Consider the following 52,327-nt stretch of genomic DNA (forward strand, 5'->3'; position numbering starts at 1 on the left):
GCCGCACGGATGGGTCGAGCGACAGATGCACGAGGCGCAATGAGGCGAGCGACAGGTCCGGCAGGGCGTCGACATCGGCCCCCGCCAGCTCGATGCCGAGGCGCTGCGCCTGGGCGGCGGGCCCTTGGCCGGGCGGGAGCTGCGAGAGCCAGAGCCGATGCGCGGCGACGGCTGCGGTCAGCCGCGACGCTGCCGGGCCTGTGCGAGACAGGCCGAACCAGGCCATGCCAAGCCCGCAGGCGATGAGCAGCGCCGCCGCCACCGGCAGCCATGGCCGGGGTTTTGGCCGGGTTTGCGGCGGCAAAGCGAAGGCCGGCGCCTCCTCCTGCGGGGGCAGCGCGCGCATGCTGGCACGCAGATGCGTCAGCGTCGCGACTTTCGCGGCGGTCTCGCGATCGGCCGCAATCGCGGCTGCGACCTCAGCCGCCTGGTCCGGCTCCAGCTCGCCATCGACATAGGCGTTAAGCAGATCCCAGGACATGGTTTCGCGCGTCGTCACGTCACCCACCCGCCTGGCGGCGCCGTGCCGGGAGGACGCGGAGATTGCCGCCCTCGATCGCCTCGAGCAGCGCAATCCGCGCCCGGCTGATCCGGCTCATCACGGTCCCCTGGGGAATGCCGAGGATCTCGGCCGCCTCGCCATAGCGAAAGCCCGCCAGATCGATCAGTTCGAGGATGTCCCGGTGCGACGGATCGAGACGCTCAAACGCCTGGCGCACGGTGATCTCGGCGATCAGGCGGTCGTGATGGCGCCAATGGCCGCCCTCAGGGGCTTCCACTTCCGCGGCGGCGAGCACGGAGGCCTGCCCGCGGCGATGCTCGTCGATCCAGAGATTGCGCAGGATGGTGAACAGCCAGGGCCGGACGCGCTCGTCCTCCTCGGGCGGCGAAGCGGCCAGCGCCTTCATGGCGCAGGATTGCAGCAGATCGGCCGCCGCATCCCGGCTGCCGCTCAGCCGCAGCGCATAGAAGAACAGGCGGTCCCAGTTCCGGCGCAGGGCACGCTCGACGACGATACGCAGGATGAGCTCCTCCGCGATGGCTTTCAGCGCCATCCTATCGCAGAGGCGCCAGGGCTTCTCAAGGCTTGGGCGGGAATGTCGGTTCGGCGGTCCGACTGGGCGCTGCTTCGGCGAACGCCTGGGGCTTCGGCCATCCGATGACGGGATAGGCGCTGCGTCGTCTCAAGGAATCTTAATTCCTTTCTCGCAGATTGAAGGAATGACGCTGCCATGAAGGAACCTCCCGACCTCGCCTGAAGCTCCAGAGGCCAGGTCCCAAAGACGCGATGGACATGGACCTTCCGACCCTCTGGTATCTGACCGTTGGAACACTGGTGGTCGCCACCGCGATGACCCTGTGGGAGCGGAAGGCGCATGGCCAGCGCTCACGCCCACTCGGAATTTGGGCCGCGAGCTATGTCGTCTTCGCCATCGGCTGCCTCATCGCCATGAGGCGCGAGGCGTTCCCTGGTGTGACGGGCCCGGCACTCGCCAATATCATCATGGTCCTGGGCTACCTGATGGTTCTCCACGGCGTCCGATGCCTCGATGGGCGAGTAGGCATCGTCTGGTCCGCCGCGCTGCTCATCGCTCTCACCGCAGCCTGGGCCATCGGCGGCGAAGCGTTTCCGGTTTTCTTCTGGACCCATGTCGCCTCGTTACCCATCGCTCTGATCTGCGGCCTGACAGCCCTCGCCTTGTTGCGCAGTCGTGCGGTCAGGGAGCTTCGCTCCCGGCCGGTCGCCGTCGCGGTCTTCGTCTGCCACGGCGTGTTCTATCTCCTGCGCGCGACCGTCGCGCCATGGCTCGTCGCATTCTACGGCGAGGGTCTGCTGCTGGTTCTCGCCAAGGTCACGATGTACGAGGCCGTTCTCTTCACGGTCGCGATGCCGATGGCCTTCATGGCACTGATCCGCGAGGAGTATCAGGCTCAGCTCCTGGCCGATTCCCGCACGGACTTCCTCACCGGGCTGCGCAACCGCCAAGGGTTTTTCGAGTACGGAGCCAGGGCGCTAAAGGATTTGGCGGCGCAGCGGCCGGTTTCGCTCCTCGCGTTCGACCTCGATCATTTCAAGGCGATCAATGACCGCTATGGCCACGACGCCGGCGATGCGGTGCTCAAACTCTTCGCCACGGTGTCGCGCGACATAGCTGGCGCGGACGGCGTCATCGGCCGATTGGGCGGGGAAGAGTTTGCCATCCTGCTACCGGGTCAGGACAGCCTGGCGGCAAGCCAGATCGGTGAGGCTGTCGCCAGGGGATTTTCTGAACGCGCCGCGCGCAGCGATGGATTGAAGATGACGGCCACCGTCAGCATCGGGCTGGCTGAAGCGCAATCGCACGCTATCGAACTCGCCGCGCTTCTCTCGGCCGCCGATCTCGCCCTCTACAAGGCAAAAGCGCTCGGAAGGAATCGCATTCAGGTGGCGACGACGGGGATGGTTTCCGAAGCCGCCTGACGCCGAGCGGAGGGACGAATGGCAACGGACTGCCTGCGCACCGCTCGTCCGTCAAACCTCATTTGGTGCGCCCGCCCTTGGCGGTGCCGGCAGTGCTGTCCAGGATCCAATCCGGAAAGAGCACCTCTCTAGCCTTTCCGATTGCACTCCGACGCCCCCATTCCAACTCGCCGCTATCTCGTAACCTGTTACGTGCTCGCTGAAATGCCAGTTGCATCGAACTCCGGCCGAGCAGTGTTGGCTGCCAACGCTCGATGGCCTTGTGCACAAGCGCCAAGGCTTGATGCCCGCCATTCTGATCGAAGCTGTTCGCGATTGAGATGACATATTGATGTCCCGAGCCTGCCACCTCACCCGCTTCCAGCGAGATCAGCAGCCGGACGAGCGCGAGAATGCAATCGACACCAGGGTTCGAGCTGAAGCCTGGAATTCCTGCTCTCTTCGCAACCTCGTTGAGCATATCGTAGGGATCGGGAGCGCCCTTCGTGAAAAAATGCCGGCCGCGATAGGCTTCGAGCCATCGACGCTTGAAGTCGTCGGCCCAACGCCAAGGACGACCTAGCACTGCCGCTTCCGCGATAGGAACGATGCTGGCTTCCCAGCGAGCATCTTCCCCATCACCTTGGTATGTCCAAGCGCGCAGCCGAAACCTGCCATCGCATTGGCTCATTTCGATCAGGTCGTTGTCGATCGAGAACAACCGACCGCTTTGATCGGCAATGATGTCCTTGACCGACGCTTTCATTGCGCCAGTCGGATCGAAGTTGCGCATGACCCACAAAAGCGTTGCGCCCATCCGATCGTAAAATGCACGGCGGCCGTTGATCCCGTGCAGCGTAATCGTAGCGAGTTGCGCTTCGAGAACGACCTTGATGTCGCAGCATGAAAACTGGACATCGGGAAACCGACCGTGTGGGAACTCGGCCCGCATCTCGTCTGTGGGCCGTTCATAGGTGCCGGTTGCAATCGAGATCACTGACGGGTCAGCCTCAGCGAGACGAACAAGCAGAGCCACGAGGTTCTTATGTGCTTCGCCTTCCTGACGCCCGTGGAAGATTCTCGCGTTTATCTGATCGGGAGTGAGCCTTTTTTTGCTCTCCAGGGGGCAATCGAAGGCCCCACGGGGAAGGTGAGACCAGAAATATCGCTTTCCTCTGACCGAAGGCGCATGCGGATAGACTTGTTGCCGGCACATCGGGCAAACGAATTGGAGCGGCCTGCGGGATTTCGTCCAGACGTTCGCGGTCGCCTGCAATCGAACGGTCGATCGCGGGTCCTCCATGAGGGAAGCAATATTTTCCGCGGATATCATAGTATTATTTTCCATATCAATTGCGTAAGGAATGCGAAGCTCGCGCATTCAATGCCCTCTCGTAGAGATCGCGATCCCAGTCATAATTGTGGTGGCAGAACCTGAAATGGCATTGACTTATTTAGAATCCGCGATTGTTACATCTCCAAGTTCTTCCTCTTCGGGAAGAGCGGTCCGGCCCGTTTCCAGAACCGCGCCAATCCGAGTACGCTTTCTATCCGCGAATCGCCGGATGGGAGATTTTGCATGACGCAGCGTACCTTGAAACAGAGATTTCGGTTCGACGTGCTGCTAGAGCCGGAAGACCGACTTGCCCACACTGTTCTTCTCTCGATGGCCTACGATGGTCACGGCGATTGGGGTGGCTGCGGGGTTGCAGAGTTCAATCTTAACGATTTTGCCGACGCTATTGGCTGGGCGCCGGGAGCCACACTGCGCAGGCTGAAAGACCTCGCGCCCACTGCTAACGCGGTCTGCGTCGAGCATGACAATATCGTCCTGTTCGCGCTGGCGGGTGCGCAACAAGACGGGTTTTCCCATCTCTACAAAAGCCGAGGTTTTGAGGGGCTCCAACCGAGTTTGCCACACTTGTAGGCCGGCGGTGTCGCATCGCCCCCAACCCTCTTTTCGCGTTGCCTCTCGTGCCACTCCTTTTGAACAACGTCCCGGATCCATCCCAACTTCAGTTGCGTGGATGGCAGCTTTTTTCGGCTGAGACGACAGACCCCGATACCATTCTGCGTGTGATGAGTGGTATCGGTGATCGACTGGGCACGCGAGCTGTGGGCCGAGCTCGCGCACTTCAAGAATTGATACAACCAGTGCCCCCCGAAAATGCGCAAGCCCGATCGCTCAGTGCGCAGTTCGGTCTGTCAGCGCTGCCATTCCACGTCGAGCTCAGTCACCGGCCCAAGCCCTGCCGATATGTGTTGCTGGGATGTATCGACCCGGGCGAGGCACCGACAGCGACGCGGTTGATCAACTGGCGCGTGCTCGGCTTCACTCCGGATGAGCTCGCCGTGCTTGAAGGGGCGCCGATCCTGGTCCGGACTGGCCGTCGATCGTTCTATTCCACACTCCTTTCACGGGGTGAGGGCTTCCTGCGCTACGATCCAGGATGCATCGAGACCATTGATAGGCGCGGTGAAGTGGCCGTCCAGATCGTTGCCGAACACCTCGAGCGCGCAACACCATACGAGCATTCATGGGCCCGAGGGGAGATCCTCTTGATCGACAACTGGGCAACTCTCCACGGGCGCGGGCCGGCTATCGCCGGTGCCGGCCGCAAGCTAGCCAGGATACTGATCGATGGCTGACGAGGTCTTCATCGCGATAAGCAGCAAGATGCTGCACGGCAAGTCCAAGGCCTACGTCAGCCGAGCGCTCGCCCGGAAGGCTGAGGGCAACCTCGACGAGTACCAACTGTGGGCATCGCTCGCCCTTGAGCTGCTGGGTAAAGCGGCCCTGGCGAAGCACCATCCCAGCCTCATCGTCGACCCGAACCACTGGCAATCGCTGTTCGTGGCGGCCGGCATCAATGTGACGACCGACGTGAAGACAATCACCGCCAAGACGGTGTTCGAGCGCCTCACCCATCTCGCGCCGCGCTTCGACAAGGATACCCAGAAGTTCTGCCTCGCGATCAGTGAGCGTCGAAACGCCGAGCTGCACTCGGCTGACGTGCCGTTCCGGGCAATGAAGCTGGACGCCTGGGAACGACAGTATTGGTACGCCTGCGACTGCATTCTTAAGTCGATGGAATCCTCCCTTGAAGATTGGCTTGGCGCGGCTGACGCCCAATCCCCGAGAGAGCTGCTGGAAGAAGCTAAGCAAGCCTTGCAGGCGGCAATTGAACTGCGGATCAAGGCCGCCCGCGCGCGCTTCGATGACCTTAAGAAGGCCGAACGCGATAGGTTGAAAGAGGAAGCAACAGCTCGCCATGCCATCCACCAGCGCGGCGCGCTTTCAGCCGATTACGACGGCGTCTGGGAACAGACGTGCCCAGCCTGCAACTGCAAGGCGTTTATGGCCGGCACCCAGGACTACGAAGAGATCTCCGAGGATGCCGATCGGGGCGTCGTTTGGGAGACTGTCGAGAGATCGTTCATCCCCGAGGAGTTCGTCTGCCGATCTTGTGACCTGACGCTCGTCGGTGGTGCCGAGGTGGAAGCTGCTGGCCTGTCCGATCCGCACACCGAAACGGAAGAACGCGAGCTCGAGTACGAACCTGACTATGGGAATGACTGACCGCCCCTTCGGCCCTCAGTCCTCCAAACGTTTACTTCCTGGCAGCCAGCTAATGTCGTCTTGGGGCGCGGCACAGTCCGTCGCCTCAGTACGATAGATTTCAGTCGGAATGATTGCTTGGCAGGGCGACGAGACAATCAGGCGTCAATCTACGCGTACGATTTGCGCGAGCTTCAGGCGAAAGTCGTCGCTCCCGTCTTAAGCCAGCTACAACCAATTCCCCGTGAGTTGGTAGGTGGCCCAAAGGCCTTCCGGGTTCAAATCGCCCGGGACAACAGCCACAACACACTCTGCTATGAAGTAAGGCTAAGCTTCGCTCTAACGGTTGGAGCGGCCTTCGAGAGGAACTTGCGGCTGTGGTTGTCGGTGGAGCAGGCAGATCTTAGATCGTTGATCGAGCGCGCTGATCGTATGAGGCTGGTCAAGCATGTCGCCGAAGTGAAGGGCTTGGCCGCTGCGTCAATGGTCCAGGCGGCAGATCTTATCGAGCTTTGGGAACTGGTCAGCACCGCGCGGCATGGAGATGGACCGGCGGCGAAGCGCTTGAAAGCCCTCAATCCTGGCCTGTGGTCCCATCAGGATGTGAAGACGCAAATCCTCTATGAGACTGCCGGTTTGAGAGCCTACGCCATGCGCGTGAAGGATACTGACCTTGAACGTTACTTCGGCGCGACGATAGGTTTCTGGGAGAGGGTGAGCGGCCGTTGAGAGCACGTCTTGGGTTAGACATTCAGCGACCGTAGAGCCTGAGCTGACTGCCGAGACCCGGCGAACCGAGCCTGACGTAAGCTGACGGTCGCAAGCATTACCCCGCGAACACCGACCTCTCCGCAAATCCCGTATGCCGCCGCATCATCCGGCCCACGACCCGGTCGCGTGAGGTCCGGATGTGGCGCGCAACGGCTTCGCGGGCGGCTCCTGCGTCCCGGCGCGCCAGCGCTTCGATGATTTCGTCATGGTCGTGGCGGACCTCCTCGCCATCCTCTGCCGCGCCGAGATCGGCGAAGAGCAGGCGCTGCATTTCGTCCATGGTCTGGGCGATGCCACGCAGCAGCCGGGCGTTGTCGGCAATCGTGGCGATGGCCTCGTGGAAATCCTGGTTGGCGCGCATGAAGGCGCGGTAGCTCGCCTGGTCGCCGATGCGCAGCTCGACGGAAGATAGCCGGCGCATCATCGCGACATGGCTGTCGGTGATGCGCGGGGCGGCGAGTTCGGCTGCGGCGCATTCGAGGATCAGGCGCATCTGGATCAGCTCGTGGAAATCGCGGAGCGAAAGCTCGGTGACGCTGTAGCCGCGGCGGGGGATGACGCGCACCAGCCCGTCCTGCCGGAGCCGCGACAAGGCCTCGCGCAAGGGCGAGGTGCTGACCTTGAAGCGCGCGACGAGGTCCGATTCGTTGAAGACCGCCCCTTGCGCGATCTCCCCGAAAATGATCGCGGCGCGGAGCTCCTGATAGACGCGCTCGGCCAGCGAGAGTTTGGCATCGTTTCCTGCTTCGGCCTTGGCCGGCATCGTTCAAGCCCTTCATGAAAAGGGTCGCGGCACCTGACGCGCCGCGACCGCTCCCTACCCTATTGGTCTGCGCCTTCGGCAGCCGCAGTCAAGCCCGCCGCCTGGCGAAGAAGCGCTGGACGACCATAAGAATGATGAGCGCAGCCAGCGCCTCAACGACCGCAACAGCAACCAGACCGGGCGCGATCTGGCCCGTGGCGTCCTTCAGCAGGCCGAGACCATAGGGCGCGAGAAAGCCGCCGAGATTGCCGAAGGAGTTGATGATCGCGATGCCGGCGGCGGCGGCCGTGCCGGCGAAAAGCCGGTTGGGCAGCTGCCAGAACACGGGAATCGCGCCATAGGCCCCGGCGAGCGCCAGCGCAAACAGCACGACGACCATTTGCGGCGAGCCGTGCAGGGCGAAAGCGACGCCGGCCAGACCAAGCGCGCCGACAATCAGCGAGCCGACGCATTGCAGGAGTGGACGGCCCGTCCGGTCGGCCATCAGGCCGTTGCCGATCATCACGGCGGAGCCGACGAGCGAGGCGCCCGAAACCAGCCAGCCAATGGTCGCGACATGGCCGAAGCCGGCCTCGCGCATGATGGTCGGGCCCCAGAAGGCGACGGTGGCGTTGGCGACGATGATGCAGAAATAGACCAGCGTGAAGATCCACAGCCGCGGATCGCGCAGCACCGTCGAGAACCCGTGCTCACGCGGGCCAAGAGAGCGGGCATCGCGCTCGAGATCCTCGCGCACGGCGCTGCGCTCCTCATCCGAGAGCCAATGCGCCTGTTCCAGCCGGTCAGTTAGCCAGGCCAGTGCAAAGAGCCCGATCAGGATCGTCGGAATGCCCTCGACGATGAACAGCCATTGCCAGCCGGACAGGCCGCCGATGCCCTGCATCCCGGTCATGATCTGGCCGGCGAGCGGACCGCCGATGACGCCCGACAGGGCCACCGACGACATGAAGATGCCAAAGACCTTGGCCCGGCGCTCGCTCGGGAACCATTGCGTCAGGAACAGGATGACGCCGGGAAAGAACCCCGCCTCGAAGGCACCGAGCAGGAAGCGCAGGATGTAGAAGGTCGTGGGCGTCGTCGCATAGGACATCAGCGCGCAGATCGTGCCCCAGCCGATGGCGATGCGCGCGATGGTCTTGCGTGCGCCGATCCGCTGCAGCAGCAGGTTGCTCGGCACTTCGAACAGGAGATAGCCGATATAGAAGATGCCGGCGCCGAGCCCATAGACGGCCTCGGAGAAGCGCAGCTCGTCGGCCATCTGCAGCTTGGCGAAGCTGATATTGACGCGGTCGACCCAGGCCAGCACCCAGAGAACCATCAGGATCGGGATCAGGCGCCAGAAGATCCGGCGATAGGCGGTGTCGAGCAGCGTGTCGGTCGCGCGGGCGGCCGCCCCCGGTAGCGATGTGTCGGTCATGTCAGAATCCCCTCGGCGGCCTTCGGCAGCATGCGCGTTGTCGTGGCCGCATTTGTGATGCATCAATAAAACATCATAGATAATTCACGGTTGTCAACAGGGCGCCTACGGTCGTGACAAAGCCGATCGACTGCACCTCCCCTCTTCGCGCCTGGCCCTTGAAAGCCCTTGACCGTCGGCACAAACTGCGTCCAGTAATTGAAACATCAAACAAATATCTAAGGAATGACCATGTCCATTCTGACGCTCGGCGCTGCCGGAGATATCGTGGTTCGCGAGCGGCTCTATGCCGGCGATGCGCTGATCGATGAGGGCTATGGCGAGACGCTGACCTATCTCCGGCAGAGCGATCTGGTCTGGGGCTCCTGCGAGGTGCAGTTCGCCCATCACGGCTACCGGAGCGATGCGCCGATCGCCTATCTCGTCGACCCGGCTGTCGCAGGCGATCTCGGCCGGGCCGGATTCGGCCTGATGACGGTTGCGACCAATCACACCTGCGATTTCGGGCCCGACGCCTTTCTGGAGACACTCGACCACCTGCATGCGGCCGGCGTCGGGACGGTCGGCGGCGGCGAGGACCTCACTGCTGCGCTCGTGCCGGATCAGCGCGGGATCAATGGCTGCAGGTTAGGGACGATCGCGGTTTCCTGCCTGCTGCCGCCGGATTATGCGGCGACGGAGACGCGGCCGGGCATCGCGCCGCTCGCGATCGAGCAATGGCCGGAAATCCACCCGGTCCTGCTCGCGACCGAGCCCGGCGCGCCGATGCGGATGCGCAGCCGGGTGCGCGAGAGCGATCTCGCGCGGCTGCGCGGGCAGATCGCCAGCTTGCGCCCGCTGGTCGATGTTCTGATCGTCAGCGTGCACTGGGGCTATGGCCGCGGCGACCCGCTGGCGGAGTACCAGCGTCCGCTGGGACAGGCCTTGATCGATGCCGGCGCCGACATGGTGCTCGGCAACCACGCCCACAGCCCTGCCGGCATCGAGACCTATCGGGGTAAGCCGATCCTCTACAGCCTCGGCAACCACATCGCCCAGCAGGACTGGGACAACGCCACCCCCGACCAGAAGGCGATCTTTTCGCAGATCGACCCCTGGTCGCTCGTCTGCCGCATCGGCATCGGCAGGGGCGGCATCGAGACGATCGAGTTCCGCGCCACGGAGTGCAACAGAAACGGGATGCCGGTGCTGATCCAGGAACCGGCCCGCGCCCTGCCCGTGCTCGACCGCTTCGACCGGTTGTCACGCGGCATGGGTACGGAGGCTGAGATCGAGGGCCTGCGTCTCACGGCCCGTTTTGCGAGGTGACGCGTCCCCGAACGCGCCGCTTCGCCGACATGGCCGCCAGAGCCGGCCTATGCGCATATCGCGGCGGCGAGCACCGGCCGCCTTGGATCATCGGACCGTAAATCGTATCCGGTCCGATGATTTAACCTTTTGTGTTCGCATCGGCTTTGCCCCGAAAACCGCAATCCACTTTTCGGGCCGATGCTTTAGGGCGGCCTTCGACGACATCGCCTTCAACACAGAGCTGTGACCCAGCCTACTCACTCACCAGCTTGCGCGATTTCAGCAGCGCCAGCAGGCCCTCGTCGCGGCGCGCTTCCAGCTCCGCGATCGAGCGGCCGGCGCTCTCCTGCGCCACCCCCTCGACGATCCGGCGCTGCACCTCTTCGCCCAGGCCGGGTTGGCCGAGCGATTCCCAGCGCTTGAGCTGGCTCGGCCCGAGATGGGCGAGATAGCCCTTGATGCCGCCATCGCCGCCGCCGAGATGATAGGTCATATGCGGACCCATCAGGGCCCAGCGCAGACCCGGCCCATTGCACAAGGCGGCATCGATATCGGCGACGCTGGCCACGCCCTGTTCGACCAGATGGACCGCCTCGCGATAGAGCGCAGACGCCAGCCGGTTGGCGATATGGCCCGGCATTTCCCGGTTCAGCACCACGGGTCTGCGACCGAGCGCGCGATAGAAGGCGCTGGCGCGCGCAACGACAGCATCATCCGCCCCGACGATCTCGACCAAGGGCACGAGATGCGGTGGATTGAACGGATGGGCGACGATGATGCGCTCGGGCCTGATGCAATCGGCGACGATGGCGCTGCGCACCAAGGCCGAGGTGCTGCTGGCGATGATGGCATCCGTCGCCGTCTGAGCGTCGATCTGGCTCAGCAATTGCCGTTTCACGGCCTCGTTCTCGGGGCCGTTTTCCTGGATGAACTGTGCGCCTTCAAGGACCGCGCCGAGCCTGGTCGAGAAGCTGAGCGCACCAGCCCCAGTAAGCCCCAGTTCGGCAAGCTGCGAACGCGCCCGCTCGACATAAGCGAGGAATTTCTCCTCGGCTGCGGGCGATGGATCGTATGCGGCGACAGCGACGCCATGAGCGGACGCGAGCGCCGCCCAGCTCGCGCCGATCATGCCGGCGCCGACAATGGCGATGCGCTCGATGGGATTCGTCATGATGCCTTTGCTCTCACTTGCTTGCGTTCATGAGCGCAGCAGTCACTGGCGCCAGGATTCCGGGCGTAGCGCAGTCGAGACTCACATTCCATCGCGGAGTGCCGAGCCCTGCGATGGTTTCCGGCTCGGCGCCGCGGGACCGTCATCGGGGCGGCCCAAGGCCGATCCCGATAGCGGCCTCTCCGGACTGACGAAGGACAGGGCAAAAACCCTTATTCAGGCCTGAGCCCAGTCGCCTTGATCACCTCGCTCCACTTCTTCATCTCGCTATCGATCAGGGCCGCAGCCTCGACCGGGGTGCCGGGCTTTGGCGTCACGCCCTGCAGCTTCATCGCCTCCAGCGCCTTGGGCGTCTTCAGCGCCTTGACGATCTCGGCGTTGAGCTTGTCGATGATCGGCTGAGGCGTGCCGGCCGGGGCGAGCACTCCGAACCAGGAGCCGATCTCGAAATCGGGCAGCCCCTGCGAGATCGCGGTGGGGTAATCCAGCATGAAGGGCGAAGGCTCGCGGCCGGTGGTCGCGATCGCCTTCAGCGAGCCCGCATTCACATGCTGGAGCACGGATGGAATGGTGTCGAACATCACCTTGACCTGGCCGCCGATCATGTCGGTCATGGCCGGGCCGCTGCCGCGATAGGGCACATGTCCGAGCTTCGTCCCGGCGCGCGCATTGAACATCTCGCCGGCCAGATGTTGCGGCGAGCCATTGCCGGAAGAGGCGTAGTTGAAGTCATCCGGCTTGGCTTTGGCGAGCGCGATCAGTTCGGGAACCGTCTTCGCCTGCACCGAGGGGTGGACGACCAGCGCGAGCCCGACCGTGCCGGCAATGGTGACCGGAGCGAAATCCTTCTTCAGGTCGAAGCCAGGCTTGGCCTGCAGTCCCATATTGATCGAGTGGCTGGTGAGCGCCCCCATCAACAGCAGATAGCCGTCGGGCTGGGCCCGGGCGACGGCTGCGGCGCCGACGCTGCCGGCCGCGCCGGCGCGGTTCTCGACGACGACGCGCTGGCCGATACTCTGCGAGACTTCCTCGGCGATGACGCGGCCGATGATGTCGGTCGCCCCGCCCGGCGCATAGGGCACGAGCAGCGTGATCGGCCTTTGCGGATAGGCCTGTGCGCCTGCGGGACCGGCAAGGGCGAGCGAGAAACCGGCGAGCGAGAAACCGGCGAGCGAGAGAGCGGCGAGCGTGCCGCCTAGAAAGGCGCGTTTCAGCATCGGGCATTGTCCTCCGGGTTGGGGCAAGCGGGCCGGTTCGTCCGGCCCTGCATCACGATCTTGAGCCGCGCTGCGGCCGGTCAGCAGAAGTCGAAATCGCAGCCTTCATCGGCCTGGAGGACGCTACCCAGATAGAGCCCGCGATAGCCGCGCGAGGGCTCGCTGAGATGGGCGGGCGCCTGCCATTGCGCCTTGCGGCGCTCCAGTTCAGCCGCGTCGACCAGCAATTCGATCTGGCGGGCGGGGACGTCGAGCCTGATCAGGTCGCCGTCGCGGACCAGTCCGAGCGGGCCGCCCACCGCCGATTCAGGCGTGATGTGCAGCACGATCGTGCCGAAGGCGGTGCCGCTCATGCGGGCGTCGGAAATCCGGACCATGTCCTTGACGCCCGCCTGGGCCAGCTTTTTCGGGATCGGCAGATAGCCGGCCTCCGGCATGCCGGGCGCGCCCTTGGGGCCGGCATTGCGCAGCACGAGCACGTCATCGGCGTTCACATCGAGCGCAGGGTCGTCCATGCGCGTGACCATGTCCTCGACCGAGTCGAAGACCACGGCCCGGCCCGTGTGCTGGAGCAAGCCAGGAGACGCGGCCGAATGCTTGATGACCGCGCCGCCCGGGGCCAGGTTGCCGCGCAGCACGGCCATGCCGCCGGTCTGCTTGAGCGGGCTCGCGGCGCTGCGGATGATCGTCTGGTTCGGCACCTCTTCGGCGGCGTCCGCGATCTCGCCGATGGTCTGGCCGCTGATGGTGAGCGCGTCGAGCGCCAGATGCGCGCGCAGCTCCTTCATCAGCTTCGGCACGCCGCCGGCCCAGTGGAAATGCTCCATGTAATGATCGCCGGAGGGTTTGAGATCGATCAGCACCGGCACCGCGCGGCCAATCGCGTCGAATTCCTCCAGATCGATGCTCAAGCCGGCGCGGCGGGCGATGGCCGCGAGATGGACGAGCCCGTTGGTCGAGCCACCGATCGCCTGCAGCACCACCATGGCATTGCGGAAGGCCGTCTCGGTCAGCAATTCGCTCGGCCGTAATCCGCCTGGCCTCTCGCCACCTGGCCTCACGGTACCTTTGGCCAAGGCGACAGCCTGCTTCCCGCTGGCTTCGGCGGCGCGGATGCGGTCGGCATGGGTCGCGGGGATCGTGCCCGTGCCCGGCAGCGCGATGCCCAGCGCCTCGACGAGGCAGCCCATGGTGCTGGCCGTGCCCATGACCATGCAGGTGCCTTGCGTCGGCGCGAGCCTGCCGCTTAGCACCTCGATCTCGGCCTCGTCGATGGTGCCGGCACGGTGCTGGCCCCAGAGCCTGCGGCAATCGGTGCAGGCGCCGAGGATCTCGCCCTTGTGATGACCGACCAGCATCGGGCCGGTGATGAGCTGGATCGCGGGGACATCGGCCGATACCGCGCCCATCAACTGCGCCGGTACGGTCTTGTCGCAACCGCCGATCAGCACGACCGAATCCATCGGCTGGGCGCGGATCATCTCCTCGGTGTCGATCGCCATCAGGTTGCGCAGGAACATCGAGGTCGGGTTCGAGAACGACTCATGGATCGAGACGGTCGGGAACTCCATCGGCAGGCCGCCTGCGAGCATGACGCCACGCTTCACCGCCTCGATCAGGCGCGGCACATTGCCGTGGCAGGGGTTGAAGTCGCTGAACGTGTTGGTGATGCCGATGATCGGCCGGTCGAGCGCATCGTCCGAAAAGCCGGCCGCCTTGATGAAGGCCTTGCGCAGGAACAGCGAAAAACCGGGATCGCCATAGCTGGCGAGATTGCGGCGCATGCCGCGCGGGGCCAGTTTGGCGGGGGCATTCTTGTCGTTGGGGCTCGTCATGACGCGATGAAGAGTTGCCGTTGACAAGATTGTCAACAATTATGTTGGAATTGGAGTTAGTCGCATGTCCGTCTTCGCGCTCAAGCCCGCCACCGACCGCCCCCGCATGGTGGCGGACGCTCTCGAGGAGGAGATCGTGCTCGGCTGGCTCTTGCCGCGCCAGCGCCTGATCGAGGAGGACATCGCCGCACGGCTCGAGGTGAAGCGCCATGTCGTGCGCGAGGCTCTTGCCGAGCTGGAGCGGGTCGGGCTGGTCGAGCGCGTGCCGAACAAGGGCGCAGCGGTCAGGCTGCTGGAGCCGCGGGAGGTGCGCCAGATCTATTCGGTGCGTGAGGCGCTGGAGACCTTGGCAGCCGAACAGATTCCGCTGCCGGCCGATTCCGAGATCGTCTCACGGCTGCAAGCGATCCAGGGACGCCATGCGGCCGCGGTCGCTGCGGCCGACGCGCGCGCGGCCTTCCGCGCCAATATGGCGTTTCACGAGACGCTCTTTGCCGCTTGCGGCAATGCCCATCTGGTCGAGCTGATTCAGATGATGGCACAGAAGGTTCACGGCGCCCGTTCGATCACGGCCGCGAGCCCCTCGCATCTGGCGCGGGCCTGCGCCGAGCATTGGGCGATGATCGCAGCGCTCGAGGCCGGCGACCGGGCCAGGCTGGTTCAGCTGTGCCGCGACCATCTCGGCCCCTCGCGCGACGCCTATATCGCCGCGGTGGAGCAGCGGCATGGCCGCGATCAGTCGCGATAGCGCGTTTTGACATCGGCGTTGATGGCGGCGATGTCCGGCAAGGAAGCGATGCCGCGCAGGCGCTGGGCATTGTCCGCAATCTCTGCGTTGCCCTCGCGAATCTCCTGGTTGGCGCGCATGAACGCGCGATGCGCGGGATTTCAATCCTCTCGAAACACCAGCCGATTCTTTGGCGCAACCTGAACCAGAGCTGTCGCAGGAAACCATAGAGCATCATGCCTCCGGTCACCCCGGCGCGGCGAGGTGCGCACTCGCGCTTTCCTCGTTCAGATGCTCTGACGCGAGATGTCGCGTCCCGGGCGGTCGATGTCGCAAACCGGCCAGCCATCGCGAGCCGGCGCACCAAGAATGAACGCCGTCCTTCGAGAGCGCGACCATGAACATCCCAGCCTCAGATCCGAAATCCGTCACCGGCAAGCCGCTGGCCATCGACGAGACGGTCGACGTCCTCGTGATCGGCGGGGGGGCTGCCGGGCTCGAAGCCGCGATCGGCGCGGCGGCGCAAGGCTTGAGTGTCCTGCTCGTCGACGAGAACCCCGTCTCGTTCAGGACGATGGGCGACGACGTGCCTTTGCATTTCGGCCAAGGCATGGCGGCGAACGCCCGCAATCGCACCGCCATGATGGAGGCCTTCGTCGCCTCCGAGCCGCGCATCGAGGAGGCCTTCGAGGCCGGCGTCGATGTCCGCCTCGGCGCCGCCTGCTGGGGCCTCTATGCGAACGGTCCCGCGCTCGGCTGGATGCCCGGGCTGGTCGCCGGTCTCGCCGACGAAGACCGCAGCCTCCTGGTGCAGGCGCAGCACGTCATTCTCGCCTGCGGCCGCCGTGACATGGGCCTCGGCTTCCCCGGCTGGGAGAAGCCCGGTGTGATGGGGGCCACCGCCGCGCTCACCCTCGCGACGCGCTATGGTGCGTTCGGCCCCCGCCAGGTCGTCGTCCTCGGCTCGAGCACCGAAGCGCTGACCACGGCGCTCGCCCTGCGCGCGGCAGGTGTCACCATCGCGGCCATCGTCGAGCAGGCGTCCGAGACCGTTGGCGATGTGGCGCTGCTGGCGGGCCTGCGCGAGGGCGGTACGGAGATCCTCACCCGCCATGTCGTGCGCGAGGCCGCCGGTCGCGACGGCGTCGAGGCGGCGCTGCTGGCGAAGCTCGACGAGAATGGAAAGCCCGCTGGGGAGGAACGCGCCCTCGCCTGCGACGGTATCGTGCTGGCCGTCGGCACCACCCCGGTCGTCGACCTGATCGACGCAGCCGGCTGTAAGGTTGCATTCCAGCCCGAGCGCGGCGGTTACGCACCGGTGCTGGACGCGAGCCAGCGCACCAGCGTTGCGAATGTCTACGCGGTCGGCGACTGCGCCGGCATCTGGGCGGCCAAGACGCGGGACCGGACAATCGCCGAGGCGGAGGCCGCGCGCGCCGTGGCCGCGCTTGGCACCGCTGCGACAGGCGACCAGGCCGCTTCCCTGCCGGTGCCGGAATGCGACATTTCCGATTATCGCCTCGCCTGGGTGCGCGCGAGCGTCGTCGAGGCGCGCGCCGAATTCCATGTCTGCCAATGCGAGGAGGTGACGGCCCGCGAGATCCTCGAAGTTCGGCCGCCGCGCTATCTCGACTGGCAGAACGAGCGCCGCAACGACCGCTCGCTCGCGGCGCTGCTCGGCGAAGGTCCGCCGAATCCGGACCAGGTCAAGCGCCTGACGCGCGCCGGCATGGGTTCCTGCCAGGGTCGCCGCTGCCGCGAACAGGTCGCGGCGCTGCTGGCGCTCGGCGCAGCGCGGCCGCTCTCGGCGATCCCGCTCGCCGGCTACCGCGCCCCGACGCGACCACTGTCGCTGTCGATGATGGCACATGTGCCGGAAGCCCCCGAGCAGGCCGCGCACTGGGACACCTGGTTCGGCATGCATGCGCAGTGGGTGCCGTTCTGGGAGGTTCCGGAGCGCTACACCGTGGCGACCAATGACGCGACCGGCCCCGTCGCGAGCGAGTGAGACACATCATGAGCGAGATCAAGGGAGCGTCCGTCATCATCGTCGGCGGCGGCGTCACGGGGCTTTCCGCCGGCTGGTGGCTGGCGCGCGACGGAACCGACGTGCTCGTGCTTGAAAAGGGCATGATCGGCTGGGAGGCGTCGGGCCGCAACGGCGGCGGCTGCTCGCACCACCACTCGCCGCTCTTCGCCGAGGAGCAGCGGCTCTGGCCGATCATGGACGAGTTGCTCGGCTATCCGACCGAGTTTCAGGGGGAGCGCGTTCGCCTCGCCTCCAGCGAGCATCAGATGGCGCTCTATGGCCGTGCCCTGCGCAACGCCGAGCGGCAGGGCTTCCAGTCCGAGGTGCTCGACGTCAAGCAGGCGAAAGAGCTCGTCCCGCTGGCGGGCGACACCATCGTCGGCGGCTATCACTACAGGTTCGGCGGGCACGCCAACCCGCACCGCACGCTGCAGGGCTACGCCTGGGCGATGCAGGATCATGGCGGGCGCATCCTGCAGCACATGACGGTGACCGGCTTCCGGACCGAAGGCGGACGCGTGACGGCGGTCGAGACCGATCGCGGACCGATCGGCTGCGACAGTCTCGTCCTCGCTGCCGGCCCGCAGACGGGGCGGCTCTCCGCCATGCTGGGACAGGAAGTGCCGGTGCAGTCGGCGCGCTGCGAGATGATCGTGACCGAGCCGCTGCCGCTGATGCCGCTGGGCGGCGTCGACGGTTGCGGGCTCTACGGGCGGCAGACCTTGCGCGGCAACCTCGCCTATGGCGGCGGCCCGCATGAATGGTTGGCCATGGCCGAGGAAGGCACGCCGGCGAAGCCCACCACGCCGCTGATGCTGCATATGGGCAAGCGCCTCGCCGAGCTCCTGCCGAAGGCGGCACATGCCCGTATCATCCGCTCCTGGGCTGGCGTGATCGAGAACACGCCGGATGGCCGCCCGGTCATCGACCGGCTCGCTTCGCAGGCGAATGTCGTGGTCGCCACGCTGTCCAGCGTCGGCTTCGGCCTCTCGCCGGCGAGCGGCCATGCGATCCGCGATCTCGTGGTCGACGGCTCCTGCAGCTTCGCCGACATCTCGAGCTTTGCACTCTCGCGCTTCGCGGAGCTCGAGCCGAACTGGCGGGAACTGCAGGGCTGGCAGGTGACGGCGGCAACCGAGACACTGTCGGCGTGAGGTCGTCATGCTCGGGCTTCGCCCGAGACTGACCCCGTCCTTCAAAGTGCGATCGTCACATCAGAACGCGGGCGCGATGAGCAGGCCAGGATATAGCCCTGCGCTTCCTCTTCCGGCGAGATCCCGCCATCGTGCTGCATCTCGACGGCGCCGGAGACGAGCGAGACCCGGCAGGTGCCGCACATTCCGGAGGCGCAGCCGCAGGGAATGACGATGGTCTGGCGTGTCGCGGCCTGGAGCAGTGTCTCGCCCGGCTGGGCGGTGAAGGACTTGTCGCCGAGCGTGACCGCATAGCCTTCCGCCGGCGCATCAACGGGAACCGGCGGCGGCGCGACGGGCGTGACCGCACCGAAATGCTCGATATGGAAAAGGTCGCGCGCCCCGCCTTCGGCCGCGTGGATCAGCCGCGCCTCGTCCATGAAGCCGGTCGGGCCGCAGCAGAAGACCTCGCGCCGGCCGTAATCCGGCAGCGCCACCGAGACCATCCGCCGGCCGAGCCGGCCGCTGAAGCCGAACCAGCCCGGCTCTGGTCGGCTGACGACCATCGCGACCTTGAGATGTGGCATACGCGCCTGCAACGCGGCGAGCTCGCGCGCGAAGAGGATGTCGCGCGGCGTGCGGGCGGCATGGAGCCAGTATATGTCGGTATCCGGCGCGGTCGCCGCGAGGTGGCGCAGCATCGCCATCAGCGGGCTTGCGCCCGAGCCGGCCGAGACCAGCGCGAGTTTCTCCGTGGTGCGGCCCTCGATGGTGAAACGCCCTTTTGGAGAGCGAGCTTCAAGCCGCGCACCGACCGCGAGTTCGTCGTGCAGCCAGCGCGTCGCCTGGCCCGTCGCATGGGCCTTGATCGTCATCGCGATCGTGCCCGATGCGTCCGGTGCCGAGGCCAGCGAGAAGGTGCGGAACAGCGTCTCGCCCCCGATCGCGAGCTTCAGCGTCATCGACTGGCCGGCCCTATAGGGCGGCACTCCGCCTTCCGGGTGGAAGACGAAGGTCTTCACGTCATGCGTCTCGGGACGAATCTCGGCGACGATGAGCGTCAGCAGATCGGCCGATGGCGCGATCGCCGCCGGGGCTTCCAGGAGATCCGTGCTCATTCCGCCGCGATCCTGAACGGCGAAGGACTGCCGGCATATGCCGCCATCTTGCCCGCATACCAGTTGGTGAAGTGCGTCAGCATGAATTCCGACGGCGCATAGGGGCCGGGTTCGTAGGCCCGTGAGCGGATGCCGGCATGGTTCACCGCGGCGAGTTCGGCATCCTGCGCGTTGGTGGCGATCCAGACCTCGGTCAGGCGCTTGATGTCGTAATCGACGCCCTCCACCGCATCTTCGTGAACGAGCCAGGTCGTGCGCACCGCCGTCTTGTCATGGGCGAGCGGCAACACGCGGAAATGGAGGATGTGGTCGGCGAGGAAGTGGTTCCAGTTATTGGGCACCCGGAACATGCGCACGGAGCCGAGATCGGGCTCGGTGAAGTCGGCGAGCAGCTTCCTGCAGGCTGGGCCGCCATCCATGGTGAAGGACACAGCCCCCTCATGGAACGGCAGGCGGATGCAACGAAATTCCTCGCCGCCATCGGCCGGCGCATGCGGCAGGCCGAGTGCATCCCATTTCGCCGTCTTGCGATCCATCAGCGCCTTGAACTGGGCCGGCCCGCGCGGGTCGTCCGGCAGCGCGAATTCGACCAGCGTGACCAGCAGCTCGGGATGGTTGCCGGCGCAGTGATAACACTCGCGATTGTTCTCGATGACGAGCTTCCAGTTCGCGTCCTCGATCAGCGTCATCTCGAACGCGACCTTGGTGCGCTCCGGCATATGCGGGGCGATATAGGGCGTCACTGCCTCGCGATAGCGCGACAGGTCCGGCGGATCGTCGGCGAGGCAGATATAGACCATGCCGCAGATCACCTCGACATGAACGGGCTTCAGCCCATGGCTCGCGCGATCGAACCCTGCCGGCATCTGGCGGGCGTTGAGCAGCGAGCCGTCGAGCTCATAGACCCATTGATGATAGGGGCAGACCAAACGGGTCGCCCGGCCCTTCTCATGTCCGCAGATGCGCGAACCGCGATGGCGGCAGCTGTTGTGGAAGGCCCGGACCTGCCCCTCGCGATCGCGCAGCACCACGACCGGGTTCTCGCCCACGGCGAGGGTGAGATAGTCGCCCGGCTTCCTGATCTCGCAGGCGTTGCAGGCGAAGAGCCAGTCGGTTTCGAACACGGCCTTGATATCGGTCTCGTGCATCGCCGGATCGACATAGAAGGCCTGCGGCAGGCTGAAGCCCTCGCGGCGCTCCTGAAGCAGGCTGCGGATGCGGTCACGATCGATCATCGGCTGAAGACCCGGATAAGGATATCCGCGATCTTGCTCCGGCCGACGTCCCGATGGCCGGAATATTCCGACTTCGCCGGCAAGCTTTGCGACGAGTGCATGTCGCTTTCATTGCAAGAATGTCGGAAATCCGATTTCCTTGGGGCAGCTCCAGACTGGATGATGGACGGGAGGAGATCCAAGGCCATGAGCGAGGCGCCGGCCGGCACCCAGATCGTCACCCTGCTGCTCGTCGAGGGCTTCTCGATGATGAGCATCGCCTCGGCGATCGAGCCGCTGCGCTCGCTCAACCGGCTGATCGACCGCGAGGCCTGGCGCTGGCGCATGGCGAGCCTCGACGGTGGCGTGCTCGCCGCCTCGAACGGCATCCCGATCCCGACCGAGGCGGCCGAGACCGCCCTGCCCGGCTCGCATTACTTCCTGGTCTGCGGCGGCCTGCGAATCCAGTCGGTCGACGAGCGGCGCTATCTCGCGATCCTGCGCAAAGCCGTGCGGGGTGGGGTGCGCGTCGGCTCGCTCTCCACCGGCACCTATCTGCTGGCCCGAGCCGGTCTGCTTGACGGCTATCGCTCGACGATTCACTGGGAGAACCGCCCCGCCTTCCAGGAGGAGTTCCCCGAGCTCGTCTGCACCGACAAGCTCTACGAGATCGACCGCGACCGCCTGACCTGCTCCGGCGGCACGGCCGCGATGGATCTGATGCTGCACCTGATCACGGAGCGGCACGGCGCAGATCTCGCCCGCCGCGTCGCCAACCAGTTTCACCACGACCGCATCCGCGACGAGCGCGACAACCAGAGCGGCGGCCGCCTGGAGCGGATGACGAGCCTGCCGCCGGCCGTGCGCAGCGCGGTCCGGCTGATGCAGCGCCATGTCGAGGATACGATCTCGATCGCCGAGATTGCCGAGAAGGTCGGCATGAGCCCGCGCCAGCTCGAGCGGCTGTTCCTGCGCTATCTCCAGACCTCGCCGGCCCGCTATTATCTCTCGCTGCGGATCGACCGAGCCCGCGAGCTGCTGCTCTATTCCGACCGCCCGATCCTCGAGGTGGCGATCGCGGCCGGATTCACCTCGACGTCGCATTTCGCCCATTGGTTCAAGAAGCTGCACGGCGTCAGGCCGAGCCAATTGCGGGGCCGCCCCGCCGCCGACGAAGCGCCCCCACATCCGCCCGCCTGAGCACGCGTTGCGACAACCGATCGCGGCAGGTCGTAACCGCGACGTTCGATGTCGCTTCCCCGGCCCGAACCTGGAACGGTTCTGATCGACACTTTCCTGACAAGACGGATAACCGTCGCTAGGGAACGGCAGTGGACACGATCGCCTTCATCATGGCGAATCTTCCCGTGATCGGGCAGCGGATGCTGGAGCACGTCTCGCTCGTCTCGGTCTCGGTCGGTGTCGCGATCCTGACCGGCGTGCCGACCGGCATCGCGATCACGCAGAACCGGCGTGCCGCCGATGCGGTCCTCTACATCGCCTCGATCATCATCACGATCCCCTCGATCGCGCTGTTCGGCATCCTGATCCCGCTGCTCTCGACCATCGGCCACGGCATCGGCTACCTGCCGGCGGTGATTGCGCTCATCCTCTACGCGCAGTTGCCGATCATCCGGAACACCTACACGGCGATCATGAACGTCGATCCGGCCCTGCGCGAGGCGGCGCGCGGCATGGGCATGACGACGCTCGAACGGCTGCGCCGGGTCGAGCTGCCGCTGGCGCTGCCGGTCATCCTCAACGGCGTGCGCAGCGCGGTGGTGCTCAACATCGCGATCGCCGCCATCGCGACCTATATCGGTGCCGGGGGCCTCGGCACCTTCATCTCGCGCGGCATTTCGCAGACCGATATCCGCCAGCTCCTGACCGGCGCGATCGCCGTCAGCCTGCTCGCGATCATCGCCGATTACGGCCTGCTCTTCGCGCAGCGCCAGCTCACCTCGCCGGGATTGAAGCTCAAATGATCCGTCTCGAACAGGTCTCCAAGCACTTCGGGACGATGATCGCCGTCGACCGCATCGATATGGAGGTGCCCGCCGGCGCCGTCTGCGTCCTGCTTGGCCCCTCGGGCTGCGGCAAGACCACGACGATGAAGATGATCAACCGGCTGATCCCGCCCACCTCCGGCAAGATCTATGTCGACGGCAAGGACGCGGCGAGTGTCGACGAGGTCACCCTGCGTCGCTCGATTGGCTACGTCATCCAGCAGATCGGCCTGTTCCCCAACATGACGATCGAGGAGAACATCTGCGTCGTGCCGGATCTTCTCGGCTGGCCCAAGGCCAAGTCGCGCAAGCGCGCCGCCGAGCTGCTCGACATGGTCAATCTCGACCCGTCCGTCTTCCTGAAGCGCTACCCCAAGCAGCTTTCCGGCGGCCAGCAGCAGCGCGTCGGCGTGGTGCGCGCGCTCGCGGCCGATCCACCGGTCCTGCTGATGGACGAGCCCTTCGGCGCGATCGACCCGATCAATCGCGAGGTGATCCAGGACGAGTTCATGAAGCTTCAGGCGGAACTGAAGAAGACCATCGTCTTCGTCAGCCACGACATCGACGAGGCGGTGAAGATGGCGACGCGGATCGCGATCTTCCGGGACGGCAAGCTGATCCAGTACGACACGCCCGACAACATCCTCGCCCACCCGATCGATGCCTTCGTCTCCGAGTTCGTCGGTTCCGACCGGACCTTGAAGCGCCTGCGCCTGATCCGCGTTGCCGATGCTATGATGGCGGAGCCGCCGCGCGTACGCGCCGAGGACACTCTCGATACCGCCGTAAAGCTGATGGAAGAGCACGGCCACGTTTCGGTGGTGATGGTCGGCCCGCGCGGCCGTGCGCGCGGCGTGGTGCGGCTCGAGGACGTGCGCGAGCGCAGGGGCATCGTCGGCGAATACCAGGAGCCGCTGCCCGGCGTCGTCAACATCCGCGACGACCTGCGCACCGCCGTCTCGCAGATGTTCACCCATGGCGTGACCTGGCTCGCCTGCGTCGACGACGACGGCTTCTACAAGGGCTACATCACCCAGAAGAGCATCACCCAGGTGCTCGGCGCGACCTATCGGGAAAGCTGATATGGCGCTCGCGGGCCTCGCAGGAACCCTTCGCTGGCTCGTCGTCTTCGGCGCCTTTGCTCTCGGCGCCTGGCTGCAGGCGCGCGGCACCATTCCCTCGATCCTGGGCTATTCGACGGACGTCACCTATCTCATCCGCCAACATCTCGCGCTTGCGGCGATGTCGGGCGCAATCGCACTCGTCGTTGGCGTACCGCTCGGCATCATCCTGTCGCGGCCGCGTTTCGAGCTGTTCGCCGATGCGGTGACGCAAATCGTCAATCTCGGCACCACGATCCCGACGCTGGCACTGCTCGCAATCTCGATGTCCTTCCTCGGCATCGGCTCGCCGCCCGCGGTCTTCGCGCTGTTCGTGCTGACGCTTCTGCCGATCGTACTCAACACCATCGCCGGCCTGCGCTCGGTGCCCCAGTACCTGATCGAGGCAGCGCGCGGCATGGGCATGACACCGCGCCAGATCCTCCGGCGGGTCGAGCTGCCGAACGCCGTCTTCGTGATCCTCGCCGGCGTGCGCACCGCCTTCGCCATCAATATCGGCACGGTGCCGCTGGCCTTCCTGATCGGTGGCGGTGGCTTGGGCGAGCTCATTTTCACCGGCATCGACCTGATGGAGCCGAGCATGCTGCTGGCGGGCGCGATCCCGACCGCGCTGCTCGCCGTGCTCGTCGATTTCCTGATCGGCCAGATCCAGTTCTGGCTGATTCCGAAAGGCGTCAATCCGCTGCGCTGAACAGCGGCCATTCAACCCAAAAAGGGGAACACGACCATGCTCAAGCGCACTTTCCTAGGTTTCGCCTCCGCCGCACTGGCCTCCGCCGCCCTGGCTTTTGCCGTCCTGCCGCTCGCCGCGCAGGCGCAATCCGTCGTCGTCGGCGGCAAGAACTTCACCGAGCAGCAGCTCATGGCGGAGATGACGACACAGCTGCTCAAGGCCAAGGGCTTCACCGTCGACAAGCGCGCAGGGCTGGGCACCGCGCCCCTGCGCCAGGCCCAGGAAGCCGGGCAGATCGACGTCTATTGGGAGTACACCGGCACCTCCCTGATCACCTTCAACAAGGTGGCCGACAAGATGGATGCGACGGCGACCTATGCGAAGGTCAAGGAGCTCGATGCCGCAAAGGGCCTGGTCTGGCTGAACCCGTCCAAGGCCAACAACACCTATGCGCTGGCGATGCGCAAGAAGGACGCCGAGGCCAAGGGCATCAAGTCGCTCTCCGACCTCGCCGGCAAGGTAAAGGGCGGCCAGGCGCTGAAATTCGGTTGCAACGCCGAGTTCTATGCGCGTCCGGACGGCCTCACGCCGCTGCAGACGACCTATGCCTTCGAATTCGGTCGCGAGAACGTGGTGCGGATGGATACCGGCCTGGTCTATCAGGCGCTGCGCGACAGTCAGGTCGATGTCGGCCTCGTCTTCGCCACCGACGGGCGCGTCCCGGCCTTCGACTTCGTCATCCTGACCGACGACAAGGGCTATTTCCCGACCTATGCGATGACGCCTGTCATCCGCAAGGAGACACTCGACAAGAACCCGAAGCTCGCCGAGATCCTGAACGGCCTTTCGGCCAAGCTCGACGACGCCACCATGGCCAGGCTCAACGCCTCGGTCGATGTCGACAAGAAGAGCATCGAGGAGGTCGCGGCCGGCTTCCTCAAGGCGCAGTCGCTGGTTTGATCCTTCCCCGACCATGCCGGAGGCGCCCTGCGCCTCCGGCCTTCTCGCGAGCCGTTCCATGTCGTCGCTGAAAGTCGCGGTCGCCCAAATTCGCTGCGAGCCGGCGGGGCTCGAGGCGAACCTGGCCGCGCATCTCGATGCCATCGGTGAGGCTCGCGGCAAGGGCGCAGAGCTTCTGCTCTTCCCCGAGCTGTCGCTGACCGACTATCTCGCCGATCCCGATTGCAGCGCCCTGGCGTTAGCGCCCGGTGCCGAGCCGCTCGCCCGCATCGCCGGGGCCGCGGACGGCATTGCGGTCTCGGCCGGCTTTATCGAGCGCGACGGGCAAGGCCGCTTCTTCAACAGCCAGGGGCTGTTCCGCGACCGCAAACTCGTCGCCGTCCATCGCAAGCTCAACCTGCCGGGCTACGGTGCCCTGCGCGAGGACCGCGTCTATGCGCGCGGATGCCGTCTCGACCTGGCAGAGCCTGCTCCTGGCTGGCGCGCAGCCACGCTGATTTGCGCGGATGCCTGGAACCCAGCGCTGCCCTGGCTCGCGGCGCTCTCCGGCGCCAGCCTGCTCCTGTTGCCCGCAGCCTCGGCGCTCGGCGCGGTCGGGAACGGTTTCGACAATCCCCGCGGCTGGGAGATCAATCTCGCCCATAGCGCCATGACCTATGGTTTGCCGATATTGTTCGCCAATCATTGCGGCGCGCGCGGCGGAGCGGAGTTCTGGGGCGGATCGCGCATCCTCGACACCTCCGGCGCCGAGCTCGTCCGAGCAGGCGCGGCGCCTGAAGTGATCATCGCAGAGCTGTCGCTCGCCGACGGCGAGACAGCCCGCCGAATTCTGCCGACCGCCCGCGACAGCGATCCGGTCCTGGTCGGAAAGCTTCTGCACGACCGTATCGGCAAGGACAGGCCCTGACGATCATGACCAATCCGATCGACTTCATCCATCGCCTGCAATTCTCCCAGCTACCGACGGAGGTCGCGCATCAGGCACGCCGCTGTCTCCTCGATCTCGTCGGGGTCGCGGCGAGCGGCCGGAACACGCAACTCTCGCGCATCGCGCATGATTTCGCGGTCGATCACCTCGGCGCTGGTCGAAAAGGCGCAAGGCTGCTCTTCGACGGGCGCAAGGTCAGCGCCACGGGCGCGGCCTTCGCCGGCGCCACGACGATCGATTCCTTCGACGCCCATGACGGCCACGCACTCACGAAAGGCCATGCCGGCGTCGCGATCCTGCCGGCGCTCCTCGCGGTCGCCGACGCCGAAGCGCTGCTCGACGGGGGCGGCCTCGACGGCAAGGCCCTGCTGACGAGCCTCGTCCTCGGCTACGAAATCGCGACCCGGGCCGGCATCGCCCTGCACGCCAGCGCCTGCGATTATCACACGTCCGGGGCCTGGAACGCGCTCGGCTGCGCCGCTGTCGCCGCCCGCCTGCTCCGGCTCGATCCCGAGCGCACCCGCCACGCCCTCGGCATCGCCGAATATCACGGCCCGCGCAGTCAGATGATGCGCTGCATCGACCATCCAACGATGGTGAAGGATGGGTCGGGCTGGGGCGCCCTGGCCGGCGTCAGCGCCGCCTATCTCGCCAAGGACGGTTTCACCGGCGCGCCGGCGATCACGATGGAGGCGCCGGATCAGGCTGCGATCTGGACCGACCTCGGCGAGCGCTGGCTGATCCTCGACCAGTATTTCAAGCCATGGCCTGTCTGCCGCTGGGCCCAGCCGGCGATCGAGGCCGCGAGCAGCCTGCTTTCCCGGCATGCTCTCACGGCCCCCGACATCGTGCGCGTCGAGGTCGAGACGTTCCACGAAGCCGTGCGCCTGGGTGCGCAATTGCCGACATCGACGGAGATGGCGCAATACGCGATCGGCTTCCCGCTGGCCGCCTTCATCGTTCGCGGGCGCATCGGCGCCGGCGAAATCGGCGCCGATGGTCTGGGCGATCCCGCGATCCGTGACATGCTGCAGCGTATCCGGCTCATCGAGAAGGCCGAATTCTCCCGGCGTTTTCCGGCAGAGAGACTTGCGCGCCTGCGTCTTGTCCTGAAGTCAGGTCAGTTCGTCGAATCCGAGCCCGTGGCGGCTCGTGGCGACCAGGTCCGTCCCCTGTCGGACGCGGACATGCGTTCGAAGTTCAACTCCGCCACCGCCGCGCTCGACAAAGAGCGCAGCATCAGGCTCGGCGACGACTGCCTGACGCTCGCCGGAGGCGGCACGATGGAATCCCTCTGCAACGGCTTGTTTGCGTCGATCTGACCTGAAGCCGGCAGATAGCCGTGCGCCGAGGAGGCCATTTTGCGCGGCGACCGGCGACCGAAGCCTGGCGATTTGCCGGTCGCCGGAAAGGCCCGCTCTCGGATAAATCAGTTGGAAGGACTGAATTCGAGGGATTTCAATGCTCTCGCAGCGCCTGCCCATCCCTGGCGCAAGCTAAGCGCCCAGAATGGTGAGGACGAGACCACCGAGGAGGAAGACACCTCCTCCGACCGCCATCATTGCATTATCGCTGACCCCGAGCTGTCGCAGGATACTGTAGAGCATCATGCCCCCGGTCACCCCGATGCAGATGCCACCGATCACTGCCCGCTCAAGCTCAGTCATTGGTGATCCCTCGACCGGCCGTCTGGTTATCCCCGCTGCGAAGTTTATCGGGAAAGTCATTGAGCTGCCAGCGCGATGACGCAAGGATACCGTGGCTTGCGCAACCGACGCGTTTCATGGGAACTCGCCCCCAATCCGTAGTCTCCTGTGCCGGCATAGGCGACAGGCGGACCTCCTCGCCATTCTCTGCCACACCGGGATCGGCGACGAGCAGGCGCTTGCATCTCGTCCATGGTCTGCGCGATGCCGCGCAGACGCCGGACATTGTCCGCACTCGTGGCCCTCGTGCCGACCTCCACCCAGCTGCTTGCTGGCGATCCGGTTCCTGTCCGTGCGGCCGGACTTGGGCGCCGCCCGGTCAGGCCTCGATGGCGCAGCCCAGGCGGACAAGCGCGGCATCGACCCAGCTCCGGTCGTCCCTGCCCTCGCCGATGGCCAGCATCTTCTTTTCCTCCGCCTCGTGCTTCTTGCGCGCGGCCTCGTAGATAGCTTCGGCGTGATCGAAGGGGACGCAGAGGATGCCGTCGTCATCGCCAATGACGAGATCGCCCGGCTCGATCACCATGCCCTCGATCGAGATCGGAACGTTGATCTCGCCGGGACCATCCTTGTAGGGGCCGCGATGGCTGATGCCGGCCGCATAGATCGGCAGGTCGTTGTCGCGGATCCAGGCGGAATCACGCACTGCGCCATGGAGCACGATGCCGGCAATGCCACGCTTCTGGGCGTGCGCGATCATGAGTTCGCCGATCAGCGAGTTCGTGAGATCGCCGCCGGCATCGACGACGATGACGTCGCCGGGGCTGGCGATGTCGAGCGCCTTGTGGATCATCAGATTGTCGCCCGGGCGCGTCTTCACGGTGATCGCCGGCCCGGCCATCACGCCGCCGCGGTGCAGCGGTCGCAGCGCAGCTCCACCGGCCGCCATCCGCGACATCGAATCGCTGATATTGGCGACCGGGAGCGTGCGGAAGCGCTCGACGAGGCTGGGCTCGACCTGGCGGCGGCGCTTGAGAATGCGAAAACCGATCATGGGATGTCCTTTGGTGGCTGCGCCTGCCAGCCGGCTCGAAATGCGTCTGGGCTGGCGCCGAGGGATTTGCCCCCGTGGGGGCCGTGATCAGCCGGCACGGTCAGACCGCGCCGGCCTCTTCGCGATCGACGCGCGCCTTGCCCCGGCGGATCGCCGGCAGCACCATGCTGATCAGCAGGGCGGCCGATATCGTCAGGAAGGTCAGGCTGATCGGGCTGCGCACGAAGATCGAGAGATCGCCCTCCGAGAGCAGCAGCGCGCGGCGGATGTTCTCCTCCATCATCGGCCCGAGCACATAGCCCAGCACCAGCGGCGCAGGCGGGCATTTGAGCTTCGCCAGCACATAGCCGAGGACCCCGAGCGCCGCGCAGAGATAGACGTCGATCGCACTGTTGTTCAGGCTGTAATTGCCCAGCGCGCAGAACATCGCGATCGCCGGGAACAGCCAGCGATACGGGATGCTGAGCAGCCTTACCCAGAGACCGACGAGCGGCAGGTTCAGCGCCACCAGCATGGCGTTGCCGATCAGCATGCTCGCCACCACGCCCCAGAACAGCTCCGGATTGCGCGACATCACCGAAGGGCCCGGCTGGACGCCGTTCATCACCAGTGCGCCCAGGATCAGCGCCATCGTGGCGGTACCGGGGATGCCGAGCGTCAGCATCGGAATGAAGGCGGTCTGCGCCGCCGCGTTGTTGGCCGCTTCCGGCGCCGCCACGCCCTCGATCGCGCCCTTGCCGAAGCGGGATGGATCCCTCGCGAACTTCTTCTCCAGCATGTAGGAGGAGAAGGACGAGATCGACGGGCCGGTGCCCGGCAGGATGCCGAAGAAGGCGCCGACGAAGGTGCCGCGCAGCGTTGGCAGGAACGCGGTCTTCAGATCGGCCCAGCTCGGCATCAGGCCGCCAATGTTCTTGGTGAAGACCTCGCGGGTCTCCTTCTGCTCGAGGTTGAGGACGATCTCGGAGATCGCGAAGATGCCGACGGCGAGCACCGTGAAGCCGATGCCGTCGGCGAGATCGGGCAAGCCGAAGGTGAAGCGTTCGACGCCGGAGTTCACGTCGGTGCCGACGAGGCCGACGAGCAGGCCGAGCACGACCATGGCGAGCGCCTTGACCATGTCGCCATGCGTCAGGACCGAGGCCGCGACGAGGCCGAGCACCATCAGGGCGAAATAGTCCTCGGCGCCGAAGCGCAGGGCCCAGCTGGCGAGCGGCACGCCGAGCGCGACGATCAGCAAGGTGCCGATGCAGCCGGCGACGAAGGAGGAGATCGCCGCAATAGCGAGCGCGGCGCCGGCCCGGCCCTGGCGCGCCATCTGGTAGCCGTCCAGGCAGGTGACGGCGGACGAGGTCTCGCCGGGCAGATTGACCAGGATCGCCGTGGTCGAACCGCCATATTGCGCACCGTAATAGATGCCGGACAGCATGATGACGGCGGAGACCGGGGGCAGACCGAAGGTCACCGGCAGCAACATCGAGATCGTCACCAGCGGCCCGACGCCGGGCAGCACGCCGATGAGGGTGCCCAGCAGCACGCCGAGGAAGCAGTAGGCGAGGTTCTGCAGCGACAGCGCGACGCCGAAGCCGAGGGCGAAATGGTCGAGGATTTCCATGGCTCAGAAATTCCACGCGAAGAGGCTGTAGGGCAGCTTCAGCCCCCAGACGAAGACCACGGCGGCGAAGAGCGACATCACCGCTGTCAGGACGACGACCTCCCGCGCCCTGAACTCGTGCCCGGCATAGGCCGCGATGAAGAACAGGGCGACGAGCGCCGGCACCAGGCCGAGCCGTTCGATCAGGAAACCGAAGAGCACGATCGAAAGCGTCAGCAGCGCGAGTGGCAGCCAGGCCCAGACGCCGTCGATCTCTGTGCCGCTGCGCACGCCCCTGACGAAGGTGACGATCCCGAAGCCGATCAGGATGAGGCTCAGGATGCGTGGAAAATAGCCCGGGCCCATCTCGATCGAGGTGCCGAACTTGTAGCCAAGCGCGATCGCGAACCCGATTGCGCCGAGGCCGATGAAGAGCAGGCCTGCCAGCGCGTCCTGGTTTCTGGTCAGATTTGATTTCATGGTCGATGTCCCCCGATGAAAGCGGGCTGGCGGCACGGATCAGAAGCCGGTGAGCTTCGCGGGACCGCCAGCACAGCCGCGCCCGATGCGAGGACATCGCGACGCTTCATGACAGGGCTCCCCAGATGATCGCCGGCGGTTCTGTATGGGCCGGTCGTCGTGGAAAAGGGCGCCGGCGTGCCGGCGCCCGTCGCGCGTTCAGTCGGCGACCTTCACGTCCGCGGTCTTGATCACCTGCGTCCATTTCGGCACGTCGGACTTGATCAGGGCGCCGAACTCCTCGGCCGTGCCGCCGAGGGCTTCGGCGCCGGCTGCGCGCAGCTTTCCTTGCGTGTCCGGCTGCTTGAGCACGCGGTTCAGCTCGGTGTTGAGGCGCGCGACGATCGCGGCCGGCGTGCCGGCCGGGGCGGCGAGCCCCCACCAGGTCACGGCGTCGGAGTTCTTGATTCCGGCTTCATCGAAGGTCGGGACGTCGGGCAGATCGGCGTCGCGCTTGGTCGCGAACAGGGCGATCGGGCGCAGCGCTCCTTCCTTGACCTGCGTCATCACGGAAGGCACCGACGAGATGTAGATATCGACGCGCCCGCCCATCAGGTCCGGCAGCGCCTGGGACGCGCCCTTGTAGGGCACATGCCGGAACTTCACGCTGGCGAGCTGCTGGAGCAATTCGCCGGCCAGATGCGAACTCGTGCCGACGCCGGGCGAGGCGAAGGTCATCTTGCCGCCCTTGGCCTTGGCTGCGGCGAGCAGGTCCTCGACCGTCTTCAGCGGCGAATCCTTGGCGACGACGAGCACCTGCGGCGCCGAGGCCGTGAGTCCGATCGGCGCGAAATCCTTGATCGGGTCGTAATTGGCCTTGCCGAGGATCGGGTTGATCACGAGGTTGGCGTTCTGCGCCAGGACGATGGTGTAGCCGTCGGCGGGCGCCTTGCCGGCGAGGCTCAGGCCGACGCTGCCGCCGCTGCCGGGTTTGTTGTCGGCCACGATCGTCCAGCCCGTCGCCTCGCCGAGCTTCTGGGCGATGACGCGGGCGACGACATCCGTACCCCCACCCGGTGGGAAGGGCACGATCATCCGGATAGCCTTGTCCGGATAGTTCTGCGCCTGCGCGCCCGAGGCCAGCGCGGATAACGCCAGCCCTGCGAGTACCTTGTAGACAATCCTCATGATCGTTTCCTCCCGGTTGTTTCTGTTTGCCCGGCTTCGTGCGCCAGGTTCATTCGGCAGCGAGTTCCGTCAACCTTGCCAGGCTGCGTGAATCCGGTGCGTTGCCGTCCAGCACCGAAATGACGTGCTGGGCGGCGATCTCCGCCATGGCCCCGGCCGAGCCCTGCGTCACCCCGGCGATATGCGGGGTCGTGATCAGGTTGGGCAGCGTCCAGAGCGGGCTGTCCTTGGCCGGCGGTTCCAGCGCGAAACTGTCGAGGCCGGCGCCGGCAATCCTGCCTTCCAGCAGGGCCGCGCAGAGCGCCGGCTCGCTGATCAGGCCGCCGCGCGCCGTGTTGACGACGAAGGAGGTCGGCTTCATCAGGCGCAAGCGCCGCTCATCCAGCAGGTTTCGTGTCGCACTGGTCAGCGGGCAATGCAGGCTGACGATGTCGGCTTCCCCAAGCAGGCTATCGAGGTCGCGATCGCCGCTCTTGTCGAATTGCGCAATCTCGCGCTGGGCATGGGGGTCGTGCATGATGACGGTCATGCCGAGGCCCGTGGCGATCCCTGCGACCTGCTGGCCGATCGAGCCGAAGCCGACCAGGCCCATCACCGTGCCGATGATGTCGCGCCCGAGGAAGGTGGGCTTCGGCCACTCGCCGCTCTTCACCGCCTGATCGAGACGCGGAATGTCCTTCAGCAAGGTCAACGCCAGCGCGATCGTGTGCTCGGCTACGGCGCGCGAGTTCGAGCCCATGGCGCGGATGACGGGGATATTGCGCGCGGCGGCTGCGTGCAGGTCGATATTGTCGACGCCGACGCCGTGCTTGGCGATGACCTGCAGCCGGGACGATGCGGCGATGACCGCCTCGTCGACCCGTCCCTGCCGGACGATCAGCGCATCGACCTGCAGTTCGGCGACACGCTGCGCGACGAACTCCGTGGGGGCGTAGGCGGGCGAGAAGAAGACGTCCACGTCATGGGCGTTGAGAAGATGGATGGCGCCATCGGCCAGCCGGTCATGCGTGACAAGCACACGTCTGCCACGCGTGGCGACATGGGAATCGGTCATCGATGCGTTTCCTCATGGCGCCGTGTGGTCTCGGTCCCGGCGCTTCACCAGCACTATTGACCGACAGGCGATCGCTCGTATGCTGAAATAATGACATATATCGATGATCTTCTGTCATGAAACATCCGATCGACGGGGTCGAGGCGTTCATCCAGATCGCGGAGCTCGGCAGCTTCAACAAGGCGGCCGAGAAGCTGCATGTGACCCAGACCGGGCTGACGCGCCGCATCCAGCGGCTCGAGAGCCATGTCGGCCTCAAACTGCTCGACCGGACGACCCGCACCGTGGCGCTGACGAGCATCGGCCGGGAGTTCCTGCCGGAGGCCAAGCGCATGGTCGATGAGGTCGACCGGTCCTTCGATCGGCTGAAGACGATTTCGCGCTTTTCGACAGGGGACATCGCGATCGCCTCGGTGCCGTCGCTGATGTATGGGCGCCTGCCCCGCATCCTGCGGACCTACGCGGCACAGCATCCGCATAACCGCGTCGAGATTCTCGACCGGACCAGCATTCTCGTCATCGAGGCGGTGCGCCGACGCCAGGCGGAGTTCGGCCTGCACGTGCAGCCGCCGAACCAGCCGGACCTCCATAACGAGATTCTGGTCCGTGACCCCTTCGTCGCCTATTGCCGGAACGACCACCCGCTGGCGGCGCGGCCTGCCATAGCCTGGGCGGAACTTGCCGATTTCGACCTGATCACGCTCGGCGGCAGCAGCGGCAACAGATTGCTGATGGAGGCCCAGCTCGCCCGCTCGGGCATCGATGTCAGGACCAAGTTCGTCGTCGAGTATTTTTCAAGCGCGATCGGGCTGGCGTCCGAGGGCCTGGGCGTGGCGATCCTCGTGGCCTCCATCGTCGAGAACCTGCGCCCGGACCTGGCACAGATCCCGTTGGTGGACCCGGTCATCGACCGGCCGGTCTCGGTGATCCGGCGGCGCGGGGAAACGCTGACCCCGGCGGCACAGGCTCTCTACAACCTGATCGCGCGCGACCTTGGCCCTCTCGGGCCCGGGCCGTGACGGGGATGCGGTTCGTGCGGTACGCGTCCGTACGATCCCACCGCTCGTAAAACTCTGATTGGCGCGCATGACGGCGCGGTAGCTCGCCTGATCGCGCCAGTAGCCGCGCTTGGGGCTTCCGCTTCCGCAGCGGCGAGCTGCTACACGAGAAGCGGGTCCGCCATCTCGGAATGTTCAATCATGCGATCGAGAGCAAACTGCGCGGACGTGATCTTGGCCCGCGAACCGGTGCTGGAGAGGAAGCGAGCAAATCCGTCGCGGAATGACGCTCGCCGCGGGAGCGCATTGCTCAATATTTCGCCGCGCGTTGCCCAAATAGTTTCCCGTTCGCCTCCCCGCATTCTGAAAAATTGTCGAATTTGAAATCGTCGCGCTCGCCCCGGGGCTTGGCACGGATCTTGTTTAGGGTGCGGCGTTCCGCTGCAACGAGGCAGCGCCATTCCTGAGGCTCGACTGCGCAGCGCCGCGCGATCCAGCCAGGATCTCTCTTGCATTTTGGATTTCCATGGCCAAGCAATCGCTTGTTGTGGTGGGCAACGGCATGGCGCCCGGTCGGGCGCTGGAGAAACTGTTCGAGGCCGCCCCAGACGCCTACAAGGTAACGGTCTTCAACGCCGAGCCGCGCGTCAACTACGACCGCATCATGCTCTCGCCGGTGCTAGCCGGAGAGAAGAGCTATGAGGACATCGTCATCCACGGCGACGGCTGGTACATCAAGCACGGCGTGACCCTGTACAAGGGCCACAAGATCGTCGCGATCGATCGTGACGCGAAGACCGTGACGTCCGAACATGGCGAGACGGTTGCCTATGACAAGCTGATCGTCGCCACCGGTTCGAGCCCGATCATCATTCCCGTGGCGGGTCATGACCTGCCGGGCGTGCTGACCTATCGCGATCTCGACGACGTCCACGCGATGATGGTCGCAGCCAAGCCGGGCGCACGCGCCGTGGTGATCGGCGGCGGCCTGCTCGGGCTGGAGGCCGCGGCGGGGCTGCAGATGCAGGGCATGGATGTCACCGTGCTGCATCTGATGCCGACGCTGATGGAGCGCCAGCTCGACGGGGCGGCGGGCTATCTGCTGCAGCGCTCGCTCGAAAGCCGCGGCATCCGCGTTCACTGCAAGGCGAACACGCAGGAGATCGTCGGCGAGAAGCGCGTCACCGGCGTGCGCCTCGACGACGGCACACTCTATCCCGCGGATATCGTCGTGATGGCCGTCGGCATCCGGCCGAGTGCCGGCCTCGCCAAGGATGCCGGACTTGCCGTCAGCCGCGGCATCGTCGTCGCGCCGGACATGCGCACCTCCGATCCAGACATCTTCGCGCTCGGCGAGTGCGCGGAAGCCTCCGGCCAGGTCTTCGGCCTGGTCGCGCCGCTCTACGAGATGGCCGGCGTCCTGGCGCAGAACCTGCTCGGTGGCACGGCGGAGTTCCATCCATCGGCGACCGCGACCAAGCTCAAGGTCACCGGCATCGACCTCTATTCGGCCGGCGATTTCACCGAAGCCAAGGACCGCGAAGAGATCGTGCTGCGCGATCCGACGCGCGGCGTCTACAAGCGCCTCGTGCTGAAGGGCAACCGCATCCTCGGCGCCGTGCTGTATGGCGACGTCGCCGACGGCGCCTGGTTCTTCGACATGATCAAGCGCGAGGTCGACGTCTCCGAGATGCGCGAGACGCTGATCTACGGGCAGGGCTACCAGGGTGGCAGCGCGCTCGACCCGCTGGCGGCGGTCGCGGCCCTGCCGGACGAGGCCGAGATCTGCGGCTGCAACGGCGTCTGCAAGGGCAAGATCACCGGCACGATCAACGAGCTCGGCCTCAAGAGCCTCGACGAGGTCCGCGCGCACACCAAGGCCTCAGCCTCCTGCGGTTCCTGCACCGGCCTCGTCGAGCAGGTGATCAAGCTCACGATCGGCGATGCCTATAATCCCGCCGCGGTGCAGCCTATGTGCGGCTGCACCGAGCTCGGCCATGACGACGTCCGCCGCCTGATCAAGGCCAAGGCGTTGAAATCGATCCCGGCCGTGATGCAGGAACTCGGCTGGAAGAGCTCTTGCGGCTGCGCCAAATGCCGGCCGGCGCTGAACTACTATCTCGTCTGCGACTGGCCGGGCGAGTACGAGGACGACAGCCAGAGCCGCTACATCAACGAGCGCGTCCACGCCAATATCCAGAAGAACGGCACCTATTCGGTGGTGCCGCGCATGTTCGGCGGGCTGACCAGCGCCAAGGAGCTGCGCGCCATCGCCGATGTCGTCGACAGGTTCGCGATCCCGACGGTCAAGGTCACCGGTGGGCAGCGCATCGACCTGCTCGGCATCAGGAAGGAGGACCTGCCCGCCGTCTGGGCCGATCTCAACGCCGCCGGCATGATCTCAGGCGCCGCCTATGCCAAGGGCCTGCGCACGGTGAAGACCTGCGTCGGCTCGGAATGGTGCCGCTTCGGCACCCAGGATTCGACCGGGCTCGGGGTCAAGATCGAGAAGTTCATGTGGGGCTCGTGGACACCGGCCAAGCTGAAGATGGCGGTCTCCGGCTGTCCGAGAAACTGCGCCGAAGCGACCTGCAAGGATATCGGCGTGATCTGCGTCGACTCCGGCTACGAGATCCATTTCGCCGGTGCCGCCGGGCTCGACATCAAGGGCACCGAGGTGCTCGGCCATGCCGCGACCGAAGAGGAGACGATCGAGATCGTCGCCGCCCTGACCCAGCTCTATCGCGAGCAAGGCCGCTATCTCGAGCGCGTCTACAAATGGGCCAAGCGCGTCGGCATCGACAGCGTCAAGGCGGCGATCATGGACGATACCGAGCGACGCCGCGCCCTGTTCGAGCGCTTCGTCGCCAGCCAGAGCTATGTCCAGACCGATCCCTGGGCGGAACGCGTCGCCGGCAAGGACGCGCACGAATTCGCGCCGATCTCCGCCTTCGGCGCGGCCCAGTTCGCCGAACGGAGGCCGTCATGAGCGCTCAGGCGAATGATGCCGGCCTTGTCGACTGGATCGTCGTCGGGCGCACCGACGAGGTCCCGTCGCGCGGCGCCCGCGTCGTCAGAGCCCCCAGCGGCGACATCGCGATCTTCCGGACGACCGAAGGGGCGATCTTCGCATTACGCGACCGCTGCCCGCACAAGGGCGGGCCGCTGAGCCAGGGGATCGTCCATGGCGAGGCAGTGACCTGCCCCCTGCACAACTGGGTGATCTGCCTGAAGACCGGCGAGGCCCTGGGCGCTGACAAGGGCTGCACGCCGAAGATCCCGGTCCGGATCGAGGACGGCAAGGTTCTGCTGCCGGCCGCGGTGCTGGCAGCGGCGGCCGCCTGAACGGAGCGCCGCGAGCAGCACCATTCCATCGAATTCGCGCCGGCATGCGCCGGCGCGCACCGTCTCACACAACGCTTCTGGGGAGCACACATGGCTTATCTCGTTCCATCCGAGTTCGTGACCAAGATGGTCGACGCCGGCGAATCCAAGATCTTCATGTCGACGCGCGACACGATCATCCGCGCGTACATGGCTGGCGCCATTCTCGCTCTCGCCGCCTGGTTCGCGATTACGATCATCGTGCAAACCGGGATTCCGCTCGCTGGAGCCATCCTGTTTCCGGTCGGCTTCTGCATGCTCTATCTATTCGGCTTCGACCTGCTGACCGGCGTGTTCGTCCTGTGCCCGCTTGCCTTGATCGACAAGCGGCCGGGCGTGACCCTCAAAGGTGTGCTGCGCAACTGGGGGCTCGTGTTCCTCGGCAACTTCGCCGGCGCCTTCACCGCCGCGGTGATGGCGGCGATCGTCACCACCTTCGGCTTCTCAAAGGCGCCCGATAAGGTCGGCACCATGCTCGGTCACATCGGCGAAAGCCGCACGTTAGGCTACGCGTCGGCCGGCGCAGCCGGCATGTTGACGTTGTTCGTCCGCGGCATGCTCTGCAACTGGATGGTCTCGGCCGGCGTGGTCGGTGCCATGATCTCCACCACCGTTACGGGCAAGGTGCTCGCCATGTGGATGCCGATCATGCTGTTCTTCTTCATGACCTTCGAGCATTCGATCGTGAACATGTTTCTGTTCCCCACGGGCCTGCTGCTGGGCGGGCAATTCACATGGTTCGACTACATCTTCTGGAACGAGATCCCGACCGTGGTCGGTAACCTCGTCGGCGGCCTGGCGTTCACCGGACTGACGCTTTACGCCACGCACATCCGCACCGCGAAGCGCGTCTTCGAGTAAGCAACGCGGCGGGCCTCGCCGCTTTGCGGCGGGGCCCCCGCAGGCCTGGCGTAACCATGACGCGCAAACTGACGATCTCGGTCGGCCAGCACTCCGACAAGGGGCGCAAGGAGACCAACCAGGACTTCCACGGCTCCCTGATTCCGGACGAGCCGCTGCTCGGCCTCAAGGGCATCGCGGTCGCCCTGGCGGATGGCATCAGCAGCAGCAGCGTCAGCCGGGTCGCGGCCGAATCCGCGATCAAGGGCTTCCTGACGGACTATTACTGCACATCGGAATCCTGGTCGGTGAAGACCTCGGCGCACCGGGTCATCGCAGCGACCAACTCATGGCTGCACGCGCAGACGAGACGCAGCCAGCACGCTTATGAGCGGGACAAGGGCTATGTCTGCACACTGAGCGTATTGGTGCTGAAATCGGCCAGCGCCCACATCTTCCATGTCGGCGATTCCCGGATCTACCGGCTGTCCGGCCATTCGCTCGAGCAGCTTACCGAGGATCATCGCATCGGCTTTTCCTCGGAGCAGAGCTATCTCTCGCGTGCGCTCGGCGCGAACCCGCAGATCGAGATCGACTACCAGAAGCTGCCGCTGGCCAAAGGCGACGTCTTCATCCTGGCGACCGACGGCGTCTACGAGCATGCCGCGCCGCGCTTCGTCGCCGCCACGATCGCGGCGAACGCGGATGATCTTGACCGCGCCGCACGGTTGATCGTCGAGGAAGCCCATCGCAAGGGCAGCCCTGACAACCTCACCATCCAGATCGTCCGCCTCGAAGACCTGCCGGAAGGCGATGCCAGCGAAGCGCTCGGGCAACGTTCGGAGCTGCCGCTTCCGCCCTTGCTGGAGGCGCGGATGCCGTTCGACGGCTACCGGATCATCCGGCAACTGCACGCCAGCAGCCGCAGTCACATCTACCTCGCCGTCGACACGGAGGATGACAGCCTCGTCGCGATCAAGATCCCGTCGCTCGATCTGCGTGGCGACCAAGCCTATCTCAAGCGCTTCATGCTGGAGGAATGGGTGGCACGGCGCATCGACAGCGCGCATGTGCTCAAGCCCCGCCTGCAGTCGCGTGCCCGCAACTATCTCTACGTCGCGACAGAGTTCGTCGAGGGCCAGACGTTGGCCCAGTGGATGATCGACAACCCCAGGCCCAACCTGGAGACCGTGCGCGCCATCGTCGAGCAGATCGCACGGGGCCTGCTCGCCTTTCACCGCAGGGAAATGCTGCATCAGGACCTGAGGCCGGCCAACATCATGATCGACAGGACCGGAACGGTGAAGATCATCGATTTCGGTTCGGCGAGGGTCGCCGGCGTCGCAGAGGCGACCCCTTGCATCGGCCAGGCCGCGATCCTGGGAACAGCCCAATATACGGCGCCCGAATATGTCCTCGGCGAGAACGGCTCTCCCCGCTCCGACATCTATTCGCTCGGCGTCATCACCTACGAAATGCTGACCGGGCGACTGCCCTACGGCGCCGAGATGGCCAGAGCCAAGACCAGATCGCGGCAGCGCAAGGTGCAGTATGCGACGGCTCTCGACGAGAGCCGCGAGGTTCCGGTTTGGATCGATGCTGCGCTCAGGAAGGCGGTGAATCCTGATCCGGACAAGCGCTACGATTTGCTCTCCGAGTTCATCTATGACCTGCGCCACCCGAACCGCAGCCTGATGTCGCAACGGACGCCGTTGATTCAGAAAAACCCGCTTCTTTTTTGGAAATTCGTTTCGCTCGCTCTCGCCGCTCTGGTGGTTTGCCTGCTCCATCTGCAAGTCTCCGGCTGGCACGGTTTTGAGATGCCTTGAAGAGCGTCTACGGTGCCGGCAGTGATGTCTGGTTTAGACCTGATCACGCTCGGCGGCAGCAGCGGCAACCGATTGCTGACGGAGGCCCAGCTCGCCCGCTCGGGCATCGACGTCAGGACCAAGTTCGTCGTCGAGTATCATTCAAGCGCGATCGGGCTGGCGTCCGAAGGCCTGGGCGTGGCAATCCTCGTGGCCTCCATCGTCGAGAACCTGCGCCCGGACCTGGCACAGATTCCGTTGGTGGACCCGGTCATCGACCGGCCGGTATCGGTGATCCGGCGACGCGGGGAAACGCTGACCCCGGCGGCACAGGCTCTCTACAACCTGATCGCGCGGGACCTTGGCCCTCTCGGGCCCGGGCCGTGACGGGGGGTTGGTTCTGCGCGATGCCCCGCAGAAGCCGGGCATGATCCGCGATCGTGGCGATGCCCTCGTGTAAATCCTGGTTGGCGCGCATGAAGGCGCGGTAGCTCGCCTGATCGCGCCAATGGCTGCCCGGGGGGACTCCGTTTTCGCGGCGGCGAGCACGGAAGCCTGCCCGCGGCGATGCTCGTCGATCCAGAGATTGCGCAGGATGGTGAACAGCCAGGGCCGGACGCGCTCGTCCTCCTCGGGCGGCGAAGCGGCCAGCGCCTTCATGGCGCAGGACTGCAGCAGATCGGCCGCCGCATCCCGGCTGCCGCTCAGCCGCAGTGCATGGAAGAACAGCCGGCCCCAGTTCCGGCGCAGGCGCGCTCGACGGCGATACGCAGGATGAGGCCCTCCGCGATGGCTTTCGCCTTGTCCCCGTCGCAGAGGCTGCAGGGCCCCTCAAGGCTCGGCCGGGAATACCAGTTCGGTCGTTGGCGCGTAACCGGAGTTGGCCGCGCAGGGCCGACGAGTAGCTGAAGTACGAGCGAACCGGCCGGGTTGGGTGGTTTCCTGAAGTTCGTTAGGCACCTCTCGGATGTCCGCCGTTCCGTCGCACTCTATGTCGATATCGTCGCTGGAGCTTTCGAGAGGGCCAGAATGGGAGCGCCGGTGCTCAGCGCCGGCTCTTCCGGAAGCGGTCGCAGTCACGCATGCCATCGCTGGTCGTCATGAACTTGCCGCCGTTCGGGAAGTGCTCCAGCAGCAGCTTGGTGTAGCCCTCGGTCGACTTGGGGTTGCTGACGAAGGTGATCCGGTTCTGCATCTCCTTGCCGAACACCAGCGTCAGCTTGCTCGCGGTGAGCACGGCGTCGAAATCCTCCTGGGTCTCGGGCGTCCGGTCAAAGAAGATTTCTGACGAGATCACCTCAGCCGGCATGGTTACGGCCTGCGTGTCATTGATCAGGATGCGGTTCTTGGCCGCCGGTTCGAAGCCCGATGGGTAGACCGACGCCATGTCGAAGAAATGCGTCAGTTCGAAGCTGATGTGGACTTGCTTCGTGCCGCGCGGACAGGTGAGCAGCATGAAGTTTGCAATCGTGCTGTCCTTGCCGTTCTCGCCCTTCTCAACAAACGTGTATCGTCGATAGATGCGCTTGTCCTTGAACTGGGGAGTAGGAATGACACCCCAGTTGTTGTGGGTGATCATCGTCCTCCCCTCCGGTGAGGCCTGGGGCGCTGGAGCAGACTGGGCTGCTGGGGCCATCGGAGTCAGGTGAGCCTGGGCAAACGCCAAGGTCGAAGAAGCAATCAGGGCGAGCCCCGCAATCAGTGTCCGCATGGGGAGCCCCTCCTCAGAAGAATTTCTTGTCGACGCGCGAGCCGTCGCCCTTGAACTCGATGTTGACGGCTTCCATGCCATTGTTGGCCCGGCATGAGACCGTTTTGACGAACTCGCCGTCGCCGCTCATGTGGACGCGGCACTGGCCCTTCGCCTTGTAGGACTGAGATTCGCCCTTATCATTACCAGTTCGGATCGTGTCGATCTCCAGCACATAGCGAGCCGGGTCGATCTGACTGTCCTTCCCTCCGGACAACATGATTGCCCCGCCGGGCAGCGCGATGTTGAAGGCGATCCGCCCGTTACTGAACTGTGTGTAAAACATCTTGTCGCAGGTATAGCGCTGCGGGCCGATGGTGAAGGTTGAACACCGGCCTTTAAAAAAGACCATGCTCTTTAAATTATTGGCGCTCTGTTGGGCCGAGCTTTGGACAGTTGATACGATCAGTCCAAGTATCGTTATTACAACTTTCCCTCGGAAAGCTTCCATTTTTAAGCACTCTAAACCAGTGAAGCCGATAAAATTGGGGAAAATATTTTCCCTTGAGACCGTTCAGTCGAATTGACTGAATGTCTTTCGCTCCTTGGCGCTCATCGTCGAGCGCTGATATTTGCCGGTGCAGTATTTAGAATGGAGGGCGAAGAAGCCGCCGGACATCGGGTTCCTGGCTTCCCATTGCGTGCGGTCTTTGGTCTTCATTTCGAAATTGATGCCGCCGAAATTGACGAACATGGTTCCGGGTTTCGTGCAGAGCATCGTGACTTCGTATGCACGCCGTTGGCCGCCGCTGTTGACGGTGTAGCCGTTGACGAACGCCTGATGGGTCGGGGCCTTCTTCGCCCCGAGACATCTTGCTGACGAAGAATTCGACACCTTCGCCGAAGGTCCCGAAACGGGTCTGCGACATGGTGGAGGTCGCGCAAAGACAAAGCGCTGCACCCATAACGATCTTCTTGAACATGATCAGCCCCCCAAGCTTTTTCAGCTGTTTTTCAGTTGTCGGTTGTCAGAGCCGGTCCTGGTATCGGCCCGTGCAATATTTGTCGTGGATGGCGAAGAAGCCGCCGCTGATCGGCGATCTTGTGGCCCACTGCGTCTGTTCTTCGAGCTTCATCACCCATGGCTGGTCTTCGATCCAGTCGACGAAGATCGTGGCCGGTTTCCGGCAGATGATGTTGAGCTTGAAACTGACTTTCTTGCCGGTCGCGGTGACCTCATAGAAGGCGTCGATCTCGACGAAATGAGCCGACGCCTCAATTCCGCGCTTCATTTTGATGACTGAAAACTCCACGCCGTCCCCGAATGTCCCGATGGGTGTCGCGGCCATAGCCGACGAGGCACACAAGCTGATTGCCGCCGCGAAAATGATTTTCCGGATCATGAGTTCTCGCAATAAAATGGGTTGTTAAATTCGTGTGGACGAGCCCTCAAACCAGATGCAGGAGCTTGCCGCCGCTGCTACGTCGAAATTGCGCGCCTTGACGTTGGGCAACATGACGCCGTTCTTGGCCAAGTCGACCTTCACCATGGTGCTGCTGTCCTCACCAACGTCCTGGGCGAAGTAGCAATACTGGTGGTCAGGCCTGGGCTGCTCGCTCGACGTGAAGGTCCAGCCGGTCACGACTGTGCCGGGGCCGAACTTCACGTTCTTGAAAACCGTATAGTTGGTTACGGTTGCCCCGCCGCTCTTGGAGCCCATGTCGGGACGAAGCTGCTCCGAGGAGGGACGGGCCAAATCCCCGCTCACTCCGACTTTGGCATTGCGGTCGAGCTTCACGGTCGAATCTGGGTCGATCTTCACGGTGGTGTTGGGATCGAGCGAAACAGTCCCGCCGCCGAACCCCACCTTGGCGTCGGGATCGAGCTTGATCTCGCCCTGTGTCTTGATGGTGGTGCGTTCGAGCGCGGCGGCGAAGGCGTTCGCCATCTTCTCGGTCGCCGACTTGCTGTCGGTGACATAGGAGAAGCCGAAGAAGGCGGCACCGATCCCGATTCCGACGAGCGCAATCGCGCCGCCGATGCCGAGAGCACGAAACATTGCTGCCTTCGAGTTGACGATCCGACTGTCGGCGGCCATGCGCGCATTGACGGCAGCAGCGAGCGCCTTGTTTTCCGGCGTGACGGGAATGGGTGTCGTCATCGGTTGTGATCCTTAAGCGATCTTGACGCTTGCGGTAGCGCGCGCCGCCGCATCGGCGACTTCCGCCCGCGCCGACTTGTGAACGGCCTGGGTGGTCTCGCGAATGATGTGCTCGGCCAGCCCGCCCAGCACGTATTGCCCAGCCTGATCACTCAACGGGACCGGTGGCTCGTCGGCGGAAACACCCCTCGGCTTCGGCGTCTTGATGATGGTGACTGAACCGAGTGCCAGCAGGGTCGACGCCAGCGAGGCGAAGACAGCGGGGAAGAACACGAAATAGCGCAGGAACGTGTGGATTTCGCTGTCGGCGACCTCGGTCGGGTTCTTGCCGTAAATCATGGCCGTGAAGGAGTGAAGCTGCGAGTTGAGCACCGCCTCGCGATGAGCCTTGGTGGCGTCGCTGACGCGCTGGTCGACGGCCTTGCGGTCGAGGCTCGCACGCTCCCGTCGGGCATCGTCCAGCTTTTGCTGCACGGCTTCGCGCTCGGAATTGGTCACCTTCAGGTTCTGCTCGATGATCGGCCCGCGCAGATCGTTGGTGCAGCGCAAAGACGTTCGAACTCTTCCCTGCCGGTCGGTGTTGCGTATCGGAAAGCACTTTGGAGGCTGAACCTTCCCCATCTCCGCAACAAAGCCCATCGAGCGCTGATCAATCGCGTTCAGTGCTTTGGTGTGTTGCTCAACGACATCGTCGGCCTCAGCCAGCTTCTTGTCGAAGGTTTCTTGCTCGCGCTGGGCCACACGCATGGCTTCGTCAGCATTCACCACGTCGATCAGGCGCGGGTGGAACATCTGCTCGCCAAGCTGGGTCAACGACTTGACCGTCACGCCCGCCGCAAACACGACGCCGACCACCATGACAGCCTTCAGCACCATATTTCGCTGGATACGGCAGCAGATCGCCAGAGGGACACGGCACATCTCGACCACGGCATAGCTCAGTGGCGCGAGCATCATCATCGCCATCGTGTTGGTGTTGTTGTGCCCGTATATCTTGGCAAACAGCCACGCGCCGATGAGAGAGGTGATGATCAATATGATCTCGCCGGAATAGGCGATTGCGACGTAGAGGTAATTGATCGAATAGCCGCGCGCCTTGTCGACCAACTCCCGATGGCTCGGCGTCGTCTTGGACGACGTTTCCTCAGCCGCAGCGATAGACCCGGCGTCATGCGCCGGTCGAAGTTCACTTACAGACATATGCGCAAGCCCCCATGTGAACTTCTTTGAAGATCACCGTGCGCTAGTGTTGAACGCTCAGAATCATGTTTATTTTGATTCGGTATAAGCTACCATTCACGCCATCTTTATTCAGATTCAAGGAGGGACTCGTGCCTCGAATCGTGCTCGCCAACGCGGCGATCTCCCTTGAATGCGCAGCGCCCTCTTGATCCTGAAGTTTAATCTCGTGAATAACTTGGACTGCTTCACGTCGCGGCCACCCGAGCACAGATTGAGGCCGCAAGATCGCTTGGCACAGCGTTAGCCTTGCGAAGCGTGTTACGAAACAAGGTGCGCGTCATCTGATGACGCTGTTGTGCGTGCGTGAATGTAAAGTAGTGCCCGCGAGCTTGCGCAGGCCTTCGGTACGGAAGAGAGCATTGGCGCAAGTCGCACAAAATCCTGTATTTCGATATCTTCGCAACAAAACGCGATATGATATCGATATACTAATAATTTGGCCAGCCAGAATTCATAAAAATCTCTGTTGCTAAGATTGTCATCCGGCAAATAGGATGAGACTTAGCACTGCTTGGTAGGAATTTTCCGTTTCATCATGCGTCCGGCGTAAGGCCGAATGTCGCATCTATCAATATGGCAATTGGGATAGGGTAGATGGGAAATTGCCGTTACTGCGGTGCGAATGCCGGAATGTTCGCTTCACAGCATAAAGAATGCGAACCCTATTTTCGTGATGTCCTGGCGCACGTTCGACAAGGCTCCGTTCCCGACCTGAATTTCGATCTACCGCTCAGATTGAATAAAAATGAGCGCGCTCTTTGGGTGTTCTATGACGCCAACGAGCTTGGAATGGGCAAGGTCCGCCGCCATGTCGCTGGCTCGACCGGATCTCGATCCGGGTCGTCAAGGGCCTCACCGTTCGTGCTGGAGGCAGCAAGGGCTACTCCTACACCGAGGCAGTCGAACAGATTGTCGATACCGGCACGCTCATCGTGACCACGCATACGATCTATTTCGTCGGGCATTCCGGAATCACCCGTATCGCGATCTCATCGTTGATGTCTCAACATCGTGCGAGGGGATCGCGCGAGCTTTGATATCGAGGACGAGCGTGTCACTTACCAATTGCTCGCCGCTGGCTATCTCGTTGCGCTCGTCGAGGCGGTCGCGAACATGGACGATGTCGCCGTCGCCATCGAGCGCGCTCGCAACCCGGTGATCGAGACCGCATCAAGACCCGTCCTGGAGTCCATTGAGAAATGGACGCGCAATGGCGAGCCCTTGAAGGAAGTCGGGCCGTGGGGACCGGTCATCGAGACCGACTACGCCGAGCCCGCATTGCCAGCGGTGCGCCCCGAACCTCAATCGCAAGCGAGGGACACTCGGCCCGCTGCGCTCATGTCGAAACCAGCGGCATCTGAGCCGTCAATCGAAGAGGTCGCAGCACTCATACAGGCTGCGGTCGCGAGCACTGCGCCTCGCCCGAAATTCCCCACAGCGGCGAAAGTCTATGTCTCCATCGTAGGTGGAGCGATTGGCCTGCTCGCCCTCTTGATGCTCATGGCCGGCACGCTCAAGACCACGTTCGACATGGCAGTCTTGCCGGGGTTTATCGCGGGGCTGTGTTTCATTGCCGCTCTCCCCATTCTCGTGCCGCGCTCGACCAGGAACTTCGCCAAGCTCGTTCTGATCGTCTCGGCGATCCTTGTTGCTAGCGCGATCATCGCCTCGGCGATCATCGGCCCGCCGCCGAAGGCCGCCGCGACCGCTGCGACGACCACGGGCACGACCACTCCGAAATCGGCGACCTCCACACAGTTCATGAAGTGAGCCCATGCCAATGTCCGGTTCTGGGCAACACGCCAACTTCCACTTCAGGCGCTAAAGCAACGCGCGCTCGTCGCGTCCGAGCAGGCGGAAGGCGAGGTAGATCGCGCCGGCGCTGAGCACGAGCAGGATCGTCGAGAGCGAGGCGGCCGTGCCGTAGTCGCCGTCATTGATCGCGATGTAGATCTTGACCGGCATCGTGATGGTGCCGCCGACATAGAGCACGAGCGACGAGGAGAGTTCGTTCACCGCCGTGACGAAGGAGAGCATCGCGCCGGCGATGATACCCGGCAGGATCAGCGGAATGGTGACGCGCAAAAAGGCCTGGACCGGGCTGTAGCCGAGCGAGATCGCCGCCTCCTCCATGCTCGGGCCGACCTGCCGCAGCGCCGCCGCCGAGGAGCGCACGGCATAGGGCAAGCGCCGGATGAAGACGGAGAGGATGATGATCGCGGCCGTGCCGGTCATCACCAGCGGCGGCGTGTTGAAGGCGGCGATGAAGGCGACACCGACGACGATGCCGGGCATGACATAGGGCACCATCAGGGTGGCATCGAGCAGCGAGGTCTGGGCCGTGTTGCGCCGCGCCACCAGGCAGCCGATCAAGGTGCCGATGACCACGATCAGCAGCACGGAGGCGCCGGAGAACAGCAGCGAATTCTGTACGACATCGCCCAGCGTGGCGATGATGCGGCGGTAGCTGTCGAGGCCAAAGCCCGGCTGGAACACCGGCCCGTTCGTCTTCCTGACCGAATAGATCGCCGCGATGATCGCCGGCATCGCGCCGCCGAGCGCGATGAAATAGACCGCGACATGGGCCGCGACATTGGCGAAGCCGCGCAGCCGGACCTTCTCCGGCCGGTTGATCAGGTTGCTGTGATAGACGTTCTTGCGCGACATGAAGCGCTGGATGAAGACGAAGACCATCGACATCAGGATCAACGCCAGGCTGAGCGTCGTCGCCATGCCGAGATTGGAGCCGATCTCGGCGGAATAGGCGGTGTAGGCCTCGGTCGCGAGCACATTGAAGCCGCGCCCGAGCAGCCGCGGCGTGCCGAAATCGGCAATGGCATGGATCAGCGCCAGGAGCCCGCCGGCCGAGAGCGCCGGCAGGACCAGCGGGAACGAGATCTTCAACACGCGCTGGAACGGCGTCAGCCCGAGATTCTCCGCCGCCTCCTCCAGCGAGCGGTTGACATTGGCGAGCGCGCCCGAAGTCAGCAGGTAGACATAAGGATAGAACTTGAAGGCGAAGACGATGAGGATGCCCCAGACGCCGTAGATCGGCGGCATGAAGATGCCCCAGGACATCAGCGTCTGGCGCACGATGCCACCCGAGCCGAACAGCACGATCCAGGAATAGGCGCCGATGAAGGGCGGCGAGACCAGCGCCAGGATCGCCAGCATCGAGACGAAGCGGCCACCCGCGATCCGGATGCGGGCCATGCAGAAGGCCATCACCGAGCCGAGCAGCAGCGCACCCGTGAGCCCGCCGAAGCCGACGATCAGGGTGTTGATGAAGGCATTGACATAGCGCGTGCTGGTAAACAGCCTTTGCCAGTTGGCGAGCGTGAGCCCACCGCTCTCGTCGCGGAAGCTCGAGACCAGGACGAGGCCGAGTGGGAGCAGCAGCAGCACGATCAGGATCGCCCAGGCCCCGACCGCGACCAGCGTCCAGAAATCCGGGCGCCAGCTGCGGTGCGTGGCTGGCACGGCGATGGCGCTCATGCCGCACGCTCCGCCGGGACCCGCCGCCCCTGCGCATCAAAGGCGTGCAGGTCGGCCGGGTCGAAGCTTAAGCTGATCTGCCGGCCGGCTTCGATCGCAAGGTCGGGCGGCGGCGCGCCGATCTGCGCGACGAGCCGGTGCCCCTGCGCCTGGACGGTGAGATGGGCCTCGCGGCCGAGATAGCTGAAATGCTCGACCGTTCCGGCGATGCTGGCGGCTCCGTTTTCGGCTCCCCCTGCCCCGTCCCTTGCCCTTGCCCCTGCCTCGGCGAGGCGCAGGCGCTCCGGCCGCAGGGCCCATTGCGCCACGCCCGGCACCTGGGCCAAGCCGAACGCTCCCGGCGCGAGCAGGTTCATCGTCCCGACGAAGGAGGCGACGAAGCGCGTCTCCGGCTGGCCGTAGATCTGCTGCGGCGTGCCGATCTGCTCGACGCAACCGTGATCCATCACGCAGATCCGGTCGGAAATGGCGAGCGCCTCCTCCTGATCATGCGTCACATAGATCGCGGCGATGCCGATTTCGCGCTGGATGGCGCGGATCTCGTCGCGCAGGTCGAGCCTGAGCTTGGCGTCGAGATTGGAGAGCGGCTCGTCCATCAGGAGCAGCCGCGGCTTCACCACCATCGCCCGGGCGATGCCGATGCGCTGCTGCTGGCCGCCCGACAGCGCCGCGGGCAGGCGCTCGGCGAGCGCCGTCAGCCGGACGGTTGCCAGCGCCTCGGCGACGCGCTCGCGGATCTCGGCGGCAGCGACCTTACGGGCTTTCAGACCGAAGGCGACGTTCTCGGCGACCGTCAGATGCGGGAAGATCGCATAATCCTGGAAAACCATGCCGATATCGCGCTTGTGCGGCGGCACCGAAAGCAGGTCGTGTCCGGCGAGATCGACCCTGCCATCGGTGAGCTGCGAGAAGCCCGCGATCGAGCGCAGCAAGGTGGTCTTGCCGCAACCGGATGGGCCAAGCAGCGTGAAGAACTCGCCCTTCGCGACCGAGAACGACACGCCGTTCAAGGCGGTGGTGGTCCCGTAGCGCTTGATCGCGCCGTCGACTGTCAGATACGCCATGCCGGCAAAGCACCCCCGCTCCGGTCCCTAGTTGCGCATGGCCGCGATTGGACGGCAAGATGGCTGATACGCGCCGGCGCAGAACGAACCGGCGTGACGGGGATGGGGAGCAGGCCATGATGTCGAGCAGGAACTGGGTGGGTCATCTCGTGCTGGCGGCAGGCCTCCTTGGCGTCGCCAGCGGGGCCGACGCGGCCGACAACAAGGTCGTGCTCTACACCGCCCATAAATCCTCGATCGTGCAGAAGATGATCCCGCTCTTCGAGGCCGAGACCGGGATCAAGGCCGAGGTCGTGCAGCTCGGCTCCGGCGATGTCTTCCGGCGCGCCCGCGCCGAGGCAGGCGCCCCCAAGGCCGATGTGATCTGGAGCGTCACCGGCTCGCTCTTGAGCGAAAACGCCGATCTGCTCTCGCCCTATACGACCAAGGAGCAGGCGGCCATCGACGAGCGCTTCGTCGCGAGCCCGGCCTGGACGCCCTATACGACCGTGATCTACGTGCTGATGGTCAACAGCCGGATGGTCAAGGACGCCGAGATCCCCAAGACCTGGGCCGAGCTGTCCGATCCGAAATGGAAGGGCAAGGTCGCCTCGGCCCGCGCCGACAATTCCGGCTCGGCCTTCCAGCAGATGACGACGGTGCTGACCGCCGGCGGCGACAAGGGCTGGGAGGTCTATGGCAAGCTCGCCAAGAACTTCATCTTCTCCGACAGCTCGGGCGCCGTGCCGCGCTATGTTGCCGATGGCGAGGCGCCGCTCGGCCTGACGCTCGAGGACAATGCGCTTGAATATGTCGCCGGCGGAGCGCCGGTGAAGATCGCCTATGTCGCGGACGGCACGACGACCTCGCCTGACGGCGTAGCGCTGGTGAAGGGCGCGCCCAATCCGGAGCCGGCGAAGCGCTTCATCGACTGGGCCTTGTCGAAGAAGACGCAGGAAGCGCTGGTGAAGGAAGCCGGCCGCCGCTCTGTGCGCAAGGATGTCGCTGCGCCGGGCGAGGTGAAGCCGCTCGCCGAGCTGACCCTGGTCAAGCTCAAATCCGTCGAGGAACTCGGCGGCACCAAGGCGATGATCGAGAAATGGAGGCAGGCGACCGGCCAGTAATTGGCCTGAACGAGGCCGGCTGACGCCGCCTCGCGCCGGTACTCCCCATGCAGATTGAATGTTTCAGCCTCGGCAAGCGCTTCGCGACACCCGAGGAGAACGAGGACAGCGTCGTCATCCTGCCCGGCCGCGGCTATGCCGTGATCGATGGCGTGACCGACCGCAGCGGGCGCCGGTTTGGGGCGATGCGCGCCGGGCGTTTTGCCTCGGCCCGGGTCGCGGCCGAAGTCGCCCGTTTCCTCCTGGCCGAGGATCTGAGCCTGCGCGGCGGCCAGGATCGCGTGAACAGGCTGGTCGAGGCGCTCAGTGCCACGCTGCGCGACGGCTATGCGGCGCACGGCCTGTCGGTGCGGGCGGAGGCCGATGCGACCGCCCGGATCGGCTGCACTTTGGCGTTGGGCTACCATGACGGCCCGGCGTTGCAGCTGGTCTCGATCGGCGATTCCGGCATCCGCTTAAGCGGAAAAACCCTGGGGACCATCCGCCATGTCGAGGCCAAGCCGCTCGACCGGGTGACCGCACTGATCCGGCGCGAATGCTGGGCCTATCTCGGCAGGATGAGGGCCGATCCCCTGCCCCAGCGCGCGATCTCGGACGATGCCGTCTGGAACGGCTTGCGCCAGCCGCCGGCCGGCTTGAGCGCGGAGGCCTGCGCCGAGGTCAGGGCCCATGTGCTCACCCTCTGCAGCGAGGAGATGCCGACGATCGCCCGGGCCGAGATCGAGCGGCTGCTCGACAGCGGCATCAGCGGCCAGCGCGCCTTCGCCAATCATCCGACCAGCGATCTCGGTTACGGCGTGCTCGACGGCTTCACGATTGCCGAGCGGCATGTCTTCACGGCGGACTATGCCGCGGCCGAGGTCGCGAAGCTCGAACTGTTCAGCGACGGCTATTTCGCCGAGCCCGAGGCTTTTGGCGTCGCCGCCTGGGAGGCGAGCTTCGCCGAGGTCGAGCGCATCGACCCCGACAAGATCGGCCCCTATGCCAGCGTGAAAGGCTCCGGCCCCGATGGCTGGACCGACGACCGGACCTATCTTGGAATAGCGTTCGATCGCTAGACCGTCGGACGTTTAATCGTACGCATACCCGGCATGTTTGAAGAGGTTTTGGCACTCTTGCGGCTTGAATAGGTCGCAGATGTTGCCGACGGCCTTCCAGAGCGCATCGAAGGTTC

General features: G+C 64.8%; 50 protein-coding genes and 2 pseudogenes (1 of these 52 running past the window's edge). 25 read left to right on the plus strand and 27 right to left on the minus strand.

What is annotated here, in order from left to right; translation table 11 throughout:
- Together FG93_RS04770 and FG93_RS04775 are read right to left on the minus strand one after the other, a co-directional pair.
- Nucleotides 1-499, minus strand: the 5' portion of a protein-coding gene (locus FG93_RS04770; protein WP_152579309.1) for an anti-sigma factor. The gene continues 305 nt to the left of window position 1, outside the view; only the first 499 of its 804 coding nucleotides appear in the window; the start codon lies at nucleotides 497-499; the stop codon falls past the left edge of the window.
- Between the two features lies 1 nt (nucleotide 500).
- Nucleotides 501-1,055: an RNA polymerase sigma factor gene (locus FG93_RS04775; protein WP_081881308.1), complete on the minus strand. Its 555-nt coding sequence runs from the start codon at nucleotides 1,053-1,055 to the stop codon at nucleotides 501-503.
- Nucleotides 1,056-1,294: 239 nt separating this feature from the next.
- Between FG93_RS04775 and FG93_RS04780 the strand changes: the two genes are divergently transcribed.
- Nucleotides 1,295-2,461: a diguanylate cyclase gene (locus FG93_RS04780; RefSeq protein ID WP_200878070.1), complete on the plus strand. Its 1,167-nt coding sequence runs from the start codon at nucleotides 1,295-1,297 to the stop codon at nucleotides 2,459-2,461.
- A gap of 58 nt (nucleotides 2,462-2,519) precedes the next feature.
- Here the strand turns inward: FG93_RS04780 and FG93_RS04785 are convergent, their stop codons facing one another.
- Entirely contained in the window at nucleotides 2,520-3,821 is a 1,302-nt protein-coding gene (locus tag FG93_RS04785; protein ID WP_152579310.1) for a hypothetical protein, read from the minus strand.
- A 198-nt stretch (nucleotides 3,822-4,019) separates the two neighbouring features.
- Here FG93_RS04785 and FG93_RS04790 point away from each other — a divergent pair, with 198 nt between their 5' ends.
- The 4 genes from FG93_RS04790 (at nucleotide 4,020) to FG93_RS04805 (ending at nucleotide 6,728) form a co-directional block, all read left to right on the plus strand.
- Nucleotides 4,020-4,367 carry a hypothetical protein gene (locus FG93_RS04790; RefSeq protein ID WP_043232443.1) on the plus strand — a complete coding sequence of 116 codons (348 nt, stop codon included), beginning with the start codon at nucleotides 4,020-4,022 and terminating at the stop codon, nucleotides 4,365-4,367.
- Nucleotides 4,368-4,747: 380 nt separating this feature from the next.
- On the plus strand, nucleotides 4,748-5,089 hold the full coding sequence (locus FG93_RS33490) for a TauD/TfdA family dioxygenase (protein WP_244448498.1): 342 nt from the start codon (nucleotides 4,748-4,750) through the stop codon (nucleotides 5,087-5,089).
- Nucleotides 5,082-6,020: a hypothetical protein gene (locus FG93_RS04800; RefSeq protein ID WP_043232449.1), complete on the plus strand. Its 939-nt coding sequence runs from the start codon at nucleotides 5,082-5,084 to the stop codon at nucleotides 6,018-6,020. Before FG93_RS33490 ends, FG93_RS04800 begins: the two co-directional genes overlap by 8 nt.
- Nucleotides 6,021-6,368: 348 nt before the next feature.
- Nucleotides 6,369-6,728, plus strand: coding sequence for a hypothetical protein (locus tag FG93_RS04805; protein ID WP_152579311.1), 360 nt, complete (start codon nucleotides 6,369-6,371; stop codon nucleotides 6,726-6,728).
- Between the two features lie 97 nt (nucleotides 6,729-6,825).
- Here FG93_RS04805 and FG93_RS04810 read toward each other — a convergent pair whose 3' ends face one another.
- On the minus strand, nucleotides 6,826-7,533 hold the full coding sequence (locus FG93_RS04810) for a GntR family transcriptional regulator (protein WP_052513382.1): 708 nt from the start codon (nucleotides 7,531-7,533) through the stop codon (nucleotides 6,826-6,828).
- Between the two features lie 88 nt (nucleotides 7,534-7,621).
- Nucleotides 7,622-8,950, minus strand: coding sequence for an MFS transporter (locus tag FG93_RS04815; protein ID WP_043232453.1), 1,329 nt, complete (start codon nucleotides 8,948-8,950; stop codon nucleotides 7,622-7,624).
- A gap of 231 nt (nucleotides 8,951-9,181) precedes the next feature.
- On the opposite strand from FG93_RS04815, the gene FG93_RS31040 reads away from it, so the two are divergent.
- Nucleotides 9,182-10,258, plus strand: a complete 1,077-nt coding sequence (locus FG93_RS31040) for a CapA family protein (RefSeq protein WP_161783772.1) — start codon at nucleotides 9,182-9,184, stop codon at nucleotides 10,256-10,258.
- Nucleotides 10,259-10,493: 235 nt separating this feature from the next.
- Here FG93_RS31040 and FG93_RS04825 read toward each other — a convergent pair whose 3' ends face one another.
- The 3 genes from FG93_RS04825 to FG93_RS04835 all read right to left on the minus strand — a co-directional run bounded on the left by FG93_RS04825 (nucleotide 10,494) and on the right by FG93_RS04835 (nucleotide 14,463).
- Nucleotides 10,494-11,411 (minus strand): 3-hydroxyacyl-CoA dehydrogenase NAD-binding domain-containing protein, encoded by a 918-nt coding sequence (locus FG93_RS04825; protein ID WP_043232455.1) that lies wholly within the window; start codon nucleotides 11,409-11,411, stop codon nucleotides 10,494-10,496.
- Nucleotides 11,412-11,623: 212 nt separating this feature from the next.
- On the minus strand, nucleotides 11,624-12,628 hold the full coding sequence (locus FG93_RS04830) for a tripartite tricarboxylate transporter substrate binding protein (RefSeq protein WP_043232458.1): 1,005 nt from the start codon (nucleotides 12,626-12,628) through the stop codon (nucleotides 11,624-11,626).
- A gap of 80 nt (nucleotides 12,629-12,708) precedes the next feature.
- The gene (locus FG93_RS04835) at nucleotides 12,709-14,463 is read right to left on the minus strand and encodes an IlvD/Edd family dehydratase (protein WP_081881309.1); all 1,755 of its coding nucleotides are present in this window, start codon (nucleotides 14,461-14,463) and stop codon (nucleotides 12,709-12,711) included.
- 64 nt (nucleotides 14,464-14,527) lie between these two features.
- On the opposite strand from FG93_RS04835, the gene FG93_RS04840 reads away from it, so the two are divergent.
- On the plus strand, nucleotides 14,528-15,211 hold the full coding sequence (locus tag FG93_RS04840) for a GntR family transcriptional regulator (RefSeq protein ID WP_043232460.1): 684 nt from the start codon (nucleotides 14,528-14,530) through the stop codon (nucleotides 15,209-15,211).
- On the opposite strand, the gene FG93_RS33795 is transcribed toward FG93_RS04840, so the two are convergent.
- Nucleotides 15,199-15,330, minus strand: a complete 132-nt coding sequence (locus FG93_RS33795; protein WP_280114121.1) for a hypothetical protein — start codon at nucleotides 15,328-15,330, stop codon at nucleotides 15,199-15,201. The two genes, FG93_RS04840 and FG93_RS33795, sit on opposite strands and share 13 nt — an antisense overlap.
- A 257-nt stretch (nucleotides 15,331-15,587) precedes the next feature.
- Between FG93_RS33795 and FG93_RS04845 the strand changes: the two genes are divergently transcribed.
- Nucleotides 15,588-17,198, plus strand: coding sequence for an NAD(P)/FAD-dependent oxidoreductase (locus FG93_RS04845; protein ID WP_052513384.1), 1,611 nt, complete (start codon nucleotides 15,588-15,590; stop codon nucleotides 17,196-17,198).
- Between the two features lie 8 nt (nucleotides 17,199-17,206).
- Entirely contained in the window at nucleotides 17,207-18,373 is a 1,167-nt protein-coding gene (locus tag FG93_RS04850; protein ID WP_043232461.1) for an FAD-binding oxidoreductase, read from the plus strand.
- A gap of 41 nt (nucleotides 18,374-18,414) precedes the next feature.
- On the opposite strand, the gene FG93_RS04855 is transcribed toward FG93_RS04850, so the two are convergent.
- Entirely contained in the window at nucleotides 18,415-19,470 is a 1,056-nt protein-coding gene (locus FG93_RS04855; RefSeq protein ID WP_043232465.1) for a hybrid-cluster NAD(P)-dependent oxidoreductase, read from the minus strand.
- Nucleotides 19,467-20,705 carry an SRPBCC family protein gene (locus tag FG93_RS04860; protein WP_052513385.1) on the minus strand — a complete coding sequence of 413 codons (1,239 nt, stop codon included), beginning with the start codon at nucleotides 20,703-20,705 and terminating at the stop codon, nucleotides 19,467-19,469. The genes FG93_RS04855 and FG93_RS04860 overlap by 4 nt, the downstream gene beginning before the upstream one ends.
- 186 nt (nucleotides 20,706-20,891) lie before the next feature.
- Between FG93_RS04860 and FG93_RS04870 the strand changes: the two genes are divergently transcribed.
- From FG93_RS04870 to FG93_RS04900, 7 genes are all read left to right on the plus strand, one after another.
- Entirely contained in the window at nucleotides 20,892-21,884 is a 993-nt protein-coding gene (locus FG93_RS04870; RefSeq protein ID WP_052513386.1) for a GlxA family transcriptional regulator, read from the plus strand.
- 131 nt (nucleotides 21,885-22,015) lie between these two features.
- Entirely contained in the window at nucleotides 22,016-22,669 is a 654-nt protein-coding gene (locus tag FG93_RS04875; RefSeq protein ID WP_043232470.1) for an ABC transporter permease, read from the plus strand.
- A complete protein-coding gene (locus FG93_RS04880) occupies nucleotides 22,666-23,772 on the plus strand; it encodes an ABC transporter ATP-binding protein (protein WP_043232472.1) in 1,107 nt (368 codons plus the stop codon). The genes FG93_RS04875 and FG93_RS04880 overlap by 4 nt, the downstream gene beginning before the upstream one ends.
- Before the next feature lies 1 nt (nucleotide 23,773).
- Nucleotides 23,774-24,502, plus strand: coding sequence for an ABC transporter permease (locus tag FG93_RS04885; RefSeq protein WP_043232474.1), 729 nt, complete (start codon nucleotides 23,774-23,776; stop codon nucleotides 24,500-24,502).
- Nucleotides 24,503-24,538: 36 nt separating this feature from the next.
- The gene (locus FG93_RS04890) at nucleotides 24,539-25,444 is read left to right on the plus strand and encodes a glycine betaine ABC transporter substrate-binding protein (RefSeq protein ID WP_052513387.1); all 906 of its coding nucleotides are present in this window, start codon (nucleotides 24,539-24,541) and stop codon (nucleotides 25,442-25,444) included.
- Between the two features lie 58 nt (nucleotides 25,445-25,502).
- Nucleotides 25,503-26,351, plus strand: coding sequence for a nitrilase-related carbon-nitrogen hydrolase (locus FG93_RS04895; protein WP_043232574.1), 849 nt, complete (start codon nucleotides 25,503-25,505; stop codon nucleotides 26,349-26,351).
- Nucleotides 26,352-26,356: 5 nt separating this feature from the next.
- Complete coding sequence (locus tag FG93_RS04900) at nucleotides 26,357-27,694, plus strand: MmgE/PrpD family protein (RefSeq protein WP_043232475.1); 1,338 nt, start codon at nucleotides 26,357-26,359, stop codon at nucleotides 27,692-27,694.
- A 174-nt stretch (nucleotides 27,695-27,868) separates the two neighbouring features.
- On the opposite strand, the gene FG93_RS32795 is transcribed toward FG93_RS04900, so the two are convergent.
- From FG93_RS32795 to FG93_RS04925, 6 genes are all read right to left on the minus strand, one after another.
- On the minus strand, nucleotides 27,869-28,039 hold the full coding sequence (locus FG93_RS32795) for a hypothetical protein (protein WP_161783773.1): 171 nt from the start codon (nucleotides 28,037-28,039) through the stop codon (nucleotides 27,869-27,871).
- Between the two features lie 358 nt (nucleotides 28,040-28,397).
- Complete coding sequence (locus FG93_RS04905; protein WP_043232477.1) at nucleotides 28,398-29,072, minus strand: RraA family protein; 675 nt, start codon at nucleotides 29,070-29,072, stop codon at nucleotides 28,398-28,400.
- A 100-nt stretch (nucleotides 29,073-29,172) separates the two neighbouring features.
- The gene (locus tag FG93_RS04910; RefSeq protein ID WP_043232480.1) at nucleotides 29,173-30,687 is read right to left on the minus strand and encodes a tripartite tricarboxylate transporter permease; all 1,515 of its coding nucleotides are present in this window, start codon (nucleotides 30,685-30,687) and stop codon (nucleotides 29,173-29,175) included.
- A gap of 3 nt (nucleotides 30,688-30,690) precedes the next feature.
- Nucleotides 30,691-31,146, minus strand: coding sequence for a tripartite tricarboxylate transporter TctB family protein (locus FG93_RS04915; protein ID WP_052513389.1), 456 nt, complete (start codon nucleotides 31,144-31,146; stop codon nucleotides 30,691-30,693).
- A gap of 198 nt (nucleotides 31,147-31,344) precedes the next feature.
- Nucleotides 31,345-32,313, minus strand: a complete 969-nt coding sequence (locus FG93_RS04920) for a tripartite tricarboxylate transporter substrate binding protein (RefSeq protein WP_043232483.1) — start codon at nucleotides 32,311-32,313, stop codon at nucleotides 31,345-31,347.
- A gap of 49 nt (nucleotides 32,314-32,362) precedes the next feature.
- Entirely contained in the window at nucleotides 32,363-33,367 is a 1,005-nt protein-coding gene (locus tag FG93_RS04925; protein WP_043232485.1) for a hydroxyacid dehydrogenase, read from the minus strand.
- Nucleotides 33,368-33,483: 116 nt separating this feature from the next.
- Here FG93_RS04925 and FG93_RS04930 point away from each other — a divergent pair, with 116 nt between their 5' ends.
- From FG93_RS04930 to FG93_RS04955, 6 genes are all read left to right on the plus strand, one after another.
- Nucleotides 33,484-34,386, plus strand: coding sequence for a LysR family transcriptional regulator (locus tag FG93_RS04930; protein WP_043232487.1), 903 nt, complete (start codon nucleotides 33,484-33,486; stop codon nucleotides 34,384-34,386).
- Between the two features lie 505 nt (nucleotides 34,387-34,891).
- Nucleotides 34,892-37,354 (plus strand): nitrite reductase large subunit NirB, encoded by a 2,463-nt coding sequence (nirB, locus tag FG93_RS04935; RefSeq protein ID WP_043232489.1) that lies wholly within the window; start codon nucleotides 34,892-34,894, stop codon nucleotides 37,352-37,354.
- Entirely contained in the window at nucleotides 37,351-37,710 is a 360-nt protein-coding gene (gene nirD / locus FG93_RS04940) for a nitrite reductase small subunit NirD (RefSeq protein ID WP_043232492.1), read from the plus strand. Before nirB ends, nirD begins: the two co-directional genes overlap by 4 nt.
- Nucleotides 37,711-37,800: 90 nt before the next feature.
- Nucleotides 37,801-38,610: a formate/nitrite transporter family protein gene (locus tag FG93_RS04945; RefSeq protein WP_043232493.1), complete on the plus strand. Its 810-nt coding sequence runs from the start codon at nucleotides 37,801-37,803 to the stop codon at nucleotides 38,608-38,610.
- A 56-nt stretch (nucleotides 38,611-38,666) separates the two neighbouring features.
- Nucleotides 38,667-40,418, plus strand: coding sequence for a bifunctional protein-serine/threonine kinase/phosphatase (locus FG93_RS04950; protein WP_043232495.1), 1,752 nt, complete (start codon nucleotides 38,667-38,669; stop codon nucleotides 40,416-40,418).
- A 24-nt stretch (nucleotides 40,419-40,442) separates the two neighbouring features.
- Nucleotides 40,443-40,784 (plus strand): LysR substrate-binding domain-containing protein, encoded by a 342-nt coding sequence (locus FG93_RS04955; RefSeq protein WP_052513390.1) that lies wholly within the window; start codon nucleotides 40,443-40,445, stop codon nucleotides 40,782-40,784.
- A 180-nt stretch (nucleotides 40,785-40,964) separates the two neighbouring features.
- On the opposite strand, the pseudogene FG93_RS33935 reads toward FG93_RS04955, so the two are convergent.
- The 7 genes and pseudogenes from FG93_RS33935 to FG93_RS04990 all read right to left on the minus strand — a co-directional run.
- A pseudogene (locus FG93_RS33935) lies at nucleotides 40,965-41,222 on the minus strand (RNA polymerase sigma factor); the annotation flags it as partial.
- A 220-nt stretch (nucleotides 41,223-41,442) separates the two neighbouring features.
- Entirely contained in the window at nucleotides 41,443-41,976 is a 534-nt protein-coding gene (locus FG93_RS04965; protein ID WP_043232499.1) for a hypothetical protein, read from the minus strand.
- Between the two features lie 145 nt (nucleotides 41,977-42,121).
- A complete protein-coding gene (locus FG93_RS04970) occupies nucleotides 42,122-42,598 on the minus strand; it encodes a hypothetical protein (protein WP_152579312.1) in 477 nt (158 codons plus the stop codon).
- Between the two features lie 63 nt (nucleotides 42,599-42,661).
- Nucleotides 42,662-43,048: a hypothetical protein gene (locus FG93_RS04975; RefSeq protein WP_152579313.1), complete on the minus strand. Its 387-nt coding sequence runs from the start codon at nucleotides 43,046-43,048 to the stop codon at nucleotides 42,662-42,664.
- 67 nt (nucleotides 43,049-43,115) lie between these two features.
- Nucleotides 43,116-43,490, minus strand: a complete 375-nt coding sequence (locus FG93_RS04980; RefSeq protein WP_152579314.1) for a hypothetical protein — start codon at nucleotides 43,488-43,490, stop codon at nucleotides 43,116-43,118.
- 24 nt (nucleotides 43,491-43,514) lie between these two features.
- Nucleotides 43,515-44,249, minus strand: coding sequence for a hypothetical protein (locus FG93_RS04985; protein WP_043232508.1), 735 nt, complete (start codon nucleotides 44,247-44,249; stop codon nucleotides 43,515-43,517).
- Nucleotides 44,250-44,261: 12 nt separating this feature from the next.
- A complete protein-coding gene (locus tag FG93_RS04990; protein ID WP_052513391.1) occupies nucleotides 44,262-45,356 on the minus strand; it encodes a hypothetical protein in 1,095 nt (364 codons plus the stop codon).
- A gap of 1,248 nt (nucleotides 45,357-46,604) precedes the next feature.
- Here FG93_RS04990 and FG93_RS04995 point away from each other — a divergent pair.
- Nucleotides 46,605-47,261, plus strand: a complete 657-nt coding sequence (locus FG93_RS04995; protein WP_152579315.1) for a hypothetical protein — start codon at nucleotides 46,605-46,607, stop codon at nucleotides 47,259-47,261.
- A gap of 51 nt (nucleotides 47,262-47,312) precedes the next feature.
- On the opposite strand, the gene FG93_RS05000 is transcribed toward FG93_RS04995, so the two are convergent.
- Nucleotides 47,313-48,986, minus strand: a complete 1,674-nt coding sequence (locus FG93_RS05000; RefSeq protein ID WP_043232511.1) for an iron ABC transporter permease — start codon at nucleotides 48,984-48,986, stop codon at nucleotides 47,313-47,315.
- Nucleotides 48,983-50,050 carry an ABC transporter ATP-binding protein gene (locus tag FG93_RS05005; protein WP_043232514.1) on the minus strand — a complete coding sequence of 356 codons (1,068 nt, stop codon included), beginning with the start codon at nucleotides 50,048-50,050 and terminating at the stop codon, nucleotides 48,983-48,985. The genes FG93_RS05000 and FG93_RS05005 overlap by 4 nt, the downstream gene beginning before the upstream one ends.
- A gap of 116 nt (nucleotides 50,051-50,166) precedes the next feature.
- Between FG93_RS05005 and FG93_RS05010 the strand changes: the two genes are divergently transcribed.
- Both FG93_RS05010 and FG93_RS05015 read left to right on the plus strand, forming a co-directional pair.
- The gene (locus tag FG93_RS05010) at nucleotides 50,167-51,153 is read left to right on the plus strand and encodes an extracellular solute-binding protein (protein WP_052513392.1); all 987 of its coding nucleotides are present in this window, start codon (nucleotides 50,167-50,169) and stop codon (nucleotides 51,151-51,153) included.
- Between the two features lie 47 nt (nucleotides 51,154-51,200).
- On the plus strand, nucleotides 51,201-52,211 hold the full coding sequence (locus tag FG93_RS05015; protein WP_043232515.1) for a hypothetical protein: 1,011 nt from the start codon (nucleotides 51,201-51,203) through the stop codon (nucleotides 52,209-52,211).
- 12 nt (nucleotides 52,212-52,223) lie between these two features.
- Here the strand turns inward: FG93_RS05015 and FG93_RS33500 are convergent.
- A pseudogene (locus FG93_RS33500) lies at nucleotides 52,224-52,327 on the minus strand (IS630 family transposase); the annotation flags it as partial.

The sequence above is a fragment of the Allobosea sp. LC85 genome (assembly GCF_000735605.1).
Taxonomy (GTDB): Bacteria; Pseudomonadota; Alphaproteobacteria; order Rhizobiales; family Beijerinckiaceae; genus Allobosea.

Coding starts and splice junctions, on each gene's coding strand:
- FG93_RS31040 (WP_161783772.1), top strand. CDS start 9,182: ATGTCCATTCTGACGCTCGGCGCTGCCGGAGATATCGTGGTTCGCGAG.
- FG93_RS04840 (WP_043232460.1), top strand. CDS start 14,528: ATGTCCGTCTTCGCGCTCAAGCCCGCCACCGACCGCCCCCGCATGGTG.
- FG93_RS05010 (WP_052513392.1), top strand. CDS start 50,167: ATGATGTCGAGCAGGAACTGGGTGGGTCATCTCGTGCTGGCGGCAGGC.
- FG93_RS04985 (WP_043232508.1), bottom strand. CDS start 44,249: ATGACGACACCCATTCCCGTCACGCCGGAAAACAAGGCGCTCGCTGCT.
- FG93_RS04905 (WP_043232477.1), bottom strand. CDS start 29,072: ATGATCGGTTTTCGCATTCTCAAGCGCCGCCGCCAGGTCGAGCCCAGC.
- FG93_RS04775 (WP_081881308.1), bottom strand. CDS start 1,055: ATGGCGCTGAAAGCCATCGCGGAGGAGCTCATCCTGCGTATCGTCGTC.
- FG93_RS05000 (WP_043232511.1), bottom strand. CDS start 48,986: ATGAGCGCCATCGCCGTGCCAGCCACGCACCGCAGCTGGCGCCCGGAT.
- FG93_RS04970 (WP_152579312.1), bottom strand. CDS start 42,598: ATGGAAGCTTTCCGAGGGAAAGTTGTAATAACGATACTTGGACTGATC.
- FG93_RS04815 (WP_043232453.1), bottom strand. CDS start 8,950: ATGACCGACACATCGCTACCGGGGGCGGCCGCCCGCGCGACCGACACG.
- FG93_RS04945 (WP_043232493.1), top strand. CDS start 37,801: ATGGCTTATCTCGTTCCATCCGAGTTCGTGACCAAGATGGTCGACGCC.
- FG93_RS04825 (WP_043232455.1), bottom strand. CDS start 11,411: ATGACGAATCCCATCGAGCGCATCGCCATTGTCGGCGCCGGCATGATC.
- FG93_RS05015 (WP_043232515.1), top strand. CDS start 51,201: ATGCAGATTGAATGTTTCAGCCTCGGCAAGCGCTTCGCGACACCCGAG.
- FG93_RS04910 (WP_043232480.1), bottom strand. CDS start 30,687: ATGGAAATCCTCGACCATTTCGCCCTCGGCTTCGGCGTCGCGCTGTCG.
- FG93_RS04920 (WP_043232483.1), bottom strand. CDS start 32,313: ATGAGGATTGTCTACAAGGTACTCGCAGGGCTGGCGTTATCCGCGCTG.
- FG93_RS04780 (WP_200878070.1), top strand. CDS start 1,295: ATGGACCTTCCGACCCTCTGGTATCTGACCGTTGGAACACTGGTGGTC.
- FG93_RS04925 (WP_043232485.1), bottom strand. CDS start 33,367: ATGACCGATTCCCATGTCGCCACGCGTGGCAGACGTGTGCTTGTCACG.
- FG93_RS04860 (WP_052513385.1), bottom strand. CDS start 20,705: ATGATCGATCGTGACCGCATCCGCAGCCTGCTTCAGGAGCGCCGCGAG.
- FG93_RS04790 (WP_043232443.1), top strand. CDS start 4,020: ATGACGCAGCGTACCTTGAAACAGAGATTTCGGTTCGACGTGCTGCTA.
- FG93_RS04955 (WP_052513390.1), top strand. CDS start 40,443: ATGTCTGGTTTAGACCTGATCACGCTCGGCGGCAGCAGCGGCAACCGA.
- nirD (WP_043232492.1), top strand. CDS start 37,351: ATGAGCGCTCAGGCGAATGATGCCGGCCTTGTCGACTGGATCGTCGTC.
- FG93_RS05005 (WP_043232514.1), bottom strand. CDS start 50,050: ATGGCGTATCTGACAGTCGACGGCGCGATCAAGCGCTACGGGACCACC.
- FG93_RS04885 (WP_043232474.1), top strand. CDS start 23,774: ATGGCGCTCGCGGGCCTCGCAGGAACCCTTCGCTGGCTCGTCGTCTTC.
- FG93_RS04870 (WP_052513386.1), top strand. CDS start 20,892: ATGAGCGAGGCGCCGGCCGGCACCCAGATCGTCACCCTGCTGCTCGTC.
- FG93_RS04980 (WP_152579314.1), bottom strand. CDS start 43,490: ATGATCCGGAAAATCATTTTCGCGGCGGCAATCAGCTTGTGTGCCTCG.
- FG93_RS04850 (WP_043232461.1), top strand. CDS start 17,207: ATGAGCGAGATCAAGGGAGCGTCCGTCATCATCGTCGGCGGCGGCGTC.
- FG93_RS04915 (WP_052513389.1), bottom strand. CDS start 31,146: ATGAAATCAAATCTGACCAGAAACCAGGACGCGCTGGCAGGCCTGCTC.
- FG93_RS04995 (WP_152579315.1), top strand. CDS start 46,605: ATGGACGATGTCGCCGTCGCCATCGAGCGCGCTCGCAACCCGGTGATC.
- FG93_RS04890 (WP_052513387.1), top strand. CDS start 24,539: ATGCTCAAGCGCACTTTCCTAGGTTTCGCCTCCGCCGCACTGGCCTCC.
- FG93_RS04835 (WP_081881309.1), bottom strand. CDS start 14,463: ATGACGAGCCCCAACGACAAGAATGCCCCCGCCAAACTGGCCCCGCGC.
- FG93_RS04785 (WP_152579310.1), bottom strand. CDS start 3,821: ATGCGCGAGCTTCGCATTCCTTACGCAATTGATATGGAAAATAATACT.
- FG93_RS04855 (WP_043232465.1), bottom strand. CDS start 19,470: ATGAGCACGGATCTCCTGGAAGCCCCGGCGGCGATCGCGCCATCGGCC.
- FG93_RS32795 (WP_161783773.1), bottom strand. CDS start 28,039: ATGACTGAGCTTGAGCGGGCAGTGATCGGTGGCATCTGCATCGGGGTG.
- FG93_RS04965 (WP_043232499.1), bottom strand. CDS start 41,976: ATGATCACCCACAACAACTGGGGTGTCATTCCTACTCCCCAGTTCAAG.
- FG93_RS04900 (WP_043232475.1), top strand. CDS start 26,357: ATGACCAATCCGATCGACTTCATCCATCGCCTGCAATTCTCCCAGCTA.
- FG93_RS04895 (WP_043232574.1), top strand. CDS start 25,503: ATGTCGTCGCTGAAAGTCGCGGTCGCCCAAATTCGCTGCGAGCCGGCG.
- FG93_RS04800 (WP_043232449.1), top strand. CDS start 5,082: ATGGCTGACGAGGTCTTCATCGCGATAAGCAGCAAGATGCTGCACGGC.
- FG93_RS04830 (WP_043232458.1), bottom strand. CDS start 12,628: ATGCTGAAACGCGCCTTTCTAGGCGGCACGCTCGCCGCTCTCTCGCTC.
- FG93_RS04950 (WP_043232495.1), top strand. CDS start 38,667: ATGACGCGCAAACTGACGATCTCGGTCGGCCAGCACTCCGACAAGGGG.
- FG93_RS33795 (WP_280114121.1), bottom strand. CDS start 15,330: ATGCGCGCCAACCAGGAGATTCGCGAGGGCAACGCAGAGATTGCGGAC.
- FG93_RS04845 (WP_052513384.1), top strand. CDS start 15,588: ATGAACATCCCAGCCTCAGATCCGAAATCCGTCACCGGCAAGCCGCTG.
- FG93_RS04880 (WP_043232472.1), top strand. CDS start 22,666: ATGATCCGTCTCGAACAGGTCTCCAAGCACTTCGGGACGATGATCGCC.
- FG93_RS04930 (WP_043232487.1), top strand. CDS start 33,484: ATGAAACATCCGATCGACGGGGTCGAGGCGTTCATCCAGATCGCGGAG.
- nirB (WP_043232489.1), top strand. CDS start 34,892: ATGGCCAAGCAATCGCTTGTTGTGGTGGGCAACGGCATGGCGCCCGGT.
- FG93_RS04810 (WP_052513382.1), bottom strand. CDS start 7,533: ATGCCGGCCAAGGCCGAAGCAGGAAACGATGCCAAACTCTCGCTGGCC.